General features: G+C 63.7%; 53 protein-coding genes and 1 pseudogene (1 of these 54 cut by a window edge). 31 read left to right on the top strand and 23 right to left on the bottom strand.

Going from position 1 to position 56,321, the window contains the following annotated elements; translation table 11 throughout:
- Nucleotides 1-325, bottom strand: partial view of a spheroidene monooxygenase gene (crtA, locus tag C7455_RS06025; RefSeq protein WP_109666528.1) — the start only. It extends 413 nt beyond the left edge of the window; the window shows 325 of its 738 coding nt (coding positions 1-325); its start codon is at nucleotides 323-325; its stop codon lies off the left edge, out of view.
- 134 nt (nucleotides 326-459) lie between these two features.
- Between crtA and C7455_RS06020 the strand changes: the two genes are divergently transcribed.
- From C7455_RS06020 to tspO, 3 genes are read left to right on the top strand one after another with little or no spacing between them, the layout of a single operon-like run.
- Nucleotides 460-2,013, top strand: coding sequence for a phytoene desaturase (locus tag C7455_RS06020; protein ID WP_109666527.1), 1,554 nt, complete (start codon nucleotides 460-462; stop codon nucleotides 2,011-2,013).
- Nucleotides 2,010-3,035, top strand: coding sequence for a 15-cis-phytoene synthase (gene crtB / locus C7455_RS06015; RefSeq protein ID WP_109666525.1), 1,026 nt, complete (start codon nucleotides 2,010-2,012; stop codon nucleotides 3,033-3,035). The genes C7455_RS06020 and crtB overlap by 4 nt, the downstream gene beginning before the upstream one ends.
- A 17-nt stretch (nucleotides 3,036-3,052) precedes the next feature.
- Nucleotides 3,053-3,523, top strand: a complete 471-nt coding sequence (tspO, locus tag C7455_RS06010) for a tryptophan-rich sensory protein TspO (RefSeq protein WP_109666523.1) — start codon at nucleotides 3,053-3,055, stop codon at nucleotides 3,521-3,523.
- A 60-nt stretch (nucleotides 3,524-3,583) separates the two neighbouring features.
- On the opposite strand, the gene infB is transcribed toward tspO, so the two are convergent.
- From infB to C7455_RS05985, 5 genes are all read right to left on the bottom strand, one after another.
- The gene (infB, locus tag C7455_RS06005) at nucleotides 3,584-6,076 is read right to left on the bottom strand and encodes a translation initiation factor IF-2 (RefSeq protein ID WP_109666521.1); all 2,493 of its coding nucleotides are present in this window, start codon (nucleotides 6,074-6,076) and stop codon (nucleotides 3,584-3,586) included.
- The gene (locus C7455_RS06000; protein WP_109666520.1) at nucleotides 6,073-6,705 is read right to left on the bottom strand and encodes an RNA-binding protein; all 633 of its coding nucleotides are present in this window, start codon (nucleotides 6,703-6,705) and stop codon (nucleotides 6,073-6,075) included. Before C7455_RS06000 ends, infB begins: the two co-directional genes overlap by 4 nt.
- Nucleotides 6,706-6,734: 29 nt before the next feature.
- Complete coding sequence (gene nusA, locus C7455_RS05995; RefSeq protein WP_109666518.1) at nucleotides 6,735-8,372, bottom strand: transcription termination factor NusA; 1,638 nt, start codon at nucleotides 8,370-8,372, stop codon at nucleotides 6,735-6,737.
- 5 nt (nucleotides 8,373-8,377) lie between these two features.
- Nucleotides 8,378-8,962 carry a ribosome maturation factor RimP gene (gene rimP / locus C7455_RS05990; protein WP_109666517.1) on the bottom strand — a complete coding sequence of 195 codons (585 nt, stop codon included), beginning with the start codon at nucleotides 8,960-8,962 and terminating at the stop codon, nucleotides 8,378-8,380.
- A gap of 133 nt (nucleotides 8,963-9,095) precedes the next feature.
- Nucleotides 9,096-9,347 carry an I78 family peptidase inhibitor gene (locus C7455_RS05985; RefSeq protein WP_109666515.1) on the bottom strand — a complete coding sequence of 84 codons (252 nt, stop codon included), beginning with the start codon at nucleotides 9,345-9,347 and terminating at the stop codon, nucleotides 9,096-9,098.
- 79 nt (nucleotides 9,348-9,426) lie between these two features.
- Here C7455_RS05985 and C7455_RS05980 point away from each other — a divergent pair, with 79 nt between their 5' ends.
- From C7455_RS05980 to C7455_RS05955, 6 genes are read left to right on the top strand one after another with little or no spacing between them, the layout of a single operon-like run.
- Nucleotides 9,427-10,557 carry an S-(hydroxymethyl)glutathione dehydrogenase/class III alcohol dehydrogenase gene (locus tag C7455_RS05980; RefSeq protein WP_109666514.1) on the top strand — a complete coding sequence of 377 codons (1,131 nt, stop codon included), beginning with the start codon at nucleotides 9,427-9,429 and terminating at the stop codon, nucleotides 10,555-10,557.
- Nucleotides 10,558-10,583: 26 nt separating this feature from the next.
- The gene (locus C7455_RS05975; protein ID WP_146199943.1) at nucleotides 10,584-11,003 is read left to right on the top strand and encodes a hypothetical protein; all 420 of its coding nucleotides are present in this window, start codon (nucleotides 10,584-10,586) and stop codon (nucleotides 11,001-11,003) included.
- 38 nt (nucleotides 11,004-11,041) lie between these two features.
- Complete coding sequence (locus tag C7455_RS05970) at nucleotides 11,042-11,731, top strand: hypothetical protein (protein ID WP_109666510.1); 690 nt, start codon at nucleotides 11,042-11,044, stop codon at nucleotides 11,729-11,731.
- Nucleotides 11,725-12,210 carry a GNAT family N-acetyltransferase gene (locus C7455_RS05965; RefSeq protein ID WP_109666508.1) on the top strand — a complete coding sequence of 162 codons (486 nt, stop codon included), beginning with the start codon at nucleotides 11,725-11,727 and terminating at the stop codon, nucleotides 12,208-12,210. Before C7455_RS05970 ends, C7455_RS05965 begins: the two co-directional genes overlap by 7 nt.
- A 4-nt stretch (nucleotides 12,211-12,214) precedes the next feature.
- Nucleotides 12,215-12,661 carry a hypothetical protein gene (locus C7455_RS05960; protein WP_146199942.1) on the top strand — a complete coding sequence of 149 codons (447 nt, stop codon included), beginning with the start codon at nucleotides 12,215-12,217 and terminating at the stop codon, nucleotides 12,659-12,661.
- Nucleotides 12,651-13,367, top strand: a complete 717-nt coding sequence (locus C7455_RS05955) for an NYN domain-containing protein (RefSeq protein ID WP_109666505.1) — start codon at nucleotides 12,651-12,653, stop codon at nucleotides 13,365-13,367. Before C7455_RS05960 ends, C7455_RS05955 begins: the two co-directional genes overlap by 11 nt.
- 107 nt (nucleotides 13,368-13,474) lie before the next feature.
- Here the strand turns inward: C7455_RS05955 and C7455_RS05950 are convergent, their stop codons facing one another.
- A complete protein-coding gene (locus tag C7455_RS05950) occupies nucleotides 13,475-14,092 on the bottom strand; it encodes a TetR/AcrR family transcriptional regulator (RefSeq protein ID WP_109666503.1) in 618 nt (205 codons plus the stop codon).
- 127 nt (nucleotides 14,093-14,219) lie between these two features.
- On the opposite strand from C7455_RS05950, the gene C7455_RS05945 reads away from it, so the two are divergent.
- The 4 genes from C7455_RS05945 (at nucleotide 14,220) to C7455_RS05930 (ending at nucleotide 17,599) form a co-directional block, all read left to right on the top strand.
- Nucleotides 14,220-15,170, top strand: a complete 951-nt coding sequence (locus C7455_RS05945) for an AEC family transporter (RefSeq protein WP_109666502.1) — start codon at nucleotides 14,220-14,222, stop codon at nucleotides 15,168-15,170.
- Nucleotides 15,171-15,231: 61 nt separating this feature from the next.
- Nucleotides 15,232-16,071 (top strand): S-formylglutathione hydrolase, encoded by an 840-nt coding sequence (gene fghA / locus C7455_RS05940; protein ID WP_109666500.1) that lies wholly within the window; start codon nucleotides 15,232-15,234, stop codon nucleotides 16,069-16,071.
- Nucleotides 16,068-16,691, top strand: coding sequence for an HAD family hydrolase (locus C7455_RS05935; RefSeq protein WP_109666498.1), 624 nt, complete (start codon nucleotides 16,068-16,070; stop codon nucleotides 16,689-16,691). Before fghA ends, C7455_RS05935 begins: the two co-directional genes overlap by 4 nt.
- Nucleotides 16,688-17,599: an ornithine cyclodeaminase family protein gene (locus C7455_RS05930; RefSeq protein ID WP_109666496.1), complete on the top strand. Its 912-nt coding sequence runs from the start codon at nucleotides 16,688-16,690 to the stop codon at nucleotides 17,597-17,599. Before C7455_RS05935 ends, C7455_RS05930 begins: the two co-directional genes overlap by 4 nt.
- A gap of 74 nt (nucleotides 17,600-17,673) precedes the next feature.
- Here C7455_RS05930 and C7455_RS05925 read toward each other — a convergent pair whose 3' ends face one another.
- On the bottom strand, nucleotides 17,674-18,927 hold the full coding sequence (locus C7455_RS05925) for an MFS transporter (RefSeq protein ID WP_109666494.1): 1,254 nt from the start codon (nucleotides 18,925-18,927) through the stop codon (nucleotides 17,674-17,676).
- Nucleotides 18,928-19,052: 125 nt separating this feature from the next.
- On the opposite strand from C7455_RS05925, the gene zapE reads away from it, so the two are divergent.
- Nucleotides 19,053-20,153: a cell division protein ZapE gene (zapE, locus tag C7455_RS05920; protein ID WP_109666493.1), complete on the top strand. Its 1,101-nt coding sequence runs from the start codon at nucleotides 19,053-19,055 to the stop codon at nucleotides 20,151-20,153.
- Nucleotides 20,154-20,225: 72 nt separating this feature from the next.
- Nucleotides 20,226-20,846 carry a YdeI/OmpD-associated family protein gene (locus C7455_RS05915; protein WP_109666491.1) on the top strand — a complete coding sequence of 207 codons (621 nt, stop codon included), beginning with the start codon at nucleotides 20,226-20,228 and terminating at the stop codon, nucleotides 20,844-20,846.
- 86 nt (nucleotides 20,847-20,932) lie between these two features.
- Here C7455_RS05915 and C7455_RS05910 read toward each other — a convergent pair whose 3' ends face one another.
- Entirely contained in the window at nucleotides 20,933-21,796 is an 864-nt protein-coding gene (locus tag C7455_RS05910; RefSeq protein ID WP_109666490.1) for a DUF4394 domain-containing protein, read from the bottom strand.
- Between the two features lie 228 nt (nucleotides 21,797-22,024).
- Between C7455_RS05910 and C7455_RS05905 the strand changes: the two genes are divergently transcribed.
- The gene (locus C7455_RS05905) at nucleotides 22,025-22,624 is read left to right on the top strand and encodes a HupE/UreJ family protein (RefSeq protein ID WP_109666828.1); all 600 of its coding nucleotides are present in this window, start codon (nucleotides 22,025-22,027) and stop codon (nucleotides 22,622-22,624) included.
- Nucleotides 22,625-22,657: 33 nt separating this feature from the next.
- On the opposite strand, the gene C7455_RS05900 is transcribed toward C7455_RS05905, so the two are convergent.
- The 4 genes from C7455_RS05900 to C7455_RS05885 form a co-directional block, all read right to left on the bottom strand.
- Complete coding sequence (locus C7455_RS05900; RefSeq protein ID WP_109666488.1) at nucleotides 22,658-23,179, bottom strand: hypothetical protein; 522 nt, start codon at nucleotides 23,177-23,179, stop codon at nucleotides 22,658-22,660.
- A 63-nt stretch (nucleotides 23,180-23,242) separates the two neighbouring features.
- Entirely contained in the window at nucleotides 23,243-24,517 is a 1,275-nt protein-coding gene (locus C7455_RS05895; RefSeq protein ID WP_109666486.1) for a bifunctional folylpolyglutamate synthase/dihydrofolate synthase, read from the bottom strand.
- Nucleotides 24,514-25,440, bottom strand: coding sequence for an acetyl-CoA carboxylase, carboxyltransferase subunit beta (gene accD, locus C7455_RS05890; RefSeq protein ID WP_109666484.1), 927 nt, complete (start codon nucleotides 25,438-25,440; stop codon nucleotides 24,514-24,516). Before accD ends, C7455_RS05895 begins: the two co-directional genes overlap by 4 nt.
- 122 nt (nucleotides 25,441-25,562) lie before the next feature.
- Nucleotides 25,563-26,459, bottom strand: coding sequence for a CPBP family intramembrane glutamic endopeptidase (locus C7455_RS05885; protein ID WP_109666482.1), 897 nt, complete (start codon nucleotides 26,457-26,459; stop codon nucleotides 25,563-25,565).
- A gap of 147 nt (nucleotides 26,460-26,606) precedes the next feature.
- On the opposite strand from C7455_RS05885, the gene ilvD reads away from it, so the two are divergent.
- From ilvD to C7455_RS05845, 8 genes are all read left to right on the top strand, one after another.
- A complete protein-coding gene (gene ilvD, locus C7455_RS05880) occupies nucleotides 26,607-28,340 on the top strand; it encodes a dihydroxy-acid dehydratase (RefSeq protein ID WP_109666480.1) in 1,734 nt (577 codons plus the stop codon).
- Complete coding sequence (locus C7455_RS05875; RefSeq protein WP_109666478.1) at nucleotides 28,321-29,079, top strand: hypothetical protein; 759 nt, start codon at nucleotides 28,321-28,323, stop codon at nucleotides 29,077-29,079. Before ilvD ends, C7455_RS05875 begins: the two co-directional genes overlap by 20 nt.
- Before the next feature lie 31 nt (nucleotides 29,080-29,110).
- Nucleotides 29,111-29,884, top strand: a complete 774-nt coding sequence (locus tag C7455_RS05870; RefSeq protein ID WP_146199941.1) for a DUF6478 family protein — start codon at nucleotides 29,111-29,113, stop codon at nucleotides 29,882-29,884.
- Between the two features lie 14 nt (nucleotides 29,885-29,898).
- Nucleotides 29,899-30,273 carry a hypothetical protein gene (locus tag C7455_RS05865; protein ID WP_109666473.1) on the top strand — a complete coding sequence of 125 codons (375 nt, stop codon included), beginning with the start codon at nucleotides 29,899-29,901 and terminating at the stop codon, nucleotides 30,271-30,273.
- An 82-nt stretch (nucleotides 30,274-30,355) separates the two neighbouring features.
- Entirely contained in the window at nucleotides 30,356-32,380 is a 2,025-nt protein-coding gene (locus C7455_RS05860) for an NADPH-dependent 2,4-dienoyl-CoA reductase (protein WP_109666471.1), read from the top strand.
- A 105-nt stretch (nucleotides 32,381-32,485) separates the two neighbouring features.
- Entirely contained in the window at nucleotides 32,486-34,699 is a 2,214-nt protein-coding gene (locus C7455_RS05855; RefSeq protein WP_109666468.1) for a DEAD/DEAH box helicase, read from the top strand.
- 519 nt (nucleotides 34,700-35,218) lie between these two features.
- A complete protein-coding gene (locus tag C7455_RS05850) occupies nucleotides 35,219-36,214 on the top strand; it encodes an efflux RND transporter periplasmic adaptor subunit (RefSeq protein ID WP_245904241.1) in 996 nt (331 codons plus the stop codon).
- Nucleotides 36,211-39,408: an efflux RND transporter permease subunit gene (locus tag C7455_RS05845; protein ID WP_109666463.1), complete on the top strand. Its 3,198-nt coding sequence runs from the start codon at nucleotides 36,211-36,213 to the stop codon at nucleotides 39,406-39,408. The genes C7455_RS05850 and C7455_RS05845 overlap by 4 nt, the downstream gene beginning before the upstream one ends.
- Nucleotides 39,409-39,421: 13 nt before the next feature.
- Here the strand turns inward: C7455_RS05845 and C7455_RS05840 are convergent, their stop codons facing one another.
- From C7455_RS05840 to C7455_RS05820, 5 genes are read right to left on the bottom strand one after another with little or no spacing between them, the layout of a single operon-like run.
- Entirely contained in the window at nucleotides 39,422-39,811 is a 390-nt protein-coding gene (locus C7455_RS05840; protein WP_109666461.1) for a carboxymuconolactone decarboxylase family protein, read from the bottom strand.
- Between the two features lie 21 nt (nucleotides 39,812-39,832).
- On the bottom strand, nucleotides 39,833-40,723 hold the full coding sequence (locus tag C7455_RS05835) for a LysR family transcriptional regulator (protein ID WP_109666460.1): 891 nt from the start codon (nucleotides 40,721-40,723) through the stop codon (nucleotides 39,833-39,835).
- 7 nt (nucleotides 40,724-40,730) lie between these two features.
- A complete protein-coding gene (locus C7455_RS05830; RefSeq protein ID WP_109666458.1) occupies nucleotides 40,731-42,248 on the bottom strand; it encodes a tripartite tricarboxylate transporter permease in 1,518 nt (505 codons plus the stop codon).
- A 27-nt stretch (nucleotides 42,249-42,275) separates the two neighbouring features.
- Nucleotides 42,276-42,716 (bottom strand): tripartite tricarboxylate transporter TctB family protein, encoded by a 441-nt coding sequence (locus C7455_RS05825; protein ID WP_245904240.1) that lies wholly within the window; start codon nucleotides 42,714-42,716, stop codon nucleotides 42,276-42,278.
- Complete coding sequence (locus tag C7455_RS05820) at nucleotides 42,713-43,687, bottom strand: Bug family tripartite tricarboxylate transporter substrate binding protein (protein ID WP_109666455.1); 975 nt, start codon at nucleotides 43,685-43,687, stop codon at nucleotides 42,713-42,715. Before C7455_RS05820 ends, C7455_RS05825 begins: the two co-directional genes overlap by 4 nt.
- 387 nt (nucleotides 43,688-44,074) lie before the next feature.
- Here C7455_RS05820 and C7455_RS05815 point away from each other — a divergent pair, with 387 nt between their 5' ends.
- Nucleotides 44,075-45,046 (top strand): hydroxymethylglutaryl-CoA lyase, encoded by a 972-nt coding sequence (locus C7455_RS05815; RefSeq protein WP_109666454.1) that lies wholly within the window; start codon nucleotides 44,075-44,077, stop codon nucleotides 45,044-45,046.
- Entirely contained in the window at nucleotides 45,043-46,230 is a 1,188-nt protein-coding gene (locus tag C7455_RS05810) for a CaiB/BaiF CoA transferase family protein (protein WP_109666452.1), read from the top strand. The genes C7455_RS05815 and C7455_RS05810 overlap by 4 nt, the downstream gene beginning before the upstream one ends.
- A gap of 141 nt (nucleotides 46,231-46,371) precedes the next feature.
- Here C7455_RS05810 and C7455_RS20445 read toward each other — a convergent pair.
- A pseudogene (locus C7455_RS20445) lies at nucleotides 46,372-46,677 on the bottom strand (integrase core domain-containing protein); the annotation flags it as partial.
- Nucleotides 46,678-46,931: 254 nt separating this feature from the next.
- Between C7455_RS20445 and C7455_RS05805 the strand changes: the two are divergent.
- From C7455_RS05805 to C7455_RS05785, 5 genes are read left to right on the top strand one after another with little or no spacing between them, the layout of a single operon-like run.
- The gene (locus tag C7455_RS05805) at nucleotides 46,932-47,468 is read left to right on the top strand and encodes a nuclear transport factor 2 family protein (protein ID WP_109666450.1); all 537 of its coding nucleotides are present in this window, start codon (nucleotides 46,932-46,934) and stop codon (nucleotides 47,466-47,468) included.
- Nucleotides 47,465-47,995, top strand: coding sequence for an EthD family reductase (locus C7455_RS05800; RefSeq protein WP_109666449.1), 531 nt, complete (start codon nucleotides 47,465-47,467; stop codon nucleotides 47,993-47,995). The genes C7455_RS05805 and C7455_RS05800 overlap by 4 nt, the downstream gene beginning before the upstream one ends.
- Entirely contained in the window at nucleotides 47,995-49,491 is a 1,497-nt protein-coding gene (locus C7455_RS20595) for a GMC oxidoreductase (RefSeq protein WP_109666447.1), read from the top strand. The genes C7455_RS05800 and C7455_RS20595 overlap by 1 nt, the downstream gene beginning before the upstream one ends.
- Nucleotides 49,492-49,515: 24 nt before the next feature.
- Nucleotides 49,516-50,979, top strand: a complete 1,464-nt coding sequence (locus tag C7455_RS05790; RefSeq protein ID WP_109666445.1) for an ankyrin repeat domain-containing protein — start codon at nucleotides 49,516-49,518, stop codon at nucleotides 50,977-50,979.
- Entirely contained in the window at nucleotides 50,976-51,452 is a 477-nt protein-coding gene (locus tag C7455_RS05785) for a VOC family protein (RefSeq protein WP_109666444.1), read from the top strand. Before C7455_RS05790 ends, C7455_RS05785 begins: the two co-directional genes overlap by 4 nt.
- 1,558 nt (nucleotides 51,453-53,010) lie before the next feature.
- Here the strand turns inward: C7455_RS05785 and C7455_RS05775 are convergent.
- The 4 genes from C7455_RS05775 to C7455_RS05765 form a co-directional block, all read right to left on the bottom strand.
- On the bottom strand, nucleotides 53,011-53,607 hold the full coding sequence (locus tag C7455_RS05775) for a sigma-70 family RNA polymerase sigma factor (RefSeq protein WP_109666442.1): 597 nt from the start codon (nucleotides 53,605-53,607) through the stop codon (nucleotides 53,011-53,013).
- Between the two features lie 207 nt (nucleotides 53,608-53,814).
- Entirely contained in the window at nucleotides 53,815-54,306 is a 492-nt protein-coding gene (locus C7455_RS05770; protein ID WP_109666440.1) for a YciE/YciF ferroxidase family protein, read from the bottom strand.
- 96 nt (nucleotides 54,307-54,402) lie between these two features.
- Entirely contained in the window at nucleotides 54,403-54,669 is a 267-nt protein-coding gene (locus C7455_RS19865) for a hypothetical protein (protein ID WP_211315451.1), read from the bottom strand.
- Between the two features lie 137 nt (nucleotides 54,670-54,806).
- Nucleotides 54,807-55,838: a hypothetical protein gene (locus C7455_RS05765; RefSeq protein WP_109666439.1), complete on the bottom strand. Its 1,032-nt coding sequence runs from the start codon at nucleotides 55,836-55,838 to the stop codon at nucleotides 54,807-54,809.
- Between the last annotated feature and the right edge of the window lie 483 nt (nucleotides 55,839-56,321).

The raw sequence follows: 56,321 nt of genomic DNA, 5'->3' as shown, positions 1-56,321 counted from the left end.
GCCCATCCCACCGGCCGCGCGCCGAGGCGGGCGTAAGGAAGATGGTCAGTGTTTCGTCGGCCATCTCGGCATAGCGCCGGAACACGCGGGTGCCGAACATCGCGCGGCGGCCCGCGTTGTGGTCGGGCCAAGTTGCGAGAATCGCATAGACGGAGGTGTCCGGAACCGGGGTGAAGCCTTCACCCACGCCCGATCCGCACAGCTTTACCGTGCCGATATCGGGTATGGCGCGCAGGGCGAATCGTGCCGTTGCCATCTGCGACAGCGCCCACAGGCGCGCACGCAATGGCCCGAAGCGAAACAGGCTGAGTGTGACGGATTGCATGGCCGGTTCTCCATGTGTCAACTTATTCTGACATATTGCCCGCAGATGCAAAAGGCAATGCGGCATAGGATTGTCTTGGCAAACCGTCAGACTGTGCCATAATGTAAATCTGACTAGACAGTTTGAGGCGCCGCATGACCGCACGACCAGACACCACAGGCTCCTCCAGTGCGATCGTCATCGGGGCGGGGCTTGGCGGGTTGTCGGCCGCCATGAGGTTGGGCGCAAAAGGTTACCGTGTCACGCTTCTGGACCGGCTGGATCAGGTGGGCGGGCGCGGATCTTCGATCACCCAAAACGGGCATCGCTTCGATCTTGGGCCAACCATCGTGACTGTGCCGCAGGTGTTCGAACAGCTTTGGCGCGAATGTGGGCGGGATTTCCGCAAGGATGTCGACCTGCGCCCCGTCGACCCTTATTACGAGATCCGTTGGCGTGATGGCTCGGTCTTTACCGTCCGGCAAGATGAAGGCGCGATGATCGACGAGGTGCGCCGCCTGTCGCCCCGGGATGTGCCCGGCTACAAACGGTTCCTCAAGGACAGCGAGGCGCGGTATCAGTTCGGCTTTGAAGGGTTGGGCCGTCGCCCGATGAACAAGCTGATGGACCTGATCCGCGAACTTCCGGGCTTCGTGAAGCTGCGTGCCGACCGCTCCGTCTACGCCCATGCGGCATCCCGCGTGAGTGACCCGCGCCTGCGCATGGCGCTGTCGTTTCATCCGCTCTTCATCGGCGGTGACCCGACGCATGTGACCTCGATGTATATTCTCGTCAGCCACCTCGAAAAAGAATTCGGGGTGCATTACGCGATGGGTGGTGTTCAGGAAATGGCCGATGCCATGGCCCGCGTGATCGAAGATCAAGGCGGCACCGTGCGTCGCGGCGTCGAGGTGGACGAGATCACCGTGACGGCTGGTTGCGCCGATGGCGTCGTCACGACCGATGGTGAGCGGTTGGCCGCCGACATCGTGGTGTCCAACGCCGATCCAGGCACGACTTATGATCGCCTTCTGCGCAAGCAGGTCAAGAAACGCTGGACGCCCGCGCGCTTGAACCGCTCGCGTTGGTCCATGGGCCTGTTCGTCTGGTATTTCGGCACCAAGGGCACGGCGGGAAAATGGGCCGACGTGGGCCACCACACGATCCTGAACGGGCCGCGTTACCGGGGTTTGCTCAAAGACATCTTCATGAAGCGGCATCTGGCGCAGGACATGTCGGTCTATCTGCATCGCCCCTCGGTCACGGATCCGAGCGTGGCGCCCAAGGGCGACGATACCTTCTATGCGCTGAGTCCCGTGCCCAATCTGCATGGCGCCAACTCTGTCGATTGGGCGGAGATGGAGGAAACTTATCGCAAGAACCTTGCGGGTGTGCTGAACGACAACCTGATCCCCGGTTTCGAGGATCACCTTTCGGCCAGCCACATCCTGACGCCCGATACATTCGTCAGCCGCTACCTCAGCCCTCATGGCGCGGGCTTCAGCCTTGAGCCGCGCATCTTCCAATCCGCATGGTTCCGCCCGCACAACATTTCCGAGGAGTTCGGCAACCTGTTCCTTGTGGGCGCAGGCACGCATCCCGGTGCGGGCATCCCGTCTGTGGTCACATCCTCGGAGGTTTTGACCCAGCTGGTGCCGGACGCGCCGCGCCCCTATGTGCCGCTCGAGACGAAAGTGGCGGCGGAATGATGCGGGCCGACGATCTGGAATGGTGCCGCAACGCGATCCGCGAAGGGTCCTATTCCTTTCACGCGGCCTCCAAACTCCTGCCCGCCAATGTGCGCGATCCGGCGTTGGCGCTTTATGCGTTCTGTCGCGTGGCCGATGACGAGGTCGACTTCGGTTCGAACAAGCCCGCCGCCGTGCTGGCGCTGCGCGACCGGCTCGACCTTGCCTATGCGGGCCGTCCGCGCAACGCGCCCGCCGATCGTGCCTTTGCGGGTCTGATCGAGGCTTTCGACATGCCTCGCGAATTGCCAGAGGCACTGCTGGAAGGCCTGGCCTGGGACGGGATGGAACGGCGTTACGCGACCCTGTCCGACCTGCGCAGCTATTCGGCGCGTGTCGCCTCGGCCGTGGGGGCGATGATGTGCGTGCTGATGCGGGTGCGCGACCCCCGCGCGCTGGCCCGCGCCTGCGATCTGGGCGTGGCAATGCAGTTGACCAACATCGCCCGCGACGTGGGCGAGGATGCGCGCGCCGGCCGCCTGTATCTGCCGACCGATTGGTTGAGCGAGGCCGGGATCGATATCGACGCATTTCTGGCCGAACCAAAACCGACGCCCGAGATCCGCCGGATCGTGCGCCGTCTGCTGGCCGAGGCCGATCGCCTCTATCACCGCTCCGAGGCCGGGATAAAGGCGCTGCCGCTGTCGTCCCGTCCCGGCATCTTTGCCGCGCGCCACTGCTATGACGCCATCGGTCGCAAGTTGGCGCGGGGCGGCCATGACAGTGTCACCTGCCGGGCCTACACCACGCGCGCCCACAAGCTGGGGCTTTTGGGTTTGTCGGTCGTGCGGGCGGGCATGGTCACGGTTTTTCCGACCAACCCGGTGCTCTACGCCAAGCCGCTGCCCGAGGTCGCGTTTCTGGTGGAGGCCGCGTCCCATCCCGATACCGCCAAAACCGGCTGGGGCGAAAACGTAATCTCCGTCCTTTCGCAGCTGGAAGCGCGCGATCGCGCACAAGATGGCTTGGCGCGGACCGCCTGAGGCCCTATCTCTCCTATATGGATTGGGGTTTATTCGCGATTTTTCTCGCCGCCTGCGGGGCTGCGGCCACGACCGGCTCGATGTTCATGCCGGGCGAGTGGTATCGCGCCCTGTCGAAACCGCCGTGGACGCCACCGAACTGGGTGTTTCCGGTTGTGTGGACGACGCTCTATATCTCGTCGGCCGTGGCCGCCGCGCGCGTCGCGCCGCTTGAAGGCAGCGCCCATGCGATGGCGTTCTGGGCGATGCAGATCGCGTTCAACACCCTTTGGACCCCCGTTTTCTTTGGTCTGCGCCGCATCAAGGCCGGGTTCGTCGTGATGATAGGCCTCTGGATCGCCGTGGCGGGTACGACGGTGACCTTCCTGCAGCTCGACTGGATCGCGGGGGCTTTGTTCGTGCCCTATCTGATCTGGGTTTCCGTCGCGGGCGCGCTGAACGGCAGCGTCTGGATGCGCAACCCGAACGCCGTCCAACCGGCCGAATGATCCCGCAAACGAAAAAGGGCGCCGAAACGGGCGCCCTTTCGCATTTCCTGAACCGGCCTGTCACGCCAGCGAGCGTTCCACCGATTCGCGTTCGAAAATCTCGATGACATCGCCTTTGCGGATATCCTCGTAATTCTCGAAGGCCATGCCGCATTCCTGACCGGACTGCACTTCCTTGACCTCGTCCTTGAAGCGCTTGAGCGTCTTGAGCGTGCCTTCGTGGACCACGACGTTGTCGCGCAACAGGCGCACACCGGCGGACCGGCGCGCGACGCCTTCGGTGACCAAGCAGCCTGCGACATTGCCGACGCCCGACACCTTGAAGACTTCGCGGATCTCGGCATAGCCGATGAAGTTCTCGCGGATCTCGGCGCCCAGAAGGCCCGAGGCTGCGGCTTTGATGTCATCGACCAGGTCGTAGATCACGGAATAGTACCGGATTTCTACGCCTTTCTGGTTCGCGGCACTGCGCGCGGGCGCATTGGCGCGGACGTTGAAGCCGATGACCGGAGCGCCCGAGGCTTCGGCCAGCGTGACGTCGGATTCGGTGATGGCGCCGACCCCGAAGTGCAGCACGCGCACGCGCACCTCGTCGTTGCCGATCTTTTCCACCGCCTGAACGATGGCTTCGGCCGAACCCTGCACATCCGCCTTCATGACGATGGGCAGTTCCGCCACGTTCTTATCGGCCTTGGCCTTGGCCAGAAGCTGATCGAGCGTGGTGGCGGCACCCGCCGCGGCGCGTTTGTCCTTGGACGCCTGATGGCGATACTCCGCGATTTCGCGCGCTTGCGCCTCGGTCTCGACCACGTTGAGCACGTCGCCCGCTTCGGGCGTGCCGTTCAGGCCCAGAACCTCGACGGGAACCGAAGGTCCGGCTTCCTTTATGCGTTCGCCGCGGTCATTCTCCATCGCGCGGACCTTGCCCCACTGTTCGCCCACGACAAAGATGTCGCCTTGGCGCAGCGTGCCCTTCTGGACCAGCACCGTGGCCACGGGCCCGCGGCCCACGTCCAGCTGCGCCTCGATCACCGCACCCTCAGCCGGGCGGTCGGGATTGGCCTTGAGCTCGAGGATTTCCGCCTGAAGCGCGATGGCCTCCAGCAGTTCGGGCAGGCCCTGACCGGTTACGGCAGAAACCTCGACGTCCTGCACGTCGCCGGACATCTTTTCGACCACGACCTCGTGCTGCAGAAGATCGGTCCGCACCTTGTTGGGATTGGCCTCATATTTGTCGATCTTGTTGATCGCCACGATCATCGGCACTTTGGCGGCCTTGGCGTGATTGATCGCCTCGATAGTCTGCGGCATCACAGCGTCATCGGCGGCGACCACCAGCACAACGATATCGGTCACATTGGCACCGCGCGCCCGCATCGAGGTAAAGGCCGCGTGGCCGGGCGTGTCGAGGAAGCTCAGCTTCGCGCCGCTTTCGGTCGTCACCTGATAGGCGCCGATATGCTGCGTGATGCCGCCTGCCTCGCCCGCCACGACATTGGCCTTGCGGATACGGTCGAGCAGTGAGGTCTTGCCGTGGTCTACGTGGCCCATGATCGTGATCACGGGCGGACGGGGCTTCATGTCTTCGGGCTTGTCGTCGATGGTGTCGATGACATCTTCGACATCGGCATCCGACACGCGCTGCACGCGGTGACCGAAATCCTCGATGATCAGTTCCGCCGTATCCGCGTCGATCACCTGGTTCTGGGTTACCATCAGGCCGTTGCGCATCAGCGCCTTGACCACGTCTGCCACGCGCTCGGCCATACGATTGGCCAGTTCCGAGACCACGATGGTTTCGGGCAATTGCACGTCGCGCATGATCTTTTCGCGGTCCTGCTGACCACCCATCGCCTTTTGACGGGCGCGTTCCTGCTTGCGCTTCATCGCCGCCAAGCTGCGGGTCCGACCACCCTCGCCGCCGGTCAGCGCCTGGCTGACGGTCAGCTTTCCGGACCGGCGTTCGCTGTCACGCTCCGTGGCGCGCTTGGCGCCACGATCTTCTTCCTCGGTCTTGCGACGGGGTGCTTGCGGCAAGGGCTTGCTGGCGCCGCGCGAGGCGGGGCCAGCCGCAACTGCGGCCTCGACGGCTGCGGGGTCGCTGGGCGGGGTTTCCTTGGGCGCATTGCGGCGCGCTTCTTCCTCCACCAGACGCCGGGCGTCTTCTTCTTCCTTGGCGCGCAGGGCTTCTTCGCGCTCGCGTTCTTCGCGCTCCTTGGCTTCGGCCTCGGCACGGCGGCGGTTCCGCTCTTCCTCGCGGTCCTTCTCGTCTTGCTGACGCTTCGCCTCGTCCTCGACCTCGCGGGCGCGGGCGTTCTGAAGTGCCTTCAGGCGGCGTTCGAGTTCTGCGTCGGGCAGGGATTTTTCACGCTTGCCACCCTCGGCATTTTGCGCCGCTGCAGATTGCGGTGCCGGCTTGGGCACCACAACGCGCTTGCGCTTGGTCTCGACCACGACGCTTTTGGTGCGTCCGCGCGAGAAGCTCTGGCTCACGCGGCCTGACCGCGCGCCACCAGAGAGGCCAAGGGGTTTCTTTCCGTCCGTGTCGCTCATGCGTTCCGTTCGTCCTTCTCGGCGGTATGTCCGCCGTCTGCCTTGCGCAGGCCTTGCAGTTTTGCGGCCCCCTCTACAACACGAGGGGCCAGACCACCAGCGGCAAGCGCGCCATGTATCACACTTTGGCGACCGAATGCCAAACCCAATTCCCGGGCCGTCAGGACACTAAAGTAGCGGGCGCCAGTAGGGGTCCACAGCTTCGATTTCCCACGCTCGGACCCGTCGGTTGCCTGCAGCAAAACACCGATCCTGCGGGTCGCCAGCCAGTCCTTCACCTTCTCGAAACCCGCCACCGCCTCGCCCGCCTTGCGGCTGAGGGCGATCATGTCGGTCAGGCGCCGGGCAAGCCCCGCCTCGACCAGATCGACGAGGCCATCGGGCAGGGTCACAGGCTTTTTCGCGGCGCGCGAAAACAGGTTCTTCTTTACCGCCAACTCAAGCGCGCTGCGCTCGGACGCCACCCATATGCCGCGGCCCGGAAGTTTTTCGCCCAGATCGGGCACAACCATTCCGTCGGGGCTGACCACGAAGCGGATCAGCCCGTGTTTGGGTTGAACCTCGCCGGTCGCGATGCAGCGCCGTTCCGGTCCGTCGTCCCGGTCCTTTTGTGCTCCGCCCCGGCTCATGTCCTGCGCGTCTCCCTTGGGGGAGGGCCTCAGCCCTCCGCCTCCTCGTCGTCGTCCGCGTCATCATCGTCGCCACCGGCCGACTCGGCGGCGGCCTGCGCTTCAAGCTCTTCGATCGACACCCAGCCCAGCTTGACGCGGGCGGTCATCACCATGTTCTGAGCCTCTTCCAGCGACACGTTGAAGGCTTCGAGCAGTCCGGTATCCTTGACGCGCGCGCCATCCACGGTGGTCCAGCCGCCGGCCAGTTCCCAATCCGCGCAGGTGGCGAAGTCTTCCAGCGTCTTCACACCGTCTTCGGCCAGCGCGACCAGCATCTGGGGCGTCAGGCCGTCGAATTCAACCAGCGCATCCTCGACGCCCAGATCGCGGGCCTTTTGCAGCGCCTTCTTGTTCTGCTCTTCCAGATAGTCGCGGGCGCGGGCCTGCAACTCGCCTGCCGTGCCATCATCGACGCCGTCTATGGTCAGCAGTTCATCCAGATCGACATAGGCCACTTCCTCGAGCGAGGTGAAGCCTTCGGCGACCAGAAGCTGGGCAAAGAACTCGTCAAGGTCCAGTGTGTCCATGAACAGCCGGGTGCGTTCCTCGAACTCGGCCTGACGGCGCTTGGATTCCTCTTCCTCGGTCAGGATGTCGATGTCGAGGCCGGTGAGCTGGCTGGCCAGACGCACGTTCTGGCCGCGCCGACCGATCGCCAGCGACAGTTGTTCGTCGGGCACCACGACCTCGATTCGATTCGCGTCTTCGTCGATCACCACCTTGGTGACTTCGGCAGGCTGCAACGCGTTCACGAGGAAGGTCGCCGGGTCCTCGTTCCACGGAATGATGTCGATCTTTTCGCCCTGAAGCTCGTTCACCACCGCCTGCACGCGGCTGCCGCGCATCCCGACGCAGGCGCCGACAGGGTCGATGGACGAATCGTAGGAGATGACACCGATCTTGGCGCGCGAACCGGGGTCGCGGGCGACGGCCTTGATCTCGATGATGCCGTCATAGATCTCGGGCACTTCCATCTTGAACAGCTCGGCCATGAATTCCGGCGCGGTGCGCGACAGGAAGATCTGCGGGCCGCGCGCCTCGCGGCGCACATCCTTGATGTAGCAGCGGATGCGGTCGCCATTGCGATAGGCCTCGCGGCCGATCTTTTCGTTGCGGCGCAGAACGCCCTCGCCCCGACCGACATCGACGATGATGTTGCCGTATTCCTCGCGCTTGACGACGCCGTTGATGATGGTGCCCGCGCGGTCGCGGAATTCCTCGTATTGACGGTCACGCTCGGCTTCGCGGACCTTTTGCAAGATCACCTGCTTGGCCGATTGCGCGGCGATCCGGCCCAGTTCCACCGGCGGGATCTCGTCGACGATGGTGTCGCCGATCTTGGGCTCGTCCAGATACGGCTTGGCCTGAGCGACAGTCAGTTCGGCCTTCTCGTTCTCGACCAGATCATCCTCGACCACGGTGCGCACGCGGGTGAACCGCGCCCGGCCGGTCTTGCGGTCGATCGACACGCGGATGTCGAGGTCAGCGCCGTAGCGCGACTTGGCGGCGCGCGCGAGGCTCTCTTCCATCGCCTCGATCACGAGGATCGGGTCGATCATCTTTTCGCGGGCGACCGCCTCGGCGGTCTGCAACAATTCAAGCTGGTTGGCCGATGTGATCGCCATGGTCGTTACTCCTCCGCCTCCGAGGGCTCTTCCTCGATATCGTCAAATTGGGTTTCGTCGATGAAGCCCGCCGCCTTGCGGGTCTTAAGCATCTCGCGGATCAACTCGTCGGTCAGGACAAGCTTGGCATCCGAGAGCCAATCGTAATGCAGGCCGACGGTGACCGTGTCGCCGCCTTCCTCGATGTTGAGCAGCACCTCGTCGCCCTCGATACCGGCCAGAACGCCCTTGAAGCGGCGGCGGCCGTCGATCATCTCGGTCGTTTCGATGCGGGTCTCGTAGCCCTCGAAAGTCTCGAAATCCTTGAGGCGGGTCAGCGGCCGGTCGATGCCCGGGCTGGAAACCTCAAGCGTATAGGCGTCTTCCAGCGGGTCCTCGACATCCAGAACCGCGCTGACGGCGGTGGAGATCTGGGCACATTCATCGACCTCGATCCCGCCACCGGGGCGTTCGGCCATGATCTGGAGCGTCTTGGTCTGCCCGCCCATCAGGCGGATGCGCACAAGCTCGAACCCCATCCCCTCGATCACGGGGGTCAGGATTTCGGCCATGCGCCGGTCGATGGCGGTCTTTGCGATCAGGTCCGACATGGCGGAAGCTGGTCCTTTAAAACAAAAAAACGGGCCGCGCGGCCCGTCGAACTTGTCCGGTGGTGCCATCCGGTGTGGACCCGGGGGCGCCGCTGTTGAAGGCGATATAGGGGGAATCAGCAGCGGGCGCAAGTCACCCGCAACGCACCACCGCAATGCGGTCGTGATCGTCGATCTCGAAGTTGATCCGGTCGGGTCGGTAATCCATCGTCACCATGTCCCCCGGCCCGATCACGCGCGCGGGCTGTGCCAACTCCAGCAGGCGGGCGATCTGACCCGTCTGGCCGATCAACCCCTGAAATCCGGCCGCGCCACAAGCATCATCAGACTGGGCCTGCACGCAGGCAGGCAGCAGGGCGAGAGCAAGGGCGATCATCGGTCTCATGGCGGCTATCCTCCGTTGCAACGCCCATCAGATTGTCACAAGGTCAGGGCAAAACAAGACGTCAGGAAGGGATTACAGCATGCGCACTCGCGCCGCCGTCGCACTGGAAGCGGGCAAGCCTCTGGAAATCATGGAGGTCAATCTTGAAGGCCCCAAGGCTGGCGAAGTGCTGGTCGAGATCAAGGCGACAGGCATCTGCCACACCGATGAATTCACCCGCTCGGGTGCCGACCCCGAGGGGCTGTTTCCGGCCATCCTCGGCCATGAGGGCGCGGGCGTGGTGATCGAGGTGGGCGAGGGTGTCACGACCCTGAAACCCGGCGATCACGTCATCCCGCTCTACACGCCGGAATGCCGGCAGTGCTATTCGTGCCTGTCGGGCAAGACCAACCTGTGCACCGCGATCCGCAATACCCAAGGGCAGGGCCTGATGCCCGATGGCACCACGCGGTTTTCCATGCTCGATGGCACGCCGATCTATCATTACATGGGCTGTTCGACCTTCGCCAATCACACCGTGATGCCCGAAATCGCGCTGGCCAAGGTGCGCGACGACGCGCCCTTCGACAAGATCTGCTACATCGGCTGCGGGGTGACGACCGGCATCGGCGCCGTCATCAACACTGCCGGCGTCGAGATCGGATCGACGGCGGCCGTGTTCGGTCTTGGCGGCATCGGGCTGAACGTGATCCAGGGCCTGCGGATGGCGGGCGCCGACATGATCATCGGCGTCGACCTGAACGATGGCAAGGAAGAGATGGCGCGCAAGTTCGGGATGACGCATTTCGTCAACCCCTCCAAGATCGAAGGCACCGTGGTGCAGGAGATCGTGAACCTGACCAAGCGCGGCATCGACCAGATCGGGGGGGTGGATTATTCCTTCGACGCCACCGGCAACGTCAAGGTGATGCGCGACGCGCTGGAATGTTCGCACCGCGGCTGGGGCGTGTCGGTCGTCATCGGCGTGGCACCCGCTGGGGCCGAAATTTCCACGCGCCCCTTCCAGCTTGTCACCGGCCGCGTCTGGAAAGGCACGGCCTTCGGCGGTGCCAAGGGACGCACGGACGTGCCGAAATTCGTGGACTGGTACATGGACGGCAAGATCGAGATCGATCCCATGATCACCCACACCATGAGCCTCGACGAGATCAACACCGCCTTCGACCTGATGCACGAAGGCAAGTCGATCCGGTCGGTGGTGATTTACTGAAGCCTTTCGGAAAAGGGAGTTTCCATATGGCAAGAACGGCATTGTTCGGGGGGCTTTGTGTCTCCCTGACGCTTGGTAGCGGCGCATTGGCCGAAGGTTGGTCGGTGATCGATTTCAACTCGGTCGCCACCCGCGAAATCTGCATGACTTATGCGGAGGCGACCTTCGGCACCTACCGCGAGCGGTTCAACATGCCCGGCTTTACCGGTCGGTCGACATGGACCGTGGGTGGCTACGACCTGCGCGGCGAAGTGGTGGACGGCCTGTTCATCTGTTCGGACGAGGCCGGTTTGGTGTCACCCATCCTTGTCGTCTACAACAGCGACGATGACAGCGACGCGCGCGAAGTCATTGCCGACCGGCTGGGCGACATCTGGGACGAGGTCGTCGCCAACGGCGGCCCGCTGTCATCTGGTGGCGCGACGTCGGGCGGGGGAACCAAGTAGATTTGCCAAGCCGGCGCGTTGTTCTGGCTGAGGACCCGATGGGCTGGTCGCACTTGCGGTTCTGGTCCATCGGGGCCTTGATCCGGATTTTGATGTTCTATCCGATTCTGGCGCTGATCTGTGGCCTTGCGCCCGCAACCATGATCGGGATTGCCATTTTTGCCCTTGTTTTGGAGAGCGCGCTGCTTCTGGTCGCGGTCGCGGGACGTGCAAGAAACTCGGTCACGGCGCGCGCGGTGCTGGCCATCGCCGGGTTGAACGGGTTTTATCTTGCCCTTGCGGGCGCGGCGATGATGACCGAAGCCGGTGCCCACGCCGTCCATCTGGCAGGCCCTGCAGCAGCGACGGCCTTGTCCCTCGTCCTGACCTTCGTGGCGCTCGGACAGATCGATATGCCGCGGATCCACCGCCGTATGGTGCGCAGCGGTGGGATCGTGCGCAGCGACGGGGTGTCCACCCTCGACCCGTCGAAACTGCGGCTGGACCTCTGGGTTGCGAAAGGTCAGCGCCCGTGGCAGCGTCTGCTTGGCTACTGGCTGCCACTTGTGGGTCTGCCGCTGGCCTTGCTGGCATCGGGCGCACGTTATGGGGCGGATGTGTCCTCGCCGATGTTGCTGATGGCAGGGCATGGTCTGGCGCTGTTGTCGGTCGTCTTGTACCCGATCATGGTCGGGTCCCTTGTGAACTGGCGGCTGACCCGCCTGGAGGAAACGGTGCCGTCATGCTGATCCGTGCCGTTACCCCGGCTGACGATGCTGCGATCTGGGCGCTTTTGGGCCCCGTATTCCGGGCGGGCGACACCTATTCCATCGACCCGCAGATCACCGCGGAGGAGGCCGTCGCCTATTGGCGGTCAGCCGAAAAGACCACCTTCATCGCCGAAATGGATGGGGAAGCGCTGGGCACCTATTACCTGCGCCCCAATCAGGCTGGCGGCGGTGCGCATGTGTGCAATTGCGGCTACATCACCGCCGAGGCCGCGCAGGGTCGCGGTATCGCGCGCGCTATGCTGGCCCATTCGTTGAAAACTGCGCGTGCGCAGGGCTACCGGGCAATGCAGTACAATTTCGTCGTCTCGACCAACACGCGCGCCATCGACACATGGACCCGCGCAGGCTTTGACACGGTAGGCCGCCTGCCCGGTGCCTTCCTGCATCCGACGAAAGGCTATGTCGATGCACTCGTCCTGTACCGGTCCCTTGTCTAGCCGGGTGTGCCTTTTGGCCGCGCTGATCGCGCTTTGCACCGCGCCGGCCGTCGGCCAGAGCGATCCTGCGCGCGAGATGCTGTTGCGGATGGACCCTCCCGATGCGGCCTTGCGCTACACGGTGATCGGCCGCGAGACCGCGCTGATGCCTTGGGATATCGAATCGATCGACCTGTCCGAAAGCGGTGGCATAACCGATATCTTCATACGACTTGCACCCGAGGCGGCCGCCACGCTGGCCGCGATGACGGAATTGGCTTCGGGAAGCCGGATGGTGGTCAGGATCTGCGGCCACGTTCTGCGGGACACCGACGTGACCGAGGCGAACCCCACCGGTACGCTGTATCTTCCCAACACGACCGCTGCGCGCGGTGAAGCTGTGCGCGCTCTCTGGCAAGGGCGGACCCGATGTGACAGGCTGGCGCCGGAGGTATTCGCCGATGGCAACTGACAAGACACCGCTTCTGGCGGTCCTGATCGACGCGGACAACACGAGCCACAAGCACGCCAAGGCGATCTTCGACGAGATAGCCAGCCTTGGCGAAGCCAGCGTGCGGCGGATCTACGGCGATTTCTCCTCGAACCACATGAAGGGATGGTCGGGCGTTCAGGCGGAGTTCGGCATCGTGCCGCATCACCAGCCGGCCAACACCGTGGGCAAGAACGCCAGCGACATCGCGCTGGTGATCGACGCGATGGACCTGATGCATTCGGGCCGCTTTGACGGCTTCGTGCTGATATCGTCCGACAGCGATTTTACCCGGCTGGCGCAGCGTATCCGCGAACAGGGGCTAGACGTCTATGGCATCGGCCAGCAAAAGACGCCCGACGCTTTCCGCAAGGCCTGCAAACGGTTCATCTTTGTCGAGAACATCCTGCCCGCCGATCCGAGGTCCGAAGCCTCGACCGACAAACCCGCCGACAAGCAATCCCTGACCGAGGCGCGCGATCTGATATTTCGCGCCATGGACGGGATCGAGCAAGATGATGACTGGTATTCGCTGGGACAGGTGGGTCAGTTCATCACCGCCGCGAATCCCGATTTCGACACGCGGACCTATGGCAAGCGCAAGTTGAGCGATCTGGTGCAGAGCCTGAAGATGCTGGAAGTCAAGCGGGGCGCGGGCAACCAGTTGCTGGTGCGGCGGCTGGATTGAACCGTGGTTCGGGGGCTCTGCCCCCGTCGCCTGCGGCGACCCCCCCGGGATATTTTTGAAACAAAGAAGCAGGGGCGGGCGCGCTGATCTTGATGTTCGGGTGAAGGCTAGGGGCGCCGGTAACGGGCGAGGAAGGTCTTGACCGCCTCGGAGGCGACACGGTCGATCTCGGCCTCGGGCGGGTCTTTTTCGATCCCGAAGAGCACCTTGAGCATCAGGTCGGCGCGGCACAGCTGCGCCAGTTGGTCGGCGGCAAGGGCCGTATCCTCGATGTTGAGGGCTGCGCGCGCCCTGGGGCTATCGAGATATTGCGCGATCTTGCGACCCCATTTTTTCGGGCCGCTTTCATAGAAGGTGCGGCCAAGCTCGGGAAAGCGCTGCGCCTCGGCGACGCAGACACGGAACATGTCCTGTCCGAAGTCGGACAAGATGAAGGTCATCAGCGCCTTGCAGATCACATGCAGCGTTTCCTCGACGCTCAGGTCGCCCGCATCCATCAGAAATTCGATCTCGGCCTGCTGGGCGCATTCGGATTCGAGCACGGCAAGGAACAGGTGCTGCTTGTCGGGGAAATAGCTGTAGAGCGTGGCCTTGGACACGCCGGCGTCGCGCGCGATCTCGTCGACACTGGCACCCTCATAGCCCTCGCGCATGAAGACGGTGCGCGCGCCCTCGATCACCTGGTCGAACTTGCGACCTTTCTTGATCTGCGGCTCAGCATTCATCTGGTCATCCCCTTGCCCCCTGCTGACAATGTAAACCACTCGGTTCAGTTTGGGCAAGGATTTCGCGCCGCAGGGCGTTGCGTTTGTGGCAATGGACTCTGGCTTGGGGCCGGTCTAGCCAAGATCCATGATCGAGATATTCCTCAAGACGCTGCCGTTCTTTGCGCTGATCGGGCTGGGCTATCAGGCCTGCCGGAGCGGGTTCTTCACCGCCGAGGCGGCGGCCTACCTGACCAAGTTCGTCTTTTATTTCGCGCTGTCGGCGATGCTGTTCCGCTTTGCCGCGAACCTGTCGCTGTCCGAGATCTTCAACTGGTGGTTCGTGGCGGCCTATCTGTGGGGTTGTTTCGTGGTCTACGCGATTGCCACGGCAGTGGCGTTCTTGCGCCGAAGGTCGATCGAAGAGGCGGCGGTCGAGGCGCAATGCGCCGTGATCGGCAACACCGGCTTTCTGGGCGTGCCGATGCTGATCGTGCTGATGGGCGAGGCGGCGGCGGGTCCGGTGCTGATGGTACTGTCGCTCGATCTCATCGTGTTTTCCTCGATCATCGTCATCTTGATCACCGGCAGCCGCGACGGGCGGATGTCGATGGGCATCCTCAAGACCGTGGGCATGGGTCTGGTGAAGAACCCGATGATCGTGTCGATGGTGCTGGGGCTGGCGTGGTCCTCGACCGGATGGGCGGTGCCGGGGCCGGTGAACGAGTTTCTCGCCATCCTCGGGGCGGCGGCGACGCCCGGTGCGCTGTTTGCCATCGGCGCTTCGCTGGCGGGCAAATCGGCCGAGCGGGTGCAGGTCGCGGGCTGGTTGAGTTTTTGCAAGCTGGTGCTGCACCCTTTGGCGGTGGCCTTTGCGGCCTTGCTGTTGTTTCCCGTGCCCGTGTTTGACGCCGCGGTGATGATCGCCGCCGCCTCGCTGCCGGTGGCGGGCAATGTCTACATTCTGGCGCAGCATTACGGCGTCGCGCCGCAGCGGGTATCGGCTTCGATCCTGATCTCAACGGCGCTCAGCATCGTGACGGTGTCGGTCGTCATCGCCTGGGTTTCGGACATGGCGGGGATCGTGCCGGGCGGCTGATCCGCTTGCGGGCGGGGCGTGTGCCGGGCTACGCCTTGACTGGAGACAACAGGAGGGCGCCATGGACACGATCTCGGAGAACCGGAGTTTTGGCGGCACGCAAGGCGTCTACCGCCATGCCTCGGACGCGACGGGCACCGACATGACATTCGGCCTGTTCCTGCCCGTCGAGGCGGAGGATGGGCCGGTGCCGGTGCTGTGGTACCTGTCGGGACTGACCTGCACCCACGCCAATGCGATGGAAAAGGCTGGCGCGCAGCAATGGGCTGCAGAGCAGGGCATCGCGCTGGTCTTTCCCGACACCAGCCCGCGGGGCGCGGGCGTGCCGGATGATCCGGCCTATGATCTGGGGCAGGGCGCGGGGTTCTACCTGAACGCGGTGCAGGACCCTTGGGCCGAGCATTTCCAGATGTGGAGCTACATCACAGAGGAGTTGCCGCAGGCGCTGTTCCGCCGCTTTGCGCTGGACGAGGCGCGGCAGGCGATCACGGGGCATTCCATGGGCGGGCATGGCGCGCTGACCATTGCGATGCATCATCCCGACCGTTTCGCCAGTGTCTCGGCCTTTGCGCCGATCTGCAACCCGATGGAGAGCGATTGGGGCCGCAAGCAGTTCACCGCCTATCTGGGCCCCAACACCGCCTTGTGGGAGGCGCATGACGCGAGCCAGCTGATGCGCGAGCGCGGCTTTCCGGGGTCGATCCTGATCGACACCGGCACGGCGGACCAGTTTGGCGACCTGCTGAAGACCGAAGCATTGGCCGAGGCGATGGCGGCGCGGCGTCAGCATGCGACGCTGCGGTTTCAGCCGGGATACGATCACAGCTATTACTTCGTCACCAGCTTCATCGAGGATCACGTGACCTTTCATGCCGAGGCGCTTTATGCGGTGCGCGAATGACGCCAGAGGCGGTGATCTTCGACATCGGCAATGTGCTGATCGGCTGGAACCCCGAGGCGCATTATGATCGCCGCATCGGTGCGGCGCGGCGCCGGGCGCTGTTTGCCGAGGTCGATCTGCAGGGTATGAACGAACAGATCGACCTTGGCGCACCGTTTCGCGAGACGGTCACTGCTATGGCCGAACGCCACCCGGAATGGAGCGTCGAGATCCGGGATTGGCATGACAGCTGGATCGAGATGATCCAGCCGGTGATCGCGCCTTCGGTCAGCCTGTTGCGGCGGCTTCGGGCCAAAGGGGTTCCAGTCTTTGCGCTGTCGAATTTCGGGGTCGAGAGCTACGCCTTTGCGCAGACGAAGTTCGATTTTCTCAACGAGTTCGACCGGGAATTCATCTCGGGGCGGATGCGTGTGATGAAGCCCGATCCCGCCATCTATGCAGCGGTGGAAGAGAGCGTGGGTCTTGCCCCCGGCGCCCTCTTGTTTGCCGATGACAGGCCCGAGAACATTGCGGCGGCGCAGGCGCGCGGCTGGCAGACGCATCTGTTCGAGCATCCGCAAGGATGGGCGGCGCGACTGGTTGTGGCGGGTCTGTTGACCCCTGAGGAGGTTGAAGGGTGACTGTGCAAATGATCGGGCCCGAGGCCGAGGCGCGGCTGGATTGGCTGGCGCTGTGCGATGCAATCGAGGCGGGGCACAGGCGGCCAAGGGCCGAGATCGCGGATATCTTTCTGTACCGCGGCAAGGATACGCTGCTCAGCCGGGCGGCTTGGATCGACGGGCTGGGGCAACTGGTCAAGACGGCGACGATCTTTCCGGGCAATGTGGCGCATGGCAAACCGGCCGTGAACGGGTCAGCGGCGGTCTATTCCGATCTGGACGGGACGCTCGCGGCGATCGTCGATTTCCACCTGCTGACCAAGTGGAAGACCGCCGGTGACAGCCTGTGCGCGGCGCGCATCCTCGCACGGCCGGACAGCGAGGTGATCTTGATCGTGGGTGGGGGCACCGTGGCCCGATCGCTGAGGCAGGCCTACGCGGCAGCGTTTCCGGCCGCGCGACTTCAGGTCTGGAACCGCACCCCCGTCAGCACCGCGCGCATGGCCGAGGATTTTCCGGACACCGAGCAGGTACGCGATCTGGAGACCGCCGTGCGGGGCGCAGATATCGTCACCTGCGCCACCATGGCGACGGATCCGGTGATCTCGGGTGACTGGCTGCGCCCGGGCTGTCATCTCGACCTGATCGGGGCCTATCGTCCCGACATGCGCGAGGCAGATGACCTTGCTTTGCAACGGGCGCGCATCTTCGTCGACAGCCGGGAGACGACCATCGGCCATATCGGGGAGTTGAAGATCCCGCTGGCCAGTGGCGCGATCACCGAGGGCGATGTGGTGGCGGATTACTACGACCTAGGCACTGGCGCTTTTGCGCGGCGGTCTGGCGATGAGATCACGCTGTTCAAGAACGGCGGTGGTGCGCATCTCGATCTGATGGTGGCACGCTATATCCTTGACAGAATGGGCTGAGGGGGTTCTGCTGGCGAGGGGGCTGTCTGCCCCCTCGCACTCCCCCGGAGCATATTTGTGGAAAGATGAAGATGTCAGGCAGGTTGTGCTGCCGGCGCTCGGTCCTTGAGCGGGATTTCCCGGATCGGCAGGTGCACGATGGCCGAGAGCGCGCCCACGGCGACACCGATCCACCAAACCGCGGTGTAATCGCCATAGACATCATAGAGCGCGCCGCCCAGCCAGACGCCCAGAAAGCTGCCCAGCTGGTGCGAGAAGAACACCAGGCCGTAAAGCGTGCCCATGTAGCGTAGCCCGTAGATATGGCCGACGAGACCCGAGGTGAGCGGGACGGTGGCAAGCCAGAGCGCGCCCATCACGATGGAAAAGGCGATGACCGTCTCGGGCGTGATGGGCAGCAAGATGAACAGGCCCGCGGCCAAGGTGCGGCCAGTGTAGATCAGCGCCAGTAGATAGCGTTTGGGAAAGCGGTTGCCGAGCCATCCGGCGGTGATCGTGCCCACGATATTGGCCAGCCCGATGAGCGAGATGGCCATTGCGCCAAGGGCCGAGGTCGTGGTGACGCCGATCCCGTGCAGCATAGAGCCGGGGTCGATCGGGCCGCAAAGCTCGGTCACGAAGGCGGGGAAATGGGCGGTGATGAAGCCGAGCTGGTAGCCGCAGGAGAAGAAGCCGATGAAGATAAGCGCAAAGGACGGATCGCGGATGGCTTTCCCGACAATCTGGCCCATGCTTTCCTCGGTCACAGGCTTGGGGGCCGTCGCCGGCGCACGCAGCAGCGGCAGGGCAAAGAGGCTGGCGAGGATCATCCCTGCGAAGATCACGAACACGGTCTGCCAGGGAAAGACCGACAGCAATCCCTCGGCCAACGGCGCGCCAATGACCTGACCGGCTGACCCTGCCGCCGTGGCGATTCCCAGCGTGACGGATCGGTTCTTGTCCGATGCCGCGCGGCCCACGATGGCGAGGATCACGCCGAACCCCGTGCCCGCGATGCCGAAGCCCACAAGGATTTCGAGCCACTGGTGCTGGCCGGGCGTCACCGCGTAGGACGACAGGATCAGCCCCGCCGCATAGAGCAGCGCGCCGAGGATGATCGCCTTGCGGTTGCCGAACCGGTCGGCGATGGCCCCGAAGATCGGCTGGCCGATCCCCCAGGCGAGGTTCTGGATCGCAATGGCGAGGCTGAATTCCGCGCGCAGCCAGCCGAATTCCTCGGCGATGGGGATCTGGAACACCCCGAAGCTCGCGCGTACCGCAAAGCTGAGCACGATGATGATGCAGCCGCCGATCAGCACCGGCGTGAAAAGGCTGTCCTGTCGGGTCATTGGCACGGGTCCCCTGTGGCGCGGCCACAGATGCACGGGCGGCAAGCCGCGTCAATTGACGGCTTGTGATGGGGACTACAACACCCGCTTAACGACCGGCACGAATGGGTGTAGGGACGCGCCCCATGGGACAGCATCTGCAAGCGATCTACGACACCCGCGTGGCCGAGGGCCTGTTGCGCCCCGACCCGGCGCAACGCGCGGCGCTCTTGCGGCTTGAGGATCTGCGCGAGCGGCTGGAGGTGCGGCAGAAGCCGCAGACCGGCCTCTTTGCGCGGTTCCGAAAGCCCGAGTTGCCCGAGGGCAAGCAAGGCCTTTACCTTTGGGGCGGGGTCGGACGCGGCAAGTCGATGCTGATGGACCTGTTCTTTCAGCACGCGCCGACGACCGAGAAACGCCGAGTGCATTTCCATGCCTTCATGCAAGAGGTGCAGGCGGGTCTGCACGAGGCGCGCAAGACGGGCGTGGATGACGCGATCAAGCCGGTGGCGGAGGGGATCGCGCGGAACCTCAAACTGCTGTGCTTCGACGAGATGCAGATCACCGATATCGCCGATGCGATGATCGTGGGCCGCCTGTTCGAGAAGCTCTTTGCCGCCGGCGTGGTGATCGTGACCACGTCGAACCGGCCGCCCCGTGACCTCTACAAGGACGGATTGAACCGGCAGCTGTTCTTGCCATTCATACAGCTTCTGGAAGACCGGATGGAGGTCGACCAGCTCGACGCCATGACCGATTACCGGCAAGACAGGCTGGCCGGATCGCCAGTCTATTTCGCGCCGCTGGGGGCGCAGGCTACAGCCGCGATCAACGAGATCTGGCGCGACCTGACCGGCGCCCGCGAGGAGGAACTGTGCCTTGAGGTCAAGGGCCGCGAGGTGCGTCTGCCGCGCTATTGGGCGGGGATGGCGCGGGCATCGTTTTGGGATCTGTGCGGCCAGCCGCTTGGGCCTGCCGATTATCTGGCGCTGGTGGGCGCGGTGAAACTGCTGGTGCTGGAGGGGATCCCCCGGCTTGATGCGACCAAGTTCAACGAGGCCAAACGTTTCGTTACGCTGATCGACGCGCTTTACGAGGGGCATGTGCGGCTGATCTGCACGGCCGAAGATGCGCCGGAACGGCTTTATCTCGAAGGGTCGGGCAGTTTCGAATTCGAACGCACCGCCAGCCGCTTGCGCGAGATGGAGGGCGCGGATTGGGGTGCGGGGCGCGACGCGCTGGGCTGAGATGCGCCCGCCGGGTTTTCGCCTCTGGGTCTTTAGTGGTATCATCACGATCCGCCGGAGGTGGATGCCGCAATGATCACTGAGGTCGAAGTTTATTTCGCCAAAGGCTGTGGGCGCTGCGCGCGGTTCGACACGTCCGGCTGCGCGACGCAGCTCTGGGCCGAGGGGCTGGCGGCGCTGCGGCGCCTTTGCCTCGAAGGCGGGCTGATGGAAACCGTGAAATGGGGCCAACCCTGCTATATGGCGAACGGCCGCAACGTGGTGATCCTTGGCGCCCTAAAGACGGATTTCCGGCTCAGCTTCTTCAACCCTGCATTGATGCGGGACCCCAAGGGCGTGCTGGAGCGCGCCGGGCCCAACACGCGCCACGCGGGCATGATGCGCTTCACCGAGTCCGCGCAGGTCGCGGCGATGGCGCCAGTGATCCGCGCCTACCTCGACGAGGCGCGTGCATATGCCCAGGCGGGCATCCTGCCGCAGAGGGAAACCGCGGATCTGGAACTGCCCGATGATCTGATGGACATGCTCGACGCTGACCCGGAACTGGCGGAGGCGTTTCACGCGCTCACGGCGGGGCGGCAGCGGAGCTATGTGATCTCGATGTCCTCTGCCAAACGGCCGGAGACGCGGGTGGCGCGTATCGTCAAGCTGCGGGGGCATATCCTGAATGGGAAGGGCGCGACGGAGCGCTGAAGCCTCCGGGGCAGAAAAACCTCCCCGCGCGGTACGGGGGGAAAGGCCTGCGGCACCGGGGGCAACCAGTGCCGCAAGTTCCGGGCTCACATGCCCGACATCGACACCGCGAAACCGGTGAACCCGCCCATGCCCAGATCAGCCCGCAGCGTTGCGGCCCCGGTGGCAAGCTCGATGCTGTAAAGGCCCGCGCTGTCGCTACCCTCCATCTGCAAGATCGCATAGGCCATGTCGGTCCCTTCCTCGGGCGAGACGATGTCGAACCCGCCCATGACCGACAGGTCTGCGGCCATGCCGTCGACGGTGACGGGGGCGACCGTCATCAATGTCCCGTCATTGTTGGCCAGCGTTACCAACGCATCGGTGGCGGCATCGAGCGCGTATTGCAGCGTGCCGGATGCCGTCATGCCGACGATGGCATTGGTGTAGGCATTGGCAAAGATCATAGGCGCGGCACCTTCGTTGGTATCGCCCGCGACATAGGCCAGATCGGTGAAACGGCGCAGCGATCCGGCGCGGTCGTCGTTGTCGCCGAAGCCTTGGGGGAAATAGACGAGGTTGTCGCCTGCCGAGGACACGACGCGTACCGCGTCGATGGCATTATTGAAGTCGAAGCCGACCATGGCGCCTTCGGCCACTGTCGCGCCGTCCATCACGACAGCGCCCAGATCGGTCAAGGCGCCCGATGTGGGGTCGATCGTGTAGACGGCGCCATTGGTGTAGCCCAGCAAGTCACCCGTGACCGGGCGAAAGGCGATGGCATCGATCGGCATGGCGAGCGGATGGGCCATGATCTCGCCCGGTGTCTCGAGGTCAGGCATCACCAGGAGGGTGGTGCCGCCATTGCCAAGCGCATAGCCCGTCAACGCGGGCCCGGAATGGTCGTCGGCCAGCGTCGGGCCGGAGGCGAGGGCCAGAACACCGGCTACGGTCAGAAAGCGGAGGGTCATCGGAACATCCTTTTCTTGTGTCTCAACGGGTCAGCCGGGGCACTTGCTGCGCCCCGATGCCATCAACCACGGTGCCGGAGGGTTCAAGGTTTCACACCCGCCGAAAAAAATGGCACGGGCAGGTGATCCGCGCGGTTTTGCAGCGCAGTGCGACCGCGGCCACCCGGCCGGTGTTGACCCCGGAAAGGGGACGGATACCGTCGGTGCAAAGACGTAATGGAGGTCCAGATGTCCCAGTTTTCCGTGCCGAGCCGCGCCTTGATGCTTGCCCTTCCCTTTGCGCTGATCGCGGCGCAGGCGGGGGCGCATACGGGCCATGGGATTGGGTCCGGCTTCGTCAGCGGGTTTGTGCATCCGGTCATGGGGGTTGACCATGTCGTGGCGATGGTAGCGGTCGGCCTGTGGGCGGCGCTGCTGGATCGTCCGGCGCTGTGGATCTTGCCGGTCTTGTTCCCTGTCGTCATGGTTGTCGGCGGCGCGCTGGGCGTGATGGGCGTTGCGCTGCCTGCGGTGGAGGCCGGCATCGCCCTATCGGGCGTGGTGCTGGGCCTGCTGGTCGCCTTGGCTGTCCGCGCGCCGGTCTGGGTTTCCGCTCTGATCGTCGGGGTCTTCGCGGTGTTCCACGGCCACGCGCATGGCACCGAACTGCCTGAGGCCTACGGGCCCTATGGCTATGCGGCCGGTTTCGTCGTAGCGACCGCGCTTTTGCATGCCGCAGGCATGGCGCTGGGGCTGTTCACGCAGTCCTCGGTTGGCAAGACGGCGGTGCGGGGCACGGGCGGCGCGATTGCGTTGGTCGGCTCGGCCTTCCTTTTCGGTGTCGCCTGAGGTCAGGAGCAGCGACCCCGGCGGGTGCCGGGGTCAGCTGATTGGCAGGACCGCGTCGCAGTTCAGGCGCACGTCCATCGGGTAGGCCTGCAGGGGCGTGAACGGGTCAATCGAGCTTGCCTCGATCCATGTGTTGTCGATGCAGACATCCTGTGCCCAGTTGCCGCCGTTGAAGCCAAATCCGCCAACCGCCCCGCAATCATTGACCTCGCCATTGGCGTTCCATTCCTGATAGGTCTGTTGACTGCGGCTACCCCCGGTCGGAAACTGCAGGCTGCGCGTGTCGAAATGCAAAAGCCATGAGGTTTCGGGCTTCAGCATCGCGAGCGACCAGAAACCGACCGGCAGCCCGTCATGGAACCCTTGGACGCGAAAGCCGGTGACCTGAGTTTCGTTGATGATCCCGGTATCCAGCAAGGCCTCGGGAAACTCGATCTGGCCTTCCATCGTATAGCCGTTGGCGCCGATCCAGCAGAACTGGAACCGCGCAGTCGCAGCGGCGGGATGGGCGGTCAGCAGACCGGCGGCGGCAAGGGCGATGAGGCGCAGGGTCATGGAAGAAAGTGTGGGGGTAGAACCACGCCCGTCAAGGGCCGATGGCTGCAGGTGCCGAAAACCTTACCCGTTTTCCTTCAGAATCTCGCCCGCCAGATAAAGCGAGCCGCAGATCAGCACGCGTGCCTGCGGCGTCTCGGCGAGAATGGCGGCCAAGGCCGCGGCGACGCTTGCCGCCTCTTGCGCGCGCAAGCCCGCCGCAAGCGCAGCGGCAGCGGTATCGGCTGCGGACAGCGTCGCCGCCTGACCAGGGATCGAAACGGCGCGCAGGCTTTGCGCCACGCCCGCCAGCGGCATCATGTAGCCTGTAACGTCCTTGGTGTTCAGCATCCCGCAGATCAGATGCGTGGGCCGCGCGGGCAGGTCGGCCAGCAGTGCGGCAATGGCCCGGGCGGCATGCGGATTGTGCCCGCCGTCCAGCCACAATTCGGCTTCGCGCGCTGCCTCGGCCAAGGGGCCGTGGCGCAGGCGCTGCATCCGGGCGGGCCATGACACGCGGGTCATGGCGGCCTCGCAGGCAGCCTCGTCTTGGCCGAGCGCGCGAAGCGCCGCAAGGGCGATCCCGGCATTCTCGACCTGATGGGCACCAAGCAAAGCGGGTTTCGGCAGATCGAGCAGGCCGGTTTCATCCTCGAACACCAGCCGCCCGCGTTCCGCGCGCACATGCCAGTGCTGGCCATGCGCGATCACGGGTGCGCCAAGCCGCGCGGCCTGTGCTTCGATCACCTCGAGCGCCGCGTCTTGCTGGCGGCCCACGATCACCCGAACGCCGCGCTTGATGATCCCGGCCTTTTCCGCGGCGATCTGTGCCAGCGTGTCGCCGAGATATTGCTGGTGGTCCATGTCCACGGGCGTGATCACCGTCAGCGCCGGGCGATCCACGACATTGGTGGCATCGAGCCGCCCGCCAAGCCCGACCTCGAGCAAGGTATAATCCGCCGGTGTCTCGGCGAAGGCGACGAAGCCAGCGGCGGTCGTGATCTCGAAAAAGGTGATCGGGTCCGGGCCGTTGGCGGCAAGGCAGCGGTCCAGCGTGGCGACCAGCCGCCCCTCGTCGATCAGGTCGCCCGCGACCCGGATGCGTTCGTGAAACCGCGCCAGATGCGGCGAGGTATAGGCATGGCAGGTCAGCCCCGCCCCCTCCAGCCCGGCGCGGATCATCGCCTGCGTGGAGCCCTTGCCATTGGTGCCCGCCACATGGATCACCGGCGGCAGGCGGCGTTCGGGCTGGCCGAGCGCGGCAAGGATGCGGTGCACCCGGTCAAGCGTCAGGTCGATGACCTTGGGGTGCAGCGCCATCATCTTGTCAAGCAGGATGGCGGAGGAGGGCAGGCTCACGGTGCGACCGGCGCCCCGTCAGTTTTGCCCTCAGCGGGCGCATCGGGGGCGGGCAAGTCGCCTGCCACGGGTGGCGGCAGGCCCATCAGCATCCGGGTGATGGTGATGAGGTCCTCTCGCAACTGACCGCGCGGCGTGACGCGGTCGAGCATGCCGTGATCAAGCAGATACTCCGCGCGCTGGAATCCTTCGGGCAGCTTTTCACGGATCGTCTGTTCGATGACGCGGGGCCCGGCGAAACAAATCAGCGCATTGGGTTCCGCGATCTGGATGTCGCCCAGCATCGCGTAGGAGGCCGTGACGCCGCCCGTTGTGGGGTGGGTCAGCACGACGATATAGGGCAGGCCCGCCTCTTTCAGCATCTGGATCGCCACGGTCGAGCGCGGCATCTGCATGAGCGACAAGATACCCTCCTGCATGCGCGCGCCACCGGCGGCGGAGAACAGGATCAGAGGGCGCTTGAGCGTCACGGCGCGTTCGCAGGCCGCAATGATCGCGTTGCCGACATACATGCCCATGGACCCGGCCATGAAGCTGAAATCCTGCGCGGCGGCGACGACGGGGGTGCGCCCGATCTCGCCTTCGGCGACCAGCATCGCCTCGGCCTCGCCGGTGGCTTTCTGGGCGGCGCGCAGGCGGTCGGGGTATTTCTTCTGGTCGCGGAATTTCAGCGGGTCATCGATCGGTTTGGGCACCGAGACCTCGGCGAAAATGCCATTGTCGAACAGCGCCTCGAAGCGGGCGCGGGGCGTGATCGCCATGTGATGCCCGCAATTGGTGCAGACGTTCAGCGCGTCCGACAATTCACGGTGAAACAGCATGGTCCCGCACTCGTCGCATTTGGTCCAGAGGTTCTCGGGCATCTCGCGGCGCGAGAAGATCGAGTTGATCCGGGGACGGACGTAGTTGGTGATCCAGTTCATGCGGGGCTCCGGCGCCGTTCGATGACAGGGCAGCAGATAAGCGAGCGGGGCGCTGGTTGCAATCGTGGCTTGGGGGCTCTGCCCCCGCCACGCCCGTTCCGGGCGCGTCTCCCCCGGGATACTTAGGAAACAGAGAAGCGGCGGCGTGTGGCGAAGCGGATCGCAAGCCAGATCCCCAGCATGACCGCCATGCCCGACAGCAGCATCGGCCGCAGGTCGGCGGCGGGCACGCTGTCCATTGGAACGGTATAAAGCGCCAGACCCGACAAGGGGCCGTCGAGCCCGAGAAACAGGATCGCGACCGCGTTGTTGGCGAAGTGGAACCCCCAGGCCGCGCCGATGGTGCCCGTGCGCGCGGTCAGATCGGCCGCGCAAAGCGCGAAGATGAACACCGCCGCCACCACCAGCCAAGCATTGTCGCCCATGACGCCGGGCTGGTAGTGCAGCACCGCAAACAGCGCCGAGGGCAGGACCATCCAGACCAGCGGCGATGCGAAGCGTGCGGCCAGCTGGCTTTGGATATAGCCGCGGAACAGGATTTCCTCGGCCCCGGTCTGGATCAGGATGCTGACCAGCGCCAGCGGCAGGAAGGCGGCCCAGAGGCCCGGGGCAAGATTGGGCACCGGCTCGATACCCGACGGGATGAGGGCGGTCACGCCGTTGGCCACGGCGCAAATGGCGGCGGCGATGACGAAGTGGCGCAACAGGCGGGCGCGCGGCCCGAACAGCGATCCGACAGGGCGCCGGTGCAGCCATTTCGCAGCCAGCATCGGCCCGAGCGCCATGCCCACGAAGGTGGCCAGAACCAGAAGCGTCGCCGTGGGCGTGTCGGCGGCAGCCATGCGCCCCATCCACGCAGTGGCACCCTCCAGCCCGCTGACGGCGACGAGAAGGCCGAAGATGGCCGCGATGCCGAGGCCATAGACAGCGCTGGCAAGGATCAGGCCAAGTCCGAGACGCCAGAGCGCAGGGCGCAGGCGCGCCGGCGCCACGAAGTCCGAATGAGCGGCATACTGCATCGATCTTGCCTTTTGCGGCTTTTGCTTGACGTCAGTCTAGACTGCGAGAGGGAGCGCGGCAATCGCGCTTGTCTGGCCCGCCGCCCGCGTCTATTCCGGTAAAAAACGAGCCGATCTTCATGAAGATGCCAAAGGGAGGGCCCCGCCATGTCAACGGGCAAGCTAGACAAATCGAACCTGCCGAGCCGCCATGTGACCGAGGGCGCCTCGCGCGCGCCGCACCGGTCGTATTTTTACGCCATGGGCCTGACGGACGAGGAAATCCACCAGCCCTTCGTCGGCGTCGCCACCTGCTGGAACGAGGCCGCGCCCTGCAACATCGCGCTGAACCGCCAGGCGCAATCGGTCAAGATCGGTGTCAAGCAAGCCCGTGGCACGCCGCGCGAGTTCACCACCATCACGGTCACCGACGGCATCGCCATGGGCCACGAGGGGATGCGCTCATCCCTCGCCTCGCGCGATGCGATCACAGACACGGTGGAACTGACCATGCGCGGGCATTGCTATGACGCGCTGGTGGGGCTGGCGGGCTGCGACAAGTCGCTGCCGGGCATGATGATGGCGATGGTGCGGCTCAATGTGCCGTCGGTCTTCATCTATGGCGGATCGATCCTGCCGGGGCGGTTGGACGGGCGCGACGTGACGGTGCAGGACGTGTTCGAGGCGGTGGGCCAGCATCAGGCGGGCAACCTGTCCGACGAGGCGCTGGCGGTGCTGGAACGCGTCGCCTGCCCCAGCGCGGGCGCCTGTGGCGGGCAGTTCACCGCCAACACCATGGCCTGCGTGTCGGAAGCCATCGGCCTTGCGCTGCCCAATTCCTCCGGCGCGCCCGCGCCCTATGAGTCCCGCGACCAATATGGCGTCGCCTCCGGACAGGCGGTGATGAAGCTGTTGGAACTGGGCATTCGTCCGCGCGACATCGTTACCCGCAAGGCGCTGGAAAACGCCGCCCGCGTCGTGGCCTGCACCGGCGGGTCGACCAATGCGGGCCTGCACCTTCCCGCCATCGCGCACGAGGCAGGGATCGATTTCAACCTGTTCGACGTGTGCGAGATCTTCAAGGAAACGCCCTATTTCGTCGACATGAAACCGGGCGGCCAATATGTCGCCAAGGACCTGTACGAGGCGGGCGGCGTGCCCGTCGTGATGAAGGAATTGCGCAAGATCGGCCTGATCCACGAGGACTGCATGACCGTCACGGGCCGCACCATGGGCGAGGAGCTTGACCTGATCGAGCGCGAGGCCGACGGCCGCGTGATCCATCCCGCCGCAACGCCGCTGACCGAAACCGGCGGTGTTGTGGGCCTCAAGGGCAACCTCGCCCCCGAGGGTGCCATCGTGAAGGTCGCGGGCATGACGCCCGAGCAGCAGGTCTTTACCGGCCCCGCGCGTGTCTTCGAATGCGAGGAAGACGCCTTCGAGGCGGTCAAGGACCGCGCCTATGCCGAGGGCGAAGTCATCGTCATCCGCAACGAAGGCCCCAAGGGTGGCCCCGGCATGCGCGAAATGCTGTCGACCACATCGGCGCTGTCGGGTCAGGGCATGGGCAAGAAGGTGGCGCTGATCACCGATGGCCGGTTCTCGGGCGCGACCCGTGGCTTCTGCGTCGGCCATGTCGGCCCCGAGGCGGCGGTGGGTGGTCCCATCGGCCTGCTGCAGGACGGCGACATGATCACCATCGACGCGATCACCGGCGAGTTGTCCGTGGCCCTGACCGATGCCGAACTGGAAACCCGCCGAAAGGCGTGGAAAGGCCCGCGCGAGACGATCTACGCCACCGGCGCCTTGTGGAAATACGCGCAGCTGGTCGGGCCTGCGGTCGACGGGGCGGTGACCCATCCCGGCGGCGCCAAGGAAAAGCATGTCTACGCCGATCTTTGACATCAAGCGACAGGCCGCGCGTGTCGCGGCCTGTCTTTTCTTCTGCCTTGCCTTGGCCGGCTGCGGTGGCGTGTTGGGCGCGGTGGCACCGGCGCCTGCGGAAATAGCGGTCACCTCTGACCTGATCGTGGTGACAGGGCCCGAGGGCTATTGCGTCGATCCGACGGCCACCCGGAATTCTGATGACACAGGCTTTGTCCTTTTGGGCAATTGTGCCGCCATCGCCAATTCCGGCGGTGCAGCGCAACCGGCTGTCCCGGCGGTTCTGACCGCTGCCGTTTCCGAGCCGTCCGACGGTGGCCGGCTGGCGGACAGCATGGCCGACCTCGACACATTCTTCCGGTCCGAAGATGGGCTTCGCCTGATCAGCCGCACGGGCGATGCCTCGACGGTAACCGTTCTGGATACCGCCGTGGAGGGGGATGTATTCTTGCTTCATGCCTCAGACAGCAGCGCTGCTGCCATTGACGGCGTGCAAGGGGATTACTGGCGCGCCTATCTCGATGTCGGCAACCGCATCGCGACGCTGTCCGTCCTTGCGCTCGAGGATCGTGCTCTCAGCCGGGACGACAGTCTTGTGACCCTGCGCGAGTTCATCAGCGCGGTTCAGGCGGCCAATGCCGGGCCAGAGCCGCCGGCCGCCGTTTCTGTGGCCCCCGACCAACCTGCGCCAGCGGCGGCGGCTCCCGGTGGTCGCAGGCTCTTTAATGTGGGGCTGTTTCGGCGCATCTTGGGTTAGGCAGGGTGTTGGGTCGTGAATGGGATTGAACATGGGTAACGAGCGCGCCAGTTTTCTGGATAGGTTCGGCTTGACGCAGACGCTCAGGCGCTGGACCCGCGCGATGCAGTCGCCCGGAACGCTGGCCGCGCGCGACCTCAAGGCGATGCACGGGCAGATGCGGGCCGCGCGCGACCGGATCGATGCGCTGGCCGCCACCGCCGAGACCGAGTTGCTGATCCGGGCGCAGGGCGAGGACGGCATCGACCGGCCAGACCAGTGCGACTGGGCCGAGCGTGCCACGCCGTGGCGGCAGAAGATCAAGCCGCGGGGTCATGTGCGACCCGGTTCGCCCCATGATATCGGCGGCGGTCTGACCTTGTTTCACGACGCCACCGAGGCAGAGCTGAGCCTGAGGCAGGACCCGGTGCCCGATAGCATCCGCGGTCCGGCCTTTGGTCTGGTGTTCGAGGTCTACCGCTTCGACGGGTCCTTCCTGTCGCTGGTGCAAGATCTGCCCGAGGCGGCATTGCGGGGGCTTACGCTCAACCATTTCATCGCCGTCCATCTGCGCATCGCGCGCGAACAGCCGGTCGAGGTTTATGCAAGGCTGAACGTGCAGCATGGCCCCAACCTTGAACAGATCGTCCGCCAGTTCGAGTTCCGCGATGGGATTGGCCGGGCTGAGTTCGACCTCGCCTATAGCAAGATCAACGAAAAGCGCCTTGAAAAGGCATGGCTCGACCTGATCTTCGAGGGGCCGGAAATGAACCGGCTCGCAATCTGGGACATGGTCGTCCTGCGCGCGCCGCGGGCGGATATCTGAGCGAGGAACACGCCATGCAAGATGAAGCATTGACCCGGGTGCGGTTGCACGGAGGCCGCTACGAGGGCCTGTATTCAGGCCCGCCCGACGTCGGTATCGAGGCCCTGCATCAGGGTCAGGTGATCGCCGTGGCGAAAATCACGCCAGAGGATGCCGCGCCGTCGCGCTTTCGGATCGCGTTGGACCTTCCGCCCTCGGTGATCGGCGAGGGGGTGCAGGTCATCACGCTTCGCTCGACGCTGTCGGGGTCGGCGCTTGACCGGATCACCCTGATGGCGGGGGACCCGCTGGACGAGGACATCCGCGCCGAGGTCGCGCTTTTGCGCGACGAGTTGGAGTTGCTCAAGCACGCCTTTCGCCGTCAGGCTGCGGCAACCGGGTCGCGCTGATCCGCCGGTGACGCCGCGTAGCGCGTGACAGCTGCGCGCGGGCAAGGTTACCTGCACGTCATCTAGGCAGGGGAGGGCCGGTATGACCCACGCAACCTATCCGCATCTTCTGGCGCCGCTGGACCTTGGGTTCACCACGCTGAAAAACCGCGTGCTCATGGGCTCCATGCACACCGGGCTCGAGGAAACCAAGGATTGGCCGCGGGTCGCCGCCTTCTACGCCGAACGCGCGCGGGGGCAGGTGGCGCTGATCGTGACGGGCGGCATGGCGCCGAACCGCGAGGGGGGCGTCTTTCCCGGTGCGGCGGGCTTGTTCACCGATCAAGATATCGCCAACCATCGCATCGTCACCGATGCCGTCCATGCCGAGGGCGGCAAGATCGCCATGCAGATCCTGCACGCCGGCCGCTACGCCTACAGCCCCGATTGCGTGGCCCCTTCGGCCATCAAATCCCCGATCTCGCCCTTTCCGCCCAAGGAACTGGATGAGGACGGGATCGAGAAACAGATCGCCGATATCGTCACTGCCGCCGTCCGCGCCCGCGAAGCCGGATATGACGGAGTCGAGATCATGGCGAGCGAGGGGTATTTCCTCAACCAGTTCCTCGTGACCCATACCAACAAGCGCACCGATCACTGGGGCGGCAGTTACGAGAACCGGATGCGTCTGCCCGTCGAAGTAGTGCGCCGCGCGCGTGTGGCCGTGGGCCTCGACTTCATCATCATCTACCGCCTCAGTATGATCGACCTTGTCCCCGACGGGTCGACCTTCGACGAGGTGGTGCAGCTTGCCAAAGCCGTCGAGGGCGCGGGCGCCACGATCCTGAACACCGGCATCGGCTGGCACGAGGCGCGCATCCCGACCATCGCTACCTCCGTGCCCCGCAAGGGTTTTGCGTGGGTGACGCAAAAGCTGATGGGCAAGGTGGGCATCCCGGTCATCACCTCGAACCGGATCAACATGCCCGATGTGGCCGAGGATGTGCTGGCAACCGGCTGCGCTGACATGGTGTCGATGGCGCGCCCCTTTCTGGCTGATTCGCAATTCGTGCAAAAGGCCATGGAGGGTCGCGCGACCGAGATCGCGCCCTGCATCGCCTGCAATCAGGCCTGTCTTGACCACACCTTTTCGGGCAAGCTGACGTCCTGCCTCGTGAACCCGCGCGCCTGTCACGAGACCGAATTGCGCTACGATCCCGCACCTGCGCCGCGCCGCATCGCGGTCGTCGGCGCGGGGGCGGCGGGCATGGCGGCGGCGCTGGTGGCGGCCGAGCGTGGCCATGCGGTAACGCTCTGGGACAAGGCGGATCAGGTCGGCGGGCAGCTCAACATGGCCAAGACGATCCCCGGCAAGGAGGAATTCGTGGGTCTTGTCGACTGGTTCGCCACCATGCTCGACCGGCGCGGCGTCGACCTGCGGCTGGGCGCATCGCCCACGGTCGATGACTTGCGCGGCTTTGACGAGGTGATCGTGGCCACTGGTGTGCGTCCGCGCGATCCCGCCATCCCCGGTCAAGACGGGCCGAATGTGCTGTCCTATGTCGATGTTCTGGCGGGCCGCGCGCCGGTTGGCCGCCGTGTGGCCATCGTGGGCGCGGGCGGCATCGGGTTCGATGTTGCCGAGTTTCTGGTTCATCAGGGCGAGAGCCCGACCGAAGTGCCGGAGTTGTGGCGCCGCGAATGGGGCGTTGCCGATCCGGAGTTGCATCGCGGCGGCCTTGCCCCCGAGGGTCCGCGCCCCGAGGCCTCCGCGCGCGAGGTCGTGTTGTTGCAGCGCAAGGCCGAAAAGCCGGGCAAGCGGCTGGGCAAGACGACCGGCTGGATCCACCGTGCCAGCCTGACGATGAAGGGGGTGCGGATGGTCGCGGGCGTCAGCTACGACCGGATCGACGCGGAGGGGCTGCATATCACCATGGGCGACACGCCCACGGTGCTGCCGGTCGATACCGTGGTGCTCTGCGCCGGGCAGGTGATGGAACGCGGTCTGGCCGATGAGCTGATCGCGGCAGGCCTCACACCCCATGTGATCGGCGGCGCGGATGTGGCGGCGGAACTTGACGCCAAGCGCGCCATCGATCAGGGGATGCGACTGGCCGCGACGCTCTAGTCTGTGCGCATTGCGCCGCATCTGCTGGACTCCGGCCGTGCGATACCCTAGCAGCGCAGACTTTGATGCGCCCCGCCGGCGCCTGACCGCACGGATACCGCCGCCATGATCCCGACCCTTGCCGAAGCCCTTGCCGAACGTGGCTATGACGCGCTGACCGATGTGCAGCAGGCTGTCACCGCGCCAGAGCTGGCCGAGGCCGATCTGCTGGTCTCCGCACAGACCGGGTCGGGCAAGACCGTGGGCTTTGGTCTCGCCATCGCGCAGACGCTGTTGGGCGGGGCCGAGCGCATGAGCCCGCCCGCCGCGCCCTTGGCGCTGGTGATCGCACCGACTCGCGAACTGGCGCTGCAGGTGCAGCGCGAACTGGAATGGCTTTACGCCAAGGCGGGCGCGCGGGTGGTGTCGTGCATCGGCGGCATGGACGCGCGCGAGGAACGCCGCGCGCTGGACCGGGGCGCGCATATCGTCGTCGGCACGCCGGGCCGGTTGCGCGACCACATCACGCGCCGCGCGCTCGACCTGACCGACATCCGCGCCATCGTTCTGGACGAGGCCGACGAGATGCTTGACCTCGGGTTCCGCGAGGATCTGGAATTCATGCTGGGCGAGGCGCCCGCCGATCGCCGCACGCTGATGTTCTCGGCCACGGTGCCGCCCGCCATCGCGGAACTGGCCAAGCAATTCCAGCGAGACGCCGTGCGCGTGACGACCGTGACGCGCGGCGCGCAGCATGCCGATATTGCATACCAGGTGGTGCAGGTCTCCGCCGCCGATGTGGAACATGCGATCATCAATCTGCTGCGCTATCACGATGCGCCGACCGCCATAGTCTTTGCCAATACCCGCGCGACGGTCGCACGGCTGGCGGCACGTCTGGCCAACCGCAGCCTGCCGGTCGTGACCCTGTCGGGCGAATTGAGCCAGGATGAACGCACCCATGCCCTGCAAGCCATGCGCGACGGGCGCGCGCGGGTCTGCGTGGCGACCGATGTGGCCGCGCGCGGCATCGACCTGCCCAAGCTCGATCTGGTGATCCACGCCGATCTGCCCACCAACACCGAGGCCCTGCTGCACCGCTCGGGCCGGACGGGCCGCGCGGGGCGCAAGGGCATTTCGGCGATGATCGTGCCCGACAAGATGACCGGCAAGGCGCAGCGCCTGCTGAAATGGTCCAAGATCGAGGCGGAGTGGGTCTTTGCCCCCACCGCTGACGAGGTGCTCGCGCTCGACGAGGCGCGGCTGTTGTCCGATGAGATCTGGACGAAACCGGCGAACGAGGGCGAGGCGGAGTTTTCCGCCAAGCTCATGGCCACGCATACACCCGAACAGATCGCCACCGCTTGCCTGCGGCTATACCGTGCCGGCCTGTCGGCGCCCGAGGAACTGAACGCGCCGGGCACATCCGCCCCCCGGGCCGAGCGTGCGACCTTTGGCCCCTCGGTCTGGTTCGAATTGTCGGTTGGCCAAGGCAAGCGGGCCGAGGCGCGCTGGCTTTTGCCGCTCTTGTGCCGGGCCGGGAACCTCGACAAGGCGCAAATCGGCAAGATCCGGGTTCAGGCCGACACAACGCTGGTCGAACTGGCCGAAGCCGCCGTGCCGGGGTTTTTGGCGCAGATCGGCCCGGGTGGTGTGTTGGAGGATGACGTGACCGCGCGTCAGATGGACGGCACGCCCGACATTGCCCCCCAGCCGCGCACGCCTTATGCCGAGCGGCCGCCGCGCTTGGATCGGCCGCCGCGCCCCGATCGCCCCGATCGCGCCCCGCGCCCGCCCCGGCCCGATGACGCCGTAGCGCGCCCGCGCAAGCCCGATGCGGCCAAGCCCTATACGCCGAAACCCCGCGACGAGGCTCCGCGTCCGCCCCGCCCCGATGTCGTGGTCCCCCGCCCCGTCGCGCCCCCCCGTTCAGAGGACGCGCCCGCCCCCGCGCGCAAGCCCGACTACAAACCGTCCAAACCCTACAAGCCGCGAGAAGCGGGCGCGGCACCGGCCCGTACCGGTGGCAAGCCCTACGCCAAGGCCGGCCCGCGCGATGACGCCCGCGGCGGGCCCAAGGACGGCCCGCGCAAGCCGCGCGGTCCCGAGGGAAAGAAGGAATGGGTCAAGCCCAAGCATGACCACACGCCCAAACCCCCCGAGGCCGGCCCGCGTGCCGGGGCCTCCGACACTTCCAAGCGGATGGAACGCCCGGGTGCGAAACCGCGCCCGTCCGGTCCGGGAAAACCCGGTGGACCCGGCGGCAAGCCGCGCAGCCCGGGTGGCTCCGGCAAGCCGCCGCGCAAGGGTGGCGGTGCGCCTCCGCGTCGCAAGGGCTGACAAGGCACGGCCGCGCAGTCTACGGCTGGCCGCCGATGGCGCCAAGGCGACGTCCATGCCCGGTCTGATTGAGCATCACACAGATCGGCCCGAAATTATCCACCAGTGCCACTTGCGTCAGGTTGGGCAGCTGTAAGGCGCGTCTGCCGACCACAGGTGCAGCCACAAACTGTCGGGGGCATCGATCAGCCCTGCATAAGGCGCCTTCACCATGTGCCCGACCCGCCTGACCATTGCCCTGCCGACAGGTCGAAAGCGCCTTTGCAATGACCGCTGTCTTGGGGGACTGCGACGATGCGCAACATGCCCAAGACCCCGCGGGACGGTCGGATCGAACCGTCCCGACGCGGACCCGTGCAGCAAGTCCCCCGCCGCATATCTTTGAGAGACAAGAAATCGTTTTCGCGAAAGCTGTTGCCGAAAGGCCGGCATAACGCCATCCGTCGGCCGATATCCATTGATTTACAAAGTCAACAGTCTTAAATCACAAGCCGACGCACTCTAAGGAGCCTGACGCCCATGACATCCGCAGAAATAAGGCGGTGGCCCGTTCGCGGTCTTTTGGGGGCACTGGCCCTTGGCCTGTCTCTGTGCTCGGCCATGGCCGACACGCCCCATCCGGTCGTCATGCAACAGGTCACCGACTGGAAATCGGTCTATGGGGTGGTCCAGCCCCGCCGCGAAGTGCCCGCCCGCGCGCGCCTTGGCGGCACGCTTGAGATGCTCGACATCATCGAGGGGCAAGAGGTCGAGGCCGGTCAGGTCTTGGGCCGCGTTGTCGATCTGTCGCTTGAATTCCGGCTTGCCGCCAATGCCGCCCAGCTTGAGGCGCTGCAGTCGCAACTGGACAACGCGCAATCCGAACTGACCCGGGGCGAGGAATTGCTGGCGCGCGGCGTGACCACGGTCCAGCGGATCGACGCGCTGCGCACACAGGTCGAGGTGTTGCAAAACCAGATCGTCGCCCTCCAGTCCGAAGGGCGCGTGATCACCCAGCAGCTCGCCGAAGGCGAGGTGCTGGCCCCCATCGCGGGCCGCGTGCTGACCGTTCCCGTTGCCGCCGGTGCCGTGCTGATGCCCGGAGAGCCGGTGGCGACCATCGGCGGCGGCGGTATCTTCTTGCGGCTTGCCGTGCCCGAACGCCACGCGCCATTGCTGACCGAAGGCGATCCGATCGAGATCGACACCGGCGCGGGCGCCGCGACCGGTCGGCTTGCCCGCATCTATCCGCAGATCGAGAACGGCCGCGTTCTGGCTGACGTGGAGGTCGAAGGGCTGGACGCCCGTTTCGTCAACGCCCGTGTGCTGGTGCGCCTGCCGATTGGCACCCGCGACGCGATCCTTGTGCCGGAGGCGGCGCTGACACAGCGCTTCGGCCTCGACTACATCCGTGTGGGGGACACCGACCCGCGTGAGGTCGTCGTTCGGATCGGCGAGCGTCATGATATTGACGGTCACTTCATGGTCGAGATCCTTGCCGGTGTGTCTGCCGGTGCCATGGTCATCGTGCCATGAGCGCGCCGACACCGGGGCAACCCGTCAGCCTTGGCCTTGCGGGCAACCTGACCAAGGGGTTCATCCGCTCGCCCTTGACGCCGCTTCTGATGCTGGCGGCTTTGGCGATGGGCGTCATTGCGCTGCTGTCCGTCCCGCGCGAGGAGGAACCGCAGATCTCGGTTCCCATGGTCAACATTCTCGTGGCAGCGCCGGGGCTGGTGGCCGATGACGTGGTCAACCTTGTCACCGAGCCGCTTGAGGGCATCTTGCGCGCCATCGCCGACGTGGAACATGTCTATTCCCAGACGCGCGACTACCAGACCATGCTGACCGCGCGCTTTGATGTCGGAACCTCTTCGGATGCCGCCATCTTGCGGGTGCATGAACGCATCCGCGCCAACATGGACCGCATACCCATAGGCATTCCCGAACCGCTGATCATCGGGCGCGGGATCGACGATGTGGCCATCGTCACCCTGACGCTGACTGCCACTGACGGTTCCGAAGTTGGCGCAAACGCGCTTTCCGATATCGCGCGCGAGTTGCGGGGCCAGATCCAGCGGATCGAGGATGTGGGCCTGACCTATATCGTCGGCGAGGCGTCCGAGGCGATCCGTGTCACCCCCGACCCCGAACGGCTTGCGCTGCATGGTGTCACGCTCCAGCAACTGGCCCAAAAGGTCGCGGGCGCCAATACGATGATGAACGCCGGCACGTTGTTCGAGGGCGGGCAGGAGGTGGCGTTGCTGGCAGGGCAAAGCCTTGTCTCGCCAGCCGAAATCGGTGGCCTGCTGCTGACCACCCGCGATGAGCGCCCCGTCTATGTCGCCGATGTCGCCGACATCACCTTCGTCGAGGATATGGCCGATCACGTCGTCACGCAGGTGACGCGCGCCGCGGATGGCAGTCTTGACCGCCGCCCGGCGGTGACGCTCGCGATCGCCAAGCGCGGTGGCGCCAATGCCGTGACCGTGGCCGAAGAGATCCTGACCCGCGTCGCGGCGCTGCAGGGCAGCCTGATCCCCGACAGCGTGACCGTCGACATCACCCGTGATTACGGCGACACGGCGCAGCACAAGGCCGACAAGCTGCTGGTCAAGCTGTTCCTTGCCACGCTGTCCATCGTGGCGCTGACGCTGGTCACCATCGGTTGGCGCGAGGCGATCGTGGTCGCCATCGTGATCCCGGTCACGATCTTGCTGACGCTGTTTGCGGCATGGGCCATGGGCTACACGCTGAACCGGGTGTCGCTGTTCGCGCTGATCTTTTCCATCGGGATCCTTGTGGACGACGCCATCGTGGTGATCGAGAACATCGCGCGGCACTGGGCGATGAAGGACGGGCGCAGCAAGCTTCAGGCCGCCATCGACGGCGTGGCCGAAGTGGGCAACCCCACCATCGTCGCCACGCTTACCGTGGTGGCAGCCCTGTTGCCGATGCTGTTCGTGTCGGGCCTGATGGGCCCCTACATGAGCCCGATCCCTGCCGTGGCCTCGGCCGCGATGATCCTGTCCTTTTTCATCGCCGTCATGGTCACGCCCTGGCTGATGCTGAAAATCTCGGGAAACGCGCCGATCCATGGTGATCACGGCGCGCATGGCGGATTTCTGGGGCGCATCTACACCGCCGTCGCGCGGCCGATCCTCAAGACGAAAGCCCGCTCGGGCCTGTTCCTGATCGTGGTCACGGTGCTGTCCTTCGGGTCACTCGCCGCGCTTTACACGCAACACGTCACCGTCAAGCTGCTGCCCTATGACAACAAGGACGAGCTGGCGGTCGTCTTCGATCTGCCCGAAGGTGCGTCGCTTGCCGCGACCGATGCCGTGGCGCGGGCCGTGGCCGAGGTGGCGCTGTCCCTTCCCGAAGTCCGGTCGGTCGAAACCTATGCCGGAACCGCCGCGCCGTTCAATTTCAACGGGCTGGTACGCCACTACTTCCTGCGCCAGTCGCCGCATATGGGCGATGTGCAGATCAATCTGGGCGAGCGTGAGCGCACCAGCCACGAAATCGCACTGGACCTGCGCGACCGTCTGACCGCGCTGACCCTGCCCGAGGGCACGCGCATCCGAACGGTGGAACCGCCCCCCGGCCCCCCGGTCATGGCGACCCTGCTGGCCGAGGTCTATGGCCCCGACACTGAGACCCGCCGCGCCGTTGCGCAGGAAGTGCGCAGGGCCTTCGAAAGCGTCGATTTCATCGTCGACATCGACGACACCTTCGCCACGCCCGCGCCGCGTCTTCGGCTGCTGATCTCGCCCGATGATCTTGAGTTTCACGGCGTGGCCGAGGGCGATGTGCTGAACACGATCGCCACGCTGAACGGCAGCACCGTGGTGGGCTATTCCCATCGCGGCCTTGGCCGTGACCCGCTGGCCATCGTGATCGGCCCGGATCGCGGCCAGCGCGTGCTGGATGAGGCGTTCCTGTCCACGCCGGTTCCCGCCAACCTCTTGCCCGGCGCGCGCGGCGTCGTGGAACTGGGCGATGTGGTGCGGGTGGTCGAGGAAACCGCCAGCCCGATGATCTACCGACGCAACGGACGGCCCGCCGAGATGGTGATGGCCGAACTGGCAGGCCGGTTCGAGGCGCCGCTTTACGGCATCATCGCGGTCGGCGAAGCGCTGGAGGCCGCCGATTGGGGCGACACCCCCCGCCCCGAAGTACGCCTGAACGGCCAGCCAACGGACGAGAGCACCCCCACCATCTTGTGGGACGGCGAGTGGGAGGTGACATGGGTCACCTTCCGCGACATGGGCGCAGCCTTCGGTGTGGCGCTTTTGGGCATCTATGTGCTGGTCGTCGCGCAATTCGGGTCGTTCCGCCTGCCGCTCGTCGTGCTGACGCCGGTGCCGCTGACCTTTCTGGGCATCATGCTGGGCCATTGGCTCTGGGCGGCACCCTTCAGCGCCACATCCATGATCGGCTTCATCGCGCTGGCGGGCATCATCGTGCGCAACTCGATCCTGCTGGTCGATTTCATCCGCCACGCCGACACCACCGGCAAAAGCCAGATCGACATCTTGATCGAGGCGGGCGCGATCCGGTTCAAGCCGATCTTGCTGACGGCGCTGGCCGCCATGTTCGGCGCGATCATCATCCTGAGTGACCCGATCTTTCAGGGCCTCGCTCTGTCGCTGCTGTTCGGTCTGGCCAGTTCCACGATCCTGACCGTGCTGGTGATCCCGGCGATCTACCGGGTGCTGAAAACCTGAAACCGGGCGCGGGCTACAAAAGCCCGCGTTCCTCCAGCACCTTGCGCGCGGTGCGGAAACAATCATGCGCCTGCGGCACGCCGCAATAGATCGCCACGACATGGCAGATTGCGCGGATCTCCTCCATGGTGACGCCGTTGTTCAGCGCGCCCCGGCAATGGATTTCCCATTCGTGCATCTTGCCTAGCGCGCCCAGCATGGCGAGGTTCATCATGCTGCGCGTCTTGGCGTCTATGGCGTCATCGCCCCAGCCAAAGCCCCAGCACCATGCCGTCATCGCGTCTTGAAAGCCGCGCGTGAACTCATCGGCCCCATCGAGGCTTTTCTGAACATAGTCATCGCCCAATGTCGCCTTGCGCCGTTCCAGACCTTTTTCGAACAGATCCTCGTCAAAGGTTCCCATCCTATTCCCTTTCGTGTTCCGTCATTCCGCCTGTCCGCGCAGCGTGGCGATCAGGCATGCTGTCTGCGGGCTGATCGCGCCCGGGTCGCGCACCGCCAGCACCAACTCGCGCGTTGCCCAAGGCTCGTCCAACGGCACCATCGCAAGGCGCGTGGAATCCAGATAGGGCTCCACCGCACCGAAGGGCAGGACCGCGATGCCAAGCCGCGCCTGCACCATGCGCCGCACACCGTCAAAGCTTTGCACAGCCACCTGACGTAGGATGCGCGTGCCGATCTCTTCAGCGCGGCGGTCAAGCCATGTCTGGATCGAACTGCCCGTCTGAAGCGCCACAAAGGGTTCGTTCACGACATCGGCCAGCCTCAGGGCCTGCCGCGTGGCCAGCGCATGATCAGAGGGCATCACCACCACCAGCGTGTCCCGCCGATAGGGCATCAGGGTCAGCCCGGACCCTTCGGTCAGGCCCGAATAGATCCCCAGATCCGCGCGTCCGGCGCGCACGGCCTCGATCACCTCGACGCTCGTCATCTCGGTCAGGTGCACGCTCAGATCGGGGTGGGCCGCCACGAATTCGGCCAGATCCTCGGGCAGGAATTGCGAGATCGACGAACTGTTCGCCGCCACCCGGATCGCGCCGCGCCGCCCGGTGGCGTGCGCGCCCATCTCGGCCTCCATCCGGTCGACGGCATCGCGCAGCGCCTCGGCATGCCGCAGAAGGTCTTTACCGGCGGCCGTCAGATCGACGCCCCGCCGATGCCTTTGCAAAAGCGCCGCACCCACCTCCACCTCCAGATCGGCCATCCGCTTGCTCACCGCCGAGGGCACCAGCCCGTGCAGCGCCGCCGCGTGGGCGATGCTGCCGCTGGCCGCGACGCTGCGAAACAGCGCCAGCGTGACCAGATCGTAGGCCATCGGCCGATCAGCCCTCGGTCAGGCGTTCGGCCTTGGTCTGCTTGTGGTCGCGTACGGCCAGCCAGACCGACAGCGCGAGAAAGCCGATGGTCAGGGCGTAGAGCGTGATCGAGATGGGGCTGGCGATCAAGATGCCCCAATCCCCGCCCGAGATCGACATCGCGCGCCGCAGGTTGCGCTCCATGTCGCCGCCGAGCAGCAGGCCGAGCACGAGGGGCACAAGGCTGATGTCCAGCTTGCGCAAGATGTAGCCCAGCACCCCGAAGAAAACCATGAGCTTGAGGTCGAAGATCGAGTTCGAAATACCATAGACGCCGACAAAGGTGATCGCCGCCACAACCGGCATCAACGCCCATGTCGGCGTCATCATCAGCCGGGTGAAGATGCCGATCATCGGCAGGTTCAGGACCAGCAGCGCGATATTGGCGAGGTAGAGCGACGCGACCAGACCCCAGACCAGATCGGGCTGGCGTTCGAACAATAGCGGCCCCGGCTGCACGTTGAGCGAGATCAGCATCGCCAGCAGCACCGCCGTTGTCCCCGACCCCGGCACGCCCAGCGACAGCATCGGGATCAGCGCGCCGCCCGCGGCCGAATTGTTCCCCGCCTCCGGCGCCGCGACGCCGCGTGGGTCGCCCTTGCCGAAGGTGCCGTTCTTGTTCGATTTCTGCTTCTCGAACACATAGGCCATGAACGAGCCCAGAGACGCGCCCGCGCCGGGCAGAACCCCCGCGACGAACCCGATCCCCGACCCGCGCAGCATCGCCCAGCGAGTCGGCCAGATCGCGGACCATTGCGGCAACCAGCGGTCGACCTTGATCGCCTTGGGGCGGTCCTTGGCGGTCTTTTCGAGCAGCAGCAAGATTTCCGAGATGGCGAACAGGCCCACCAGCGCGATGATTGGCTGAATGCCGTCATACAGATGGAAACTGTCCATGGTATAGCGCGGTACGCCGGAAATCGGGTCGATCCCCACGGTGGCCATCATCAGGCCGATGGCGGCGGACAGCAACGTCTTGCGCGGGTCCACCCCCGCGATGCCGCCGATGGTGGCAAAGGCAAGGATGTAGAGGGCGAAGTAATCCGCAGGCCCGAAATGGATCGCCGCGCGCGCCAGCACCGGGGCAAACAGCGACAGGCCGATCACCGCGATGGTCGCGCCGACAAAGGACGCCACGCCCGAGATCGCCAGCGCGTTCGCCGCCTGCCCCTGCACCGCCATCGGGTAGCCGTCGAGCGTGGTCATGATCGCGGGCTCGTCGCCCGGAATGTTGAGCAGGATCGAACTGATGCGCCCGCCATACATGCAGCCGAAATAGACCGCGCAGAGCAAGATCAGCGAGGATGTGGGATCGAACCCGAAGGCAAAGGTCAGCGGGATCAGAACCGCCACCCCGTTGACCGGCCCAAGGCCGGGCAGCGCGCCCAAAAGCGTGCCGACAAAGCAGCCCAACAGCAAAAGGCCGATGTTGAGCGGCGTCAGCGCGATCAGAAATCCGTTGCCGATCAGCGAGAACACTTCCATGAACGGTCTCCCCTCGCCCGTCCGGCCCTAGCCGAAGAGCGTCCCCAGAAAATCGAGCGGCAATCCAAGCACCTGGTCGAACAGCGCCCAGAGCCCCGGTCCGAACACGGCCCCAAGCGCCAGCGCACGCCAGGGTGACCCCCCCATGATGAAACCGATCAGCGCGATCAGCGCCGCCGTAGCGATCGGGAAACCGACCTCCTCCATCACCAGCGTGTAGCCTACGAAGGCAGCCAGCGCGGCCGCCTGCCGCCAAAGCCTGTCCCGCCCGGGCCATGCGACATCGCCGGTGGGAAACACCACCAGCGAGGCCGACAGGATCATCATCGGAATGCCGACGATGACTGGAAATACCGAAGGGCCGAGCACATCACCAAAGGTGATGAGATATTGCTGCGACTGAAGCGTGTAGAGCGCCGCGATCGCAAAGACCGCGGCGCCGAAGAGCCTGACGCTCATTCGTGTCATTGAATGATCCCGATATCGCGCGAGATCTCTTCCATGACGGCAGCCTGTTCCCGCACGAAGGCTTCGAACTCGGCCCCGCCGCGCCAGATCGGCACAAGGCCGGCCGAGGTGGCCGCTTCCTGCCAGTTCGTGGAATTGTAGAGCGTTTCAAGCCGCTCGACCCAAGCCGCATAGGCTTCGTCAGAGACCTGACCACCAGTGTAGAGGCCGCGCCAGTTATAGCCGGTCACGTCCACGCCAAGAGATATCGCGGTCGGGATGTCGGGGAAGGCCGGGATCGGATCGTCCGACAGCGCCGCAAGGACGCGGATATCACCCGATTCCACAAAGCCTGCGATCTCGCCAAGGTCGGTCGAGACCACCGAGATCTGGCCGCCCATCATCTGGGTCACGGCGTCGGTGCCACCATCGAATTGCACCCAGCGGATCGCGCCGAGATCCTCGATGCCGGCATCTTGCGCCACCATCAGCAGGCGGATGTGGTCCCAACCGCCGGCACCCGACGACCCTCCGGTGACCAGCGCCGAGGGATCGGCGACCATGGCGGCGGTCAGCTCTGCCAAGGTCTGGATCGGGCTGTCATTGTCGACCGCGATCACGCCCACGTCGGCACCCAGCATTGCAAGGTAGCGCATGGTTTCCAGCGGCGCGGGATAGCGGCCCTGCGCCATCTGCGTCACGCCGACGGTCGAGGTGGCGACGATCAGGTCCTCATCGCCCGGGCGATCATTGGCGACCATGGCAAAGGCAACGGCGCCGACACCGCCGGCCATGTTGGTCACCTGAACGTTGCCTTGGACGAGGCCAAGCTCGCTCAGCACGCGGCCGATCGTGCGGCAGGTGAAATCCCAGCCGCCGCCGGGGTTCGATGGGGCGATGCATTCGGCGGCCGTTGCCGGTGCTGCCGTCACGGTCAGCGCCGCCGCCAGCACAGCCCCGAGTTTCACGGATGTCAGTGTGCGAAGGGTCATAGGTCTATCCTCCCTTGGAAAAACGAATAGCAGGGAAGGGTATCAAAACGCGTTTTGCAAGTGACCATGACAAGCGTTCACATCTGCCATCGCAATATTTCATGGCAGACGGATGGTTGGCGATATCAAGCTGCATCGCAGAAAAGTATCTGGAAAATGGGCATAATTTATTGAAAAAATTTATGTTTTTAATCTTTAGGCGGTCTTTTCACACGCAAGTGTATCCCTTTCCGGGCGGGAATTTTCTGCCCATGCAGCATAAAGGATCAAGATGCGGCAGGGCGGTCCGGTGACGAGACGACCCTTGCCGACGTGAAATCCGGCGCGCCAATATGGACGGGACGCAGTGTGAACCGCTGCTCTGACCGATCCCGCAAAGGATATTCCATGGCCGCCACCGCATCGCTACAGACCGCGCCCGTGCCCGAAGGTGCCCCTATCACCGTCTGCGAGGTCGGCCCCCGCGACGGCTTCCAGATCGAGGCCGCCTTCATCCCGACCGCGAAGAAGATCGAGATCATCAACGCGCTCTTCGCCTCCGGCATTCGCGCGATGCAGGTCACCTCCTTCGTCAGCCCCCGCGCCGTGCCGCAACTGGCCGACGCCGAGGCGGTGCTAGCGGGGATCGACCGGCCCGAGGGGGCGTTGATCACCGCGCTCATTCCCAACCTCAAGGGCGCCGAGCGGGCTGCAGGCTGCGGCGTCGATGCCGTCCACACGGTCGTCTCCGCGTCCGAGACCCACAACCTCAAGAACGTGAACCGCTCCATTGACGCCTCGCTCAAGGATTTTGAGGCGGTCTTCACGCTGCTCGACAATTCCGGCATCGCCGTCGAGGGCGGCATCGCCACCGCCTTCGGCTGCCCGTTCGAAGGCATCGTGCCCCCCGAGCAGGTCGCCCGCATCGCCAAGCGCTATCAGGACCTCGGCGCGACATCCGTGGGCCTTGGCGATACCACCGGCATGGCGACCCCGGCCACAGTCCGCGCCGCCGTCCGCGCGATCCGGGCCGAGGCGCCGGGCTTGGGCATCGGGCTGCACTTCCACAACACCCGCGGCGTAGGCCTTGCGTGTGTCATGACCGGACTGGCCGAGGGCGTGACCCATTACGACGCCTCCGTCGGCGGCTTGGGCGGCTGCCCCTTCGCCGCGGGGGCCACCGGAAACATCTGCACCGAGGATCTGATCTACCTTCTGAACGAAAGCGGCTATGACACCGGTGTCGATCTCGACCGCCTTGTCGGCGCCGCCCGCCTTACCCAGGCCACCCTAGGCCGCGAGTTGCCCGGGCAGGTCCTCAAATCCGGCCCGCGCCTGCGCCGCTACGACCCCGGCTTGACCGCCACGGCGGCGGGATGACGGCGCTTCCCCTCTCCGGCGTGCGGGTGATCGACCTTACCCGCATTCTCTCCGGTCCGTTCTGCGCCATGATCCTTGGCGACCTCGGGGCCGACGTCATCAAGATCGAGGCGCCGGGAGGCGACCATGTCCGCGGGCAGGGCGAAAAGGTTGATGGGTTTTCCTGGTATTTCGCCAGTTTCAACCGCAACAAGCGGTCGGTCGTGCTGGACCTGCGCAAGCCTGAAGGGCTGGCGGTGCTGGAACGGTTGCTGGCGGATGCCGACATCCTGACCGAGAACTTCCGCCCCGGTGTGCTGTCCGAAATGGGCTTCACGCCCGAACGGCTGGCGCAGATCAACCCCCGCCTGATCGTTGTCAGCGTGAACGGCTACGGTTCGACCGGCCCATATGCCGACCGCCCCGCCTTCGACTTCATCGCGCAGGCCATGTCGGGCTACATGACCACCAACGGCAGGCCGGACACCGGCCCCTTGCGCACCGGCCCGCCGCTCACCGACCTGGTCGCGGGCCTCTACGCCGCGCTCGGCGCCGTGGCGGCGCTGACGGGTCGAGACAGGGGTGGCCCGGCGCAAAGGGTCGAGGCGTCGATGATGATGTCGACGATGTCGATGCTGGCCTATCTCTCGGCCAACGCGCTCGTCACCGGCCGCGACCCGGTGCCCACGGGCAACGACCATCCCATCGCCTCGCCTTATGGTCTGTTTCGCGCGCAAGATGGCGACATTGCCATCGCCCCCTCGACCCTTCCCATCGTCAAGCGGCTTTTGGCCGAGATCGGTTTGCCCGATCTTTTGTCCGACCCGCGCTTTGCCGACAACGCGGCGCGGCTGGCCAACCGCCCGGCATTGAACGCGCTGATCGACGCGGCGCTGGCCCAAGACACGCAAGAAAACTGGATCGCCCGCCTGAATGCTGCGGGCGTGCCCTGCGGCCGGGTGCAGACTTTGACCGAGGCGCTGGCCGACCCGCAGGTCGCCGCGCAGGACATGGTGCTGGAGGTGCCCCATCCCGGTCATGGTACCGTCAAAATGGTCGGCTTTCCGGTGAAATTCTCGGAAACACCCCTGCAAGTCCGCCATCCCGCCCCCGATCTGGGGGCGCACAGCGACGAGGTTCTGGCCGAGGCCGGGTTCGATCCGACTCGCATCGCAGAGTTGCGCGCCGCGGGCGTGATCGGCTGAGGCTGGTGACCCCAACAGAATGCGAACCTGTAACCTGTCGCTTGGGAGGGTCTACACTCGCCACTTGATGCGATGTGTGTTTTCAGGGGCTTAGACTGAATATTGGGGTTTGGCCCGACCTGCTTCCCAGTTTGTGATTGTTCAGACGTTAATCCTGTTCAGGGTTGGGTGCTTTACTGACCGGTTGAGGAACTCCCGCGGCGTGAGCCCTTTGCGGCTCGTAGCCGCGCGTTGATGGTTGTAGTCGTCCTGCCATGCCGCGATCAGGTGACGGGAATGGTCGTCCGATAAGGGCGCCATTGGTTTGAGCCCAACGGACGACGGTTGGGGAACATGTGAGCGTTGAAGCACTCGTCCCGCAGGCGGCCGTTGAAGCTCTCGACAAGGGACGTTGTCGTTTACCACCCTGCAGGGATAGCCCCGCAACTCGGCGATCTGGTCCAGTTCACCCCGCAGCGTCCCCGCTCAAACAGTGCAAAAGCCGGAAACTCTGCCTTAGGGCGTTCCAACGTTGGGAAGCCAAGCACACCGTGCCACAAGGACCCCTTTTATGATTGACGGACGCACGGGGACAGGTAACGGACAGTGAGGGAATTGTCCAAAAAGATATTTTAAACCTCCTAAAGGGTGGTTTATGCCAAAAAAAACAATCCCTTCGCCCAATATTTCCCGCTTTGACCAAAGGTATCAAAGCTAGCTGAATGCATGCCTTTCTTGCAGCGTGCACAGATGTATCCGTTGACGTGCGTTCTCCGTATCAATTTCAACGGGCGTCTCAAGGCATGCAGGATCAAAACATGATTAGTGATGGTGACCGCCTCGACATCTACGAACTTTTGGCCCGACACTTCTATGCCTTGGATGGTTTGAACCAGATCGTGACGGGTTCCGCCGCGCGAAACTGGGCAGAAACATTCACTGTGAATGGCAGCTTTAGGCTCGAAAGGTCTGACAAGACCACTGTGGTGGAGCTGTCTGGCCGTGACAATCTGGAACAGCTATTCTCCAAATTCACCGACATCGAAACGACCCGCCACTGGACCAATGGATTGATTATCCAGCCCGTCAGCGATGTGTTGGTCAAAGCCGGCTGCTACATCATTGCTTTGGACATTGGCAAAAACCCGTCTCCGACAATCCGTTCTGGCACCTACAGCGATACCATCACAAAGGTCGATGGCAAATGGCTTTACGATCACCGGTGCCTGACCCTTGATCCGGCGAGCCCTGCAGGATGACGGTCTACATACATAAGGTTATGCCGGGTGAAACGATGCGGGATTATGGCAGCGGGCTGACCGATTTCGTGCATTGTCCCAGCATCGTGGATCAGGGGCCCCCACAGCTTGACGGTTTCAGCATAAAAGAGGCTGAATACATCGAAGGCAGCGAACCGTTCAAAAGGCATAAGATCATTGCGGATAGGACAGCGACCGAAGGCGGCGTTTTCCTTGCAGCATTTGTACGTCGTAAACCCGGTTTGACGATGTCGGAATTTACGACCTACAGCCTGAACGTTCATGCCGCCATGGACGCGAAAATGCCCGGTCTCGGGGTGTACGAACAGTATCATGCAATCGAAGAAGGTGCATCGTTCGACTGCCTTTCCCTGTTCCATTTTCAAAATATGGAAACGTTGGAAGCCGCGCTCGGCTCCGATGTTGTGACGGCAGGCACGGCCGATCTCATCAATTTCATCGATCCAGCCGCAAGTCTGGTGCTGGCCGCCAAGCGACACAATGGACCAACAGTCGGGACTTCATAATGGATACTGAAACCATCATTATCGGCGCAGGCTTCGGCGGCGCCGTAGCAGCCCTTCGCTTGGGTCAAGCCGGCGTGAATACCATGCTTCTGGAACGTGGCCGTCGATGGGACATCGCAGACCCGACCATAGATGCCACATTCTCAACCTTTCAAGACTTGGACAAGCGCGCGGAGTGGATGAATTCCGTATCCCGCACCCCCGCATATGAAGGCGTCCCAATCGAGCCCTATGTCGGGGTTCTCGAAATCGTCGAAGCTGGCGAATACAAGTTTCTGGTCGGCTGCGGTGTCGGCGGTGGCAGCCATGCTTATGGCGGTATATTGATCGAACCTCCCAAAGAGCTTTGGGGAAAAGTGTTCCCCCATATCGAATTCGAAGAAATGGCGAACGTATATTTCCCACGGGTGATCAAGGAGATTGGCGCCACCGAAATCCCCGACGACATCCTTAATTCTTCATATTACCTTGGCCTCAAAGTTTTTGAGGAGCAAGCCGAGAAGGCCGGTTTCCCTCTCGTTGAAACGACCTCCAACGACATGCGTGACGGACGGGCACGTTTTGCCATGGGAATAGACTGGGACCGGGTCCGAGAAGAAATAGCCGGAACACGGGTCGGCTCAACAATCGGAGCACAGTTCTGGTTTGGGCAGAACAGCGGCGCAAAGCAGACGTTAGATCAAAATTATCTGCGGCGTGCCGAAGAAACCGGAAATGTCACTGTCCAAACCCACCATCGTACCACGGCAATCTCCGAGATCCCCGGAGGATACAAGATTACCGCGGATGTCATCAACGACTCGGGGAAAGTACTCGAAGTACGAGAGTTGACTTGCGAAAAGCTGTTCCTGGCGGCGGGCGTCCTTGGAACGACAGAACTGCTGCTGCGCGCTAAAAAGTCGGGTTCATTAGGCAGACTTGATCCAGCCGTGGGGCAGGGACTTGGAAACGACGGCGACACATTTACCATCCGGACCGAATTGCCCGAGAAGACCAACCCACATCTCGGCGGTCCCGGAGCAATCGTCGTGATGAATTATGAGAACCCGATCTACCCCTGCGTCATGATGCGCGCGCCCTTGCCGCGGTTTGAGCAGGACTATCCAAATCTCGACTCGATGGCGAACTTCATTTTCGCGATGACCCCACATCGCGGTTCGATGGAGCTTGATGCGAACGACAAACTTGTCGTAAATTTTGATCCTGACATCGAGGCGCAAAAAGCGGCCATTCACTTGGTTCAGCGATTTGTTGACGCGAATGGTGGTGTTGCCAATCCGCCGTCGGCACAAATTACCGGACATCAGCTTGGTGGGGCCTGCATGGGCACTGTTTGTGACGATGCCGGTCGAGTAAAGGGACATCCCGGTCTTTACGTTGTCGATGGTGCGCTTATCCCGGGCTCAAGCACCTGCGTAAATCCCGCTTTGACCATTGCTGGTATCGCCGAACGCTGTATGGAACTCGTATTGGCTCAAGACTTCGTCGCGTCCTGACTTGAACACAGAATTGGAAAACCAATGAGCCAAGAAGAAACACGCCGAATTGCGAACGCATGGTTTGATGCCCTTGACCGTGCGGATTATCCGGCCGCGATAGCCCTATTGGATGAAAGCATCGAATGGGTCAACCTGCCGAAAATTGAAGGTGTCACCGATATCATTCCGTGGATGGGTACGGCTCATGGAATTGAAGAAGTTCTCGCCCAGTTCTCCACGCGCAATGGGATTGTTGACGTAAAGGTTTTCAAGCCTGTTGATCTGGTGGTTGAGGATAACGTGGCGGTTGGTACCGTGCATGATATCTCGACCGTTCTTGCTACGGGGAACGAGTTTGAGATCTTGTTCGCAAGCTGGATGGAAGTCCGCAATGGCAAGATTGTAAAGTGGAAAAGCTATTGTGACGCAGCGGCTGTCGTCGCGGCTTTCTTGGATGGCGTCGATCAAAAGCTGCTGGATGCGGTCAAGACCGGTGATATAGAAAAGGTCCGTACCTTTCTGACCCTGCACAAAGGAAACGCCAATGTCAGGGATGAGGAAACCGGACTGACATTGCTGATGATCTCTGCTGCGCGTGGTGATGCCGCCATTGCGAAACTTCTGATCGAGCATGGCGCTGATGTTTTCACCACTGACAGCAAGACGGGTGCAACAGCGCTTCACAAAGCTGGACAGGGTGGTAGCGTCGAGGTTGCGCAGCTGTTGCTAGACGCAGGCGCGCATATTGATGCCGTGACACCCACTATGGGCCATACACCCATTATGGACGCCCTGTGGTATAAATGGCCACTTCTGGTTGAATTCCTAATTCAGAAGGGCCAGAATCTTAACTTCACCACGCATTACGGCTTTACGCTTGATGATCACATCGCATTTGAAACAAAGGTCAACCAGGGAGAAGAGCGAAAAAAGGTTGAATATGTCAAGCAAGCTGTCGATGATGCCCGTGCGAAGACAGTCGAGCAGGTAAAAGAGCAGCAACTGATCTACGCGATCACCGAGGGCGAAAACGAAACGGCCGCGGCGTTGATTGCTGGCGGCGCGGATGTGAACGCGGTCCACCCGCACATCAATTCCTTCCTTGACGGCCACACGCCATTGATCGTTGCCGCGCGTGATGGTCGGACGGATCTGATCGATGCTTTGTTGAATGCCGGCGCCGAGGTGGATGCCGAAGATTGGGTGTTCAAAGGGCACCCGATCCACAAGGCAACCTATAATGGAAATGCTGAAATCTTGCGCAAGCTGGTTGCCCATCCGGGTATAGACCTTGATGTTCAAGGGCCGATCAACGGCTATACTCCACTTCATGACGCGCTTTGGCATGGTTTCGTCGAATGTGCGGAAATTCTGATCGACGCAGGGGCGCGGCTTGATCTGCGCGGTCATGACGGAAAGACCGTGCTGGATATATCCACCGCAACATTGGGCGCAGAGAGCCCGGTGACCAAACGTATCGAACAAAGACTGCGGGAAACGCTATGACGACGATCCAGCTTCTTTACGTCACCATCTCAACCCCCGATATCGACCGCATGATCGCATGGTATGGCGAGAAATTGGGATATTCACTGTATACCCGGAAGGATTTCCCTGAATTCAACACGCGAATTGCGGTGATGGAGCAGGCTGGCTTTCGTCTGGAAATTCTTCAACAGGGAAATGCAGCGCCAACCTTGTCGCCGCGACACGAACCTCCAGATCACACAAATGTCCACGGCATATCCCAATTTGCCGTCCTAGTGGATGATCTGGATGCAGCCATTGAAGATATGGAAGCCAAGGGTGTCGAGATGCCTTGGGTCAAGCGCGTGGATACGGATCTGAGACTTAGCTTTCAGTTCATCAAGGATTGCGACGGCAACTTGATACAGTTGGTGCAACTGATGGATGACGCGGCTGCACACCGTAATGATTTGATACGGCAGCGTCATGAGAATGGCGGCCCAGTCGGCTGATAGTTCGCACAATTGAAGCGGCGGGCAGGTGCTTTCTTACCTGCCCGTCTTTCCATTCAATCGGCTCTGCGGCCTAAATTAGGCGATGGGCTTTCTCCCGATTGGTCGCGAGGCGTTTATTACGCGGCTTTAGGCAATGATACGCCTAAGGCTGCGAGGCCGTTCAGTGGGGATAGGCGGGCGTGTGACCCGGTCATCTGACTTTACAAGACCAGTGCGATGGGTCGCTGCCCTGCTGTTTTTATTCAGTGCACCATCATCATGAGGTATTCATCCGCTGTGCCTACACTGACGGGCTAAGGAATGCCTGCTGGGTGTCCACCATCGACAATGTGCGTCTTTAGGTAAGCGGTCGCGGGTGGCGTTCGCCTGCATGAGTGGATTTCACCAAACGAAGGAAATCCATCGATTTGTGTGCAGGCGCCGGTACCCGGTGTATCGGGTGCTCAACTAGCTCGGCGCTATGCGTTTACCCCCATGCTGATCTCTGAATAGCTTGTCGCCTTCAAGACCATGAATTTTTCTCGAAGCACCACTATCGAGGCAAGGAGATATTGGGAAAGCTGTTATCATCTTATTGATAGTGATCATGTTGCCTTGCATCGCTCGCGCTGTTGCGCCCCCCGCGCCCGAGACTGCACCCGGACAGAAGAAAAACGCAAGGAAAGGTCATGAGCGATCAAGCGTCGAATGTGGTCACAGAGGACGGCCTGCGCAGCCTCTTGGCCTGCGACCACCTCATCGAGGTGGCCTGCATGGAAAGGGCCGGGACGCGTCATACCAGTTGAGAAGCAGCCTCAGTCATCCGGGTCGTTGCCCGTGATGGGCGCGACGGCAGGATGCTCGTCACCAGCCGCGTCCCGCTTTAGGTGAGTGATTTCAAGATTTTCGTAGACCTTGCAAACGTCCTTGTCGAAACGAGCTGCAGCACCGCCAGCACCCCGCTCGTCGAGGGTGACCGCGAACCCAATGCGGCGCCCGGGCGCACGCCTGAGCCACGGACCGGCCCGGTTCTGGTCAAGGGCAAATGACCGCGCCTTTGCGGGTCGTCTCTGCATCGACCAGCCCCTGACCACCCTACCGCGTATGGTCGTCGGCGGCATGGGAGCGCTGGCTTTCACGCGCCCGTCTGGTCCTGTCATTGGTGTTGACTGCCCTTTCGGACGCGCGGAATCCGACTACGACTGTCAAAAGCATCAGCGCGAAGATCGCAAGCGCCACGAAAAATCCAAACATGGTGGTGTCTCCTGAGGTTTGGCCCGGAACTGGCCCATTAGTGGGATGCAGTGCGGGCGTGCGCCCGGCGTGCGCAACACGTTGCCGGAGAATGATGGGCCTGTTCACACCTGGCAAAGGGTGCGGCCATCGTCTTGCAACCCGGGCTCCGCCAAAGGCGGCAGATCCGGGCCGCCGATGCCCGTTGCTACGGCGGAACTCGTCCAGACCTTGCCCGGCCCTTTGCCATTCGAACATCTCTTGATGGAGAAACGCGCTCGATCCGAATGCGTTCCCGCGCCCCTTTGGTGCAGGGGCGGACCAAGCAAAACCGGTCCTGCCTTCAATGTGTCCGGGCGCTTGTCAAGGCGTGCAGATTTGCCCTGCGGGAGTGCTGCGAGACGCCTTCGCTGCGGCGGGCACGCTGCGATAGGGTGCCGGCATCCATTTCGTCATGGGCAAGGATCAGGCTCAATGTGGCCCTGCTTCTGCTCACACGGCTCTTGATCGTGCCGATGGTGCAGCCGCAGGCATCGGCGGCTTCCAGTTGCGAGAACCCGTAAGCCCCCATCAACACAAGCGGCCGGCGTTGCGCACGCGGCAGTTGTCCGATGGCTGCGATCAGTTCCTTGAGCGCGATCGCATCCACCTGACGCGGCGGCTCCGCAAGCGCTTGCGCGCAAAGGCCGTCCACATCCTCTACCTCGCGGCGAAGTTTGCGCAGATCGGAAAAGAAGGTGTTGCGCATGATGGTGAACAGCCACGCGCGTAAATTGGTCTCCGGTCGATAGCTGGCGCGATTGGTCCAGGCCTTCAGGAGGGTCGTCTGCACCAGATCCTGCGCCCGGTGCTCGTTCGATGTCAGCTTGAGGGCGCGGCGTCGCAGGGCCGCGACCTCAAGCGGCAGGAGGTCATGGAATTCATGCTTGTGATCGATCATCGAATACGCGCCTTTGGTTGATCGCAGACATACCGGTCCTGCGCACAGATGCGACCGGACGCCTGAAAGGATCGGAAATGGGTGAATGGTTCGAGCGGGGTGATCGTCGGAAAGGGTCCCGCCCGGCACGCGCCGATGGACGCGCCGGACCGGTTCCCCCGCGCTTCTTTGAGCCGCGTGGGGGCGTGCATGGAAGCGTCGGCTGTTTCAGGCGGCGGCTTCGGCATTCAGGCGCGTCTCGGCCAGCTTGGACAGCGCCCTGTCGGCACCGTATTCCTGATCGAGCGTCTTTTTGAGCAGGGTCGCTGCATTGGCGTGGCCAAGCTGCTTGGCCCAGGCCACAAGGGTTCCGTAGCGGGCAATCTCGTAGTGTTCGACCGCTTGCGCCAGCGAGATGAGGGCGGCGTCCATCGTATCCTTGTCGTCGATTTCGGCCATGAGGGCTTCGGCTTCTTCGACAAGCCCCACCATCGCATCGCATTTCGCGCCGCGGGCGGGTTTGCCAAGAATCTCGAACACCTCCTCGAGCCGCGAGACATGGTCCTCGGTCTCGTCCCTGTGCGCTGATAGGGCGACCTTTAGCTTTGGATCCGACGCCTTGCGCTCCATTTTCGGGAGCGACTTGAGAATTTGGCGCTCGGCATAAAGCACGTCCTTGAGAGTATGAAGGAACAGGTCTTCAAGGGTTTCGATTGTCATTGGGGCAGCTCCTGTGACGGGTGGATCTGTACTTTTGGCGATTTTCGCAGCTATACAGCCGACGTAGATCCCGGAAAGTTCCGGCACTTGGTCAGATCATTGCGTTTCGAAAAGTTGAGCAGTACGCGGCTGTCCTGCGGTCGACATCAGTTGCAGGCAATCAAGGGGTTCCGTCCTGCCGCGGCAGTCCGCTTGGTCGTTTTTGGAAAATTGCCTGAATCGCTTTGGCTGAGCCTTGTATTGACTGGGGAAACCGAATTTCCTGAGAACCCGTAAATTTTCGAATTCCTCCATAAGCACGCGAATGAAAAGTTCAGCCGGATTTTCCTTGGGCATCTGGGATTCCTTTTCCAGAAGTGTCACGTCCGGTAGTCTTGAGCGAGAATGGCGGATCAAAGCAGCAGGGCAATGATGATCACGACGAGCAGCGGCGCTCCGAGAAGCCAGGCGATTAGGGCAGGCATGGGTATATCCTTTCAGCAGGTGAATTCGGCGCCACATCAGTTCCGTGCGGCCAGCACATCCAGTCCGAGGCCTTCGTCCCGGTGACGACCACCGGCGGTCGCGGAAAAGAAAGCCGCTATAGCGCCGATCAGCAGCGTCGCCGCGGCGATGAAGCCGAACACGACCCCGGCAACCCGCGCATTTTCAGCAGCGTCAAGGGCGGCGGTGCGGGCATCCGCGATCTCGCCGTTGACGTCGTCGACGCGGGCAAGCGCCGCCTCTTGGTCAAGGCCGGAGTTGGCCGCCACAAGTTGCGCCAGATAGGTGCGGTCGCGGTCAACCATCTGATCGCTGGTCGCACTGCGCGCGAGGATGCCGGCGACCTCTTGCTGGACTGCGGGGTCGATGTTGGTCAGCTCCGTGCCGGTTTGGCCGCTCGGCGTCGTTGCAGAAATGGCGCCGTTCCCCGCGTCGGACGTTGTTTCGCTGATCACGCCGCCGACCACCGGGTTGTCCCTGCCATCTGCTTCTGCTGGTGGTGTATCGCCCGTGTTTGCTGACGTTTCTGCGCTTGCGTCTCCGCTGCGAAGCATGACGTTGGCAAAGTAGTCCGAAGTGGCGACGTCAGTGGCCGTTCCCACTGCCGAGCCCACTGCGGATGCACCTGCACTCAACAATCCGCCCACGCTGGCGGTGGCCAGGACGGTGCTGACCAATGCGCCGACGGCCCAGACCATCAGCCCATGGGTGCCATCGCGCACGGCAACCTCATCCGGCGTTGCATCGCCGATCCGGCGCCGCATGCGCCCGGCAAGGTAGCCTCCGGCGCCGAAGCCCGTCACCATGACCCAGACGAACCAGATCCCCGAAGCAATGGCCAGCCAAGACGCGGACACACCTTCGCCCCTGTAAGGCGAGGTCAGCGACAGCCCAAGGCCAGTCCCGAAGCTGATCAGAAGGAACGAGAGCGCAAGCGCGAAAACGCCGCCGGCAAGAACGGCCGGCCAATCGAGGTACGACCCTTCGGCCATGGGCGCTGCACCCAAACGCGGTGCTGTCTGATTTTGTGGCTGGTTTTCATAGGTCATTGGGATTTTTCCTAGAGAGGATCATATCGTCAACGCAGCCCGACAAAGCTGAGCAAGGCCAGGACGATGACAATTGCACCGACAATGTAGATGATCTGGGTCATGAGAGGTTCTTTCGATTGAACACGGTTTCTCCATTGCCCTGTAACGCATTGCGTCCGGGCTTTCCGGGGATCAGGAACCCGGTTGACAGAGCCCGCTTTGCGCGCGGCACCGGTTGAGAGTTCGAATTGACTGGGTGGCCCGAAACCGGTTTGTTTCAGCATAGGCCGTGGGGACAAAGACCGTCTGAAATTCCATCAGTTATCGAATGGGCCACCCAGCCGTTCACGAGGTACTTCGTCAGCAAGAATTTACCATTTACATCGCAGACTGAAGCGAACGGTGTCACTTCTTGGTCCACATTACGGACCCGCGCGGGGTGCCGGTAGAACCGGAATCTACTCATTTCCGGCGAACGTTGCGCTCATGGCGATACCGGGC

Origin of the sequence: Roseicyclus mahoneyensis, assembly GCF_003148775.1 — a bacterium.
GTDB lineage: Bacteria > Pseudomonadota > Alphaproteobacteria > Rhodobacterales > Rhodobacteraceae > Roseicyclus > Roseicyclus mahoneyensis.
The sequence above is the reverse complement of the archived record's forward strand: the minus strand, read 5'-3'. Positions and strand labels throughout refer to the sequence as shown.

Excerpts from the sequence above, each read along its gene's own strand:
- C7455_RS06020 (WP_109666527.1), top strand. The coding sequence starts at position 460 with ATGACCGCACGACCAGACACCACAGGCTCCTCCAGTGCGATCGTCATC.
- crtB (WP_109666525.1), top strand. The coding sequence starts at position 2,010 with ATGATGCGGGCCGACGATCTGGAATGGTGCCGCAACGCGATCCGCGAA.
- tspO (WP_109666523.1), top strand. The coding sequence starts at position 3,053 with ATGGATTGGGGTTTATTCGCGATTTTTCTCGCCGCCTGCGGGGCTGCG.
- infB (WP_109666521.1), bottom strand. The coding sequence starts at position 6,076 with ATGAGCGACACGGACGGAAAGAAACCCCTTGGCCTCTCTGGTGGCGCG.
- C7455_RS06000 (WP_109666520.1), bottom strand. The coding sequence starts at position 6,705 with ATGAGCCGGGGCGGAGCACAAAAGGACCGGGACGACGGACCGGAACGG.
- nusA (WP_109666518.1), bottom strand. The coding sequence starts at position 8,372 with ATGGCGATCACATCGGCCAACCAGCTTGAATTGTTGCAGACCGCCGAG.
- rimP (WP_109666517.1), bottom strand. The coding sequence starts at position 8,962 with ATGTCGGACCTGATCGCAAAGACCGCCATCGACCGGCGCATGGCCGAA.
- C7455_RS05985 (WP_109666515.1), bottom strand. The coding sequence starts at position 9,347 with ATGAGACCGATGATCGCCCTTGCTCTCGCCCTGCTGCCTGCCTGCGTG.
- C7455_RS05980 (WP_109666514.1), top strand. The coding sequence starts at position 9,427 with ATGCGCACTCGCGCCGCCGTCGCACTGGAAGCGGGCAAGCCTCTGGAA.
- C7455_RS05975 (WP_146199943.1), top strand. The coding sequence starts at position 10,584 with ATGGCAAGAACGGCATTGTTCGGGGGGCTTTGTGTCTCCCTGACGCTT.
- C7455_RS05970 (WP_109666510.1), top strand. The coding sequence starts at position 11,042 with ATGGGCTGGTCGCACTTGCGGTTCTGGTCCATCGGGGCCTTGATCCGG.
- C7455_RS05965 (WP_109666508.1), top strand. The coding sequence starts at position 11,725 with ATGCTGATCCGTGCCGTTACCCCGGCTGACGATGCTGCGATCTGGGCG.
- C7455_RS05955 (WP_109666505.1), top strand. The coding sequence starts at position 12,651 with ATGGCAACTGACAAGACACCGCTTCTGGCGGTCCTGATCGACGCGGAC.
- C7455_RS05950 (WP_109666503.1), bottom strand. The coding sequence starts at position 14,092 with ATGAATGCTGAGCCGCAGATCAAGAAAGGTCGCAAGTTCGACCAGGTG.
- C7455_RS05945 (WP_109666502.1), top strand. The coding sequence starts at position 14,220 with ATGATCGAGATATTCCTCAAGACGCTGCCGTTCTTTGCGCTGATCGGG.
- fghA (WP_109666500.1), top strand. The coding sequence starts at position 15,232 with ATGGACACGATCTCGGAGAACCGGAGTTTTGGCGGCACGCAAGGCGTC.
- C7455_RS05935 (WP_109666498.1), top strand. The coding sequence starts at position 16,068 with ATGACGCCAGAGGCGGTGATCTTCGACATCGGCAATGTGCTGATCGGC.
- C7455_RS05925 (WP_109666494.1), bottom strand. The coding sequence starts at position 18,927 with ATGACCCGACAGGACAGCCTTTTCACGCCGGTGCTGATCGGCGGCTGC.
- zapE (WP_109666493.1), top strand. The coding sequence starts at position 19,053 with ATGGGACAGCATCTGCAAGCGATCTACGACACCCGCGTGGCCGAGGGC.
- C7455_RS05915 (WP_109666491.1), top strand. The coding sequence starts at position 20,226 with ATGATCACTGAGGTCGAAGTTTATTTCGCCAAAGGCTGTGGGCGCTGC.
- C7455_RS05910 (WP_109666490.1), bottom strand. The coding sequence starts at position 21,796 with ATGACCCTCCGCTTTCTGACCGTAGCCGGTGTTCTGGCCCTCGCCTCC.
- C7455_RS05905 (WP_109666828.1), top strand. The coding sequence starts at position 22,025 with ATGTCCCAGTTTTCCGTGCCGAGCCGCGCCTTGATGCTTGCCCTTCCC.
- C7455_RS05900 (WP_109666488.1), bottom strand. The coding sequence starts at position 23,179 with ATGACCCTGCGCCTCATCGCCCTTGCCGCCGCCGGTCTGCTGACCGCC.
- accD (WP_109666484.1), bottom strand. The coding sequence starts at position 25,440 with ATGAACTGGATCACCAACTACGTCCGTCCCCGGATCAACTCGATCTTC.
- C7455_RS05885 (WP_109666482.1), bottom strand. The coding sequence starts at position 26,459 with ATGCAGTATGCCGCTCATTCGGACTTCGTGGCGCCGGCGCGCCTGCGC.
- ilvD (WP_109666480.1), top strand. The coding sequence starts at position 26,607 with ATGTCAACGGGCAAGCTAGACAAATCGAACCTGCCGAGCCGCCATGTG.
- C7455_RS05875 (WP_109666478.1), top strand. The coding sequence starts at position 28,321 with ATGTCTACGCCGATCTTTGACATCAAGCGACAGGCCGCGCGTGTCGCG.
- C7455_RS05870 (WP_146199941.1), top strand. The coding sequence starts at position 29,111 with ATGGGTAACGAGCGCGCCAGTTTTCTGGATAGGTTCGGCTTGACGCAG.
- C7455_RS05865 (WP_109666473.1), top strand. The coding sequence starts at position 29,899 with ATGCAAGATGAAGCATTGACCCGGGTGCGGTTGCACGGAGGCCGCTAC.
- C7455_RS05860 (WP_109666471.1), top strand. The coding sequence starts at position 30,356 with ATGACCCACGCAACCTATCCGCATCTTCTGGCGCCGCTGGACCTTGGG.
- C7455_RS05855 (WP_109666468.1), top strand. The coding sequence starts at position 32,486 with ATGATCCCGACCCTTGCCGAAGCCCTTGCCGAACGTGGCTATGACGCG.
- C7455_RS05850 (WP_245904241.1), top strand. The coding sequence starts at position 35,219 with ATGACATCCGCAGAAATAAGGCGGTGGCCCGTTCGCGGTCTTTTGGGG.
- C7455_RS05845 (WP_109666463.1), top strand. The coding sequence starts at position 36,211 with ATGAGCGCGCCGACACCGGGGCAACCCGTCAGCCTTGGCCTTGCGGGC.
- C7455_RS05840 (WP_109666461.1), bottom strand. The coding sequence starts at position 39,811 with ATGGGAACCTTTGACGAGGATCTGTTCGAAAAAGGTCTGGAACGGCGC.
- C7455_RS05835 (WP_109666460.1), bottom strand. The coding sequence starts at position 40,723 with ATGGCCTACGATCTGGTCACGCTGGCGCTGTTTCGCAGCGTCGCGGCC.
- C7455_RS05830 (WP_109666458.1), bottom strand. The coding sequence starts at position 42,248 with ATGGAAGTGTTCTCGCTGATCGGCAACGGATTTCTGATCGCGCTGACG.
- C7455_RS05825 (WP_245904240.1), bottom strand. The coding sequence starts at position 42,716 with ATGACACGAATGAGCGTCAGGCTCTTCGGCGCCGCGGTCTTTGCGATC.
- C7455_RS05820 (WP_109666455.1), bottom strand. The coding sequence starts at position 43,687 with ATGACCCTTCGCACACTGACATCCGTGAAACTCGGGGCTGTGCTGGCG.
- C7455_RS05815 (WP_109666454.1), top strand. The coding sequence starts at position 44,075 with ATGGCCGCCACCGCATCGCTACAGACCGCGCCCGTGCCCGAAGGTGCC.
- C7455_RS05810 (WP_109666452.1), top strand. The coding sequence starts at position 45,043 with ATGACGGCGCTTCCCCTCTCCGGCGTGCGGGTGATCGACCTTACCCGC.
- C7455_RS05805 (WP_109666450.1), top strand. The coding sequence starts at position 46,932 with ATGCATGCCTTTCTTGCAGCGTGCACAGATGTATCCGTTGACGTGCGT.
- C7455_RS05800 (WP_109666449.1), top strand. The coding sequence starts at position 47,465 with ATGACGGTCTACATACATAAGGTTATGCCGGGTGAAACGATGCGGGAT.
- C7455_RS20595 (WP_109666447.1), top strand. The coding sequence starts at position 47,995 with ATGGATACTGAAACCATCATTATCGGCGCAGGCTTCGGCGGCGCCGTA.
- C7455_RS05790 (WP_109666445.1), top strand. The coding sequence starts at position 49,516 with ATGAGCCAAGAAGAAACACGCCGAATTGCGAACGCATGGTTTGATGCC.
- C7455_RS05785 (WP_109666444.1), top strand. The coding sequence starts at position 50,976 with ATGACGACGATCCAGCTTCTTTACGTCACCATCTCAACCCCCGATATC.
- C7455_RS05775 (WP_109666442.1), bottom strand. The coding sequence starts at position 53,607 with ATGATCGATCACAAGCATGAATTCCATGACCTCCTGCCGCTTGAGGTC.
- C7455_RS05770 (WP_109666440.1), bottom strand. The coding sequence starts at position 54,306 with ATGACAATCGAAACCCTTGAAGACCTGTTCCTTCATACTCTCAAGGAC.
- C7455_RS05765 (WP_109666439.1), bottom strand. The coding sequence starts at position 55,838 with ATGACCTATGAAAACCAGCCACAAAATCAGACAGCACCGCGTTTGGGT.